Genomic DNA, 51,321 nt, shown 5'->3' with positions numbered 1-51,321 from the left:
TGCTCGACAAACGTTGAAAGCTGCTTGCCCACGGCGATGCTCCCCTGCTCCGTCAGGTGGTGTCCGTCGCGATAGTAAATATGCTTATCGTCATTGGATACACATTTTTCGGGACCACAGAATACCGCTGCTGCATCGAACAGATAAACACCAGGGTATTTGCTCTTGACCTCATCGAGTATCTGGCTGTAAACGCGGTTTCTCTCGTCGTATTCACGTCGTGATATATCGCAGCCGATTTCACCGATCTTGAACGGACGACTGAAACAGCCTTTTGGATCAACTCGCTGCTCCGCGACGTCCTTGATCAGCACGACCTTCTTCCCTTGGCTCGTGATTTCTGCGACGGCCGCACCCAGAGCATTCCTGAATACTTCGACCTTATTGGAGACATCGTTTTCGTCACCAAACACAAATCGTGCATCTGGATTGCTATCAGTAACACCGGCGTGCTCTGGGGCAAGACCATGATCCGAGAAATACAGCGGTCCCAGCGATCCGAGGGCAACCACGGAAGCGTTACTGTCCTTGATGATTTCCAGAGACTTAGCGTTCGCTTTTTCGCAAGCGTCCTTACTGCCCTGCCCAATCCAAACCTTGACCTCTTTGATTGGCGGGCAACTGTGCCGCCCTACCAGGTACCAGTTCTTTTCACTTTTCTTGCCGAGCCCTGTAATCAAATGTTCCGCGTGACTGTCTCCCCACAGGATGTAATCAATGCTCTTACCTGGCTTGGACTGGTTGCACCAGCTCAGGTCTGCCTGCTTGAGGTTGTCGATATCGCAAGTGGAGAGTTCAAACTTGGTGATATCCGCAGTCTTTTGTTGCAAGTCAAGCACGATCGGCCGCAGAGGGAAACCGCCCTGCTTATAGATATAGAAACCACCAGAGCCAAGCACCAGCATTGCCAGGAACAGGATGAGAGTTTTCATCCTGCCACGGGCATAAAAGCGAATCGGTTGTTCGACGAGCTTGTAGGTCAGCCAGGCCAAAGCAATGGAGACAACAACAGCGCCGAGACGAATGGCGAAACTGGGTACTTCTGTCTGGATGATCCTGGCAAACGAGAGAAGAGGCCAGTGCCACAGATATAGGGGAAAGCTGATCAGGCCTATAGCCACCATCAGTCTATTGGAAAGAACGTGTTTGTTGAAAAGCGCCTGGGGCCCCGCACCGATGATCAGCGCCGCCCCTAGAGTCGGCAGAAGTGCCCAATAGCCAGGGAATGCCTTTTCCTTGGAGATGAGCCAGAAGCCTATGACAATCATCACCACGCCGAGAATAGACTGACTGTTTCGAACACCCGCGTTTCTGGTCGGCGAGAACCTGCCGATAAACCGACCCACTGGGGATTGGCCGCTTGATGGGTACATGGAAAAGTAGGCAAGCAGCGACCCGATCATCAACTCCCAGAATCGGGTGTAGGGCGAATAGAAGGCGGCGGCCTGATCGACTTCACTGGTCCTGATGTTCAGATAAAAAGAAACAGACGCGATGGTCAGCATAATAAACAAACGATTGACCCTAGACTTCCACAGTACAAGCAGAAGTAATGGCCAGATTATATAGAACTGCTCCTCGATACCCAGCGACCACAAGTGAAGCAGCGGTTTCGTTTCCGAAATATTGTCAAAGTAACCGCTTTCACTCCACAACATGAGATTCGCGAAAAATCCGGCGCCAGCTGCAGTGTGCTTGCCCAGTTGCCGATACTCATCAGCGAGCAAGGCAAACCAGCCAAAATACAGACAGAAACCAAGAACCAGAGTCAATGCCGGATAGATTCGATTAATCCTACGGCTATAGAAATCGAAAAGGCTGAAAGTACCTTTATCCAGACCTTGAAAGAGAATTTTCGAGATCAAGTAACCAGAAATAATGAAGAAGACATCTACTCCAATGAACCCGCCCTTCAGCACCGTTGGGAAGGCATGGAATATAACGACCGAAGGACTGCGATCGCCCGCAGGCCATCAATGTCAGGCCGGTAGGCTGTATGCTCGGTGTGCGTTGGCAGCTCTACAGCGGGGGACTTTAACGAAGTCATTGCATCTCCGCAGAGTGGCGGTTCAGGTTTTTGGGGGCGTCATGCTACCTGCAAAAATCTCTATGCAAAAGCTTTTGGCAACCAAACCCCGAAGCACTCTGAAATATCCGGATACTTTCCGACTATCAGACCGCCCAGACTTTCAAAAAGACACACCTCGAACAACACGTTTCTCAAGCCACTTGGCTGAGGCAAGGCGCCACACCCGCCCCTTTCTGTATTACACGCGCACTTCTCCGCAAGTGCATCATGAATCCCAGATACCACCCCGCCTCCTGACCCCGAATGCTGTGCAGGTGAATATCTCGAGAGCCAACACCCCATGATGCGACCCGATGCCAAAGTAGAAAAAGCCTACCGCTACCCCGAACCCGTGGACTTTCGAAAGTCCATCGACGGCCTCGCACCCTGCTCGATCTCGGCATCAAATCGTGGTGTTCGACCCCGTGCTCTTCGTGCTCCTCAACCCGTCCAGGAGTTGAACTGTATGCTCGACGGCTTCGGCCATTGGTGCAACCGCCCACATCGAGCTCTGAAGCCCCTTTCGTTGCCTGACTTGGCATAAAGGCAAGACTTCCATGCCCGACACCCTCCTGCACAGCCCTGCCTTGCTCAAGCAACTGCTGAGTCGCAGGTCTAGTCGTCCTAAACAACGTGGCTAGGTCGATCATAGAAAAGCAGCGCGGCATCAGTCGGGAACGGGGCTTCCGCACAAAAGCACCGCGATGCATCGAGTGAACGACTCAGCCTGGAAAAAAGCGAAAGCAAGAGCGGAGAAACTCTGGCAGGAGAAGAACTTCCGAGCCGCTCCCCCTGGGCTTCCATCAGGATTCACGATGACCGCCGCCTGAGGCGGTCAGGGAAGACCGCAAGGCGCTGCTCGTACACAAGAACGGTAGCATCACCAGCCATTACTCAGGGGCAGAGCTCGGACAACTGATCGATGCGGCAAACATGGTATCGGCCACTGATTCGCGAGGACCAGTACTGACGATCCTGAAGAGGAGATCAGGATGAGGGGAAAGGCCAAGCCACTCGAAAAGTCACTATGGCCAAAAACAACAAAGCCACCCGAAGGTGGCTAAGTCGCGGAGTTTGTTGGTCGGGACGGAGTGATTCGAACACTCGACCCCTAGCACCCCATGCTAGCAGTACCACCCTAACCCGCTGTAAAAGCGGCACTTTCCTTGGCGCTCGCTGCAATCGACTGCTCATAAGTGTCCGCGAGTGCGTGAGAGTGTCACGCAAAAATCACGCAGGCTTTGCCTGCGCCCGCCTCCGGCGTTCTGCCGAACCTATTACCCACCATGTTCAAGCGCCCATAACCTGCCAGCCTCGGCAAGCTCCAGCATCTCGCACAACTGCCCGTCACCAACCTCTTGTCGACGTCGCGCGGCAACCGCCATCTCGGAAAGCGCCGCGGCGCGCCCGTCCGGATCAGCGATCAGCTCGAACATGTCCCGCAGTTCAGCAACCCATACAGCAGGAAGCTCAGTCATGGCAGTCGACACCACCAGGACTGGGCGTAAAACGCGCCATCAACTTCCTCGATGCCGCTGATGTTCAGTCCGAGCTGGGCCATACCGGTCACTTTTGCATCCAGTAATCGTGGAATCACGTCTCTACCAGCAACTTCGGTGTGCACCCACGCCTCAACGCAGCACCGGCCCATGACTTGGCTAAGGCCCCCATGGATGTGAACGTCAGCCTTGATGGGCTGAATTTTGCTTAGCTCTTTTGAGGGAATAGCTACGCCGAGGTGACGGCGGCGAACAAGAAGGAAATGCATGGCGCACCAATACTGTATGGATGAACAGTATCGTACCGATGGATTCGAAGGAGGGGAATTGCCACCTGGCGGTTTACTGTAAGACTTCCTGAGAGCCGACGAGCGTGAACGTCGCGGTACCGCTGACGTTGGCTGTGCGGATGCGCGCGTACTTGCCGGCCGGAATGAACCCAGTGACGTTGCCGCTGCCAAGGTTCGTGACGTTGAGCACGCCGCCGGTGGCGTTCGGACTGCTATTCACGGCCACGAGGTTAGTAGCCATGCCGGAGTCATCGGCGTATTCGAGATACACGCGCCCCGATGTTCCAGCCAGCAGCAGAGATGTGACCGAGATGTCGACCGTATATACGACCCACGCATCCCGGATCGAGTTGATTTGGAATGCGGCGTTTAGGCTTCGTGCAGGATTCGCAAAGCTGCGGTTCGTTCCGGCGGTTACGCGGCCCTGGGCGTCGGTCGTGACATTCGCGTAGCTGCCGGCCGTGCCAGTGTTCGGCAGGCTGATGGTGCCGGTTGTGGTGATCGTTCCGCCCGCCAGTCCGGTGCCGGCAGTGACGCTGGTAACCGTGCCGCCGGGGATGGTCGGGAATGTGGCCACGCTACCGTCGCCGCGTAGGTACTGTGCCGCGTTGCCGGTCGGGATGTTGAATTTGCCCGCCAGGCCGGACGTCAGCGCCGCAGTCGTCGCGTACCCGCCGAGCGTGGTCGTCAACGCGGACTGGGTCACGCCGTCCAATACCCCGTACCCCGCCAGGGTGGTGGGCGTCGCAGTGATGGTGGACCAAGCCTGCGTGTGAGCTGCAGGAGCGAAGGTGGCAGGAATTCCGCTCAGGTCTGCGTACGTGCCGCTGAATAACGCCGGAAACGCTGCGGTTGAGCCATCACCACGGATGTACTGGGCCGCAGATCCCGTGGGAGCGGGAAATTTCGAATCGAGCGCAGTCTGCAGGCCGGTGGTCTGGGAAATCGCCAGCACGGGAAGCCGGGCCGTGGCCAGGGTGCCGGACACTATCTCGCCTGCCGCGTGCGTGTGTGCAGCCGGGTTGAAGGTGCTCGGCACACCCGTGAGGTCGGCATAGGCCCCGCTGAAGAGGGCTGGCTTGCCGCTCAAGTCGGCGTATGCCCCACTCGTAGCAACCGCTGCGAAATTTGGCTTGCCGGTGATGTCTGCCCAGACCTGAGGCAGCGCAACGACCGCTCCTGAATCCAGCGCCAGGCCGGCGCCAAAGCGGAAGAACGCCGGCAGGTTGGTCGCGCCGTTGTAACCCATGACGCCATTCACGCCGCCGCCGGATGGCGGTACCACTGCCCGGGTGAGGGTCGCTGTGTCGGCCGGGTTGCGCTGGTTGATCAGCAGGTCATTGCCCGCGCCCATGGCAAGCGCAGGGATAAGCAGCAAGGCTGCCAGGAATCGCTTCATTTATACGGTCCTCGACCAGAGATTGGGGGCGAACTTGAAGAACACCGTCACGCTGCCCGCGTTGAGCATCACGATTGCGTTGTCGATTGTGGTGGCACCGGTCACGGTGATCTCGGCGATATTGCGCGAGCTGCGCATGACCAGCCGCTGGTTGTCGCGGCTCAACGCCTCGGCAGGCAGGATGACGGTGATGGCGTTGAGGTCGGCGGCCGGCGTCAGGTTTACGAACAGGTCCCGATCGGTCGCCGGCAGGCTGATTGTCTGGCCTTCGGCAGGGGTGTAGCTGACGTTGACCGGGTCCATCGCCTGGCCCATGGCCTGTTCGATCATGGCCTGCACCTCGGCATAACCAAGGTCAGTGTCTGTCTCGATCATTGAGGTATCTCCTGAACAAAGATCACCCCTTTGCCCCCGGACGTGAATGGGTTGAGGCAGAAGATCCAAAGACCTTGAGGGCTCCCCGTTACCTTTGCTGGATGCTTTCTGAATAGCTCCCAGCCAACCAGCTTCCAATCTTCTGGCCCAAAAGATGGCGGAGAGGCCCCCTCGTGGATGTAGGCTGGATTGTCCAGCTTGTTTTGGAGTCGCACGCTAGCGCCAACAGGAAGGCCGGCCTCCGAGTAGAGGTCGACCCATTGATTTTCCAATGGCCGTATATCCTTGCCCATGACACCCCCTTAATCAGTTTTTCCTCACTCCATCCACTATCGCCTCGCAGGCCAGGCCGGCTATTCGGCTTCTCTCAAGCGCTGCTGAGCAACTGCCCGCCATTCGGTCAGCGCCTTCAAGCAATCCCCCGAGCACCACGACGGCAGAGGCTCCTGCCTCGCGCTGCTGGGCAGAGATGGCACCGCAGGTTGCTGTTCTGCCGTCGCGCAGTCGGTTGATTTCCCCACGCAGCCCGCCAGAAGCAGACTCAGCAGCATCGGCGCGGCCTTGGGCCAGTTCCAGTTTCTGTCGTGCATCCTCTCCCTCCTCGTCCGCCAATACCTGGCGGCGCTGCTCTTCTGTTCTGGCCTGGGCGGCGGCGCGGCGGTCGCGCTCGGACACTTCCAGGCGGTAGTCGGCTAGGGTCTTGTCGGACCGGGAAGTTTCCGCTCGCGCGTCAGCCGCAGCGACCTCAGCAATCACGACCCGGTACTGCTGGCTGCCGGCGACCAGCACCAGGGCGATAAGCCACCAGCACCAGGCCGGCACCGCGCCCAGCCAACTCACGCCAGCACCCGGAGCGCTAGGTCATACAGCGCCTTTCTCTCAGCCGCGCCATGCGGAACCCGGCCCGGCTGCCCAGTATTGATGATGCTGCCGATGTCCTGAATACGCCCGGCATCCGCCATCTCGTTTAACCCATTCTTCGCCCACCACCATGCGGCGGACTGGGCGGCGTGCTCGGCCTGTTCGAGCAGTTCAGGCTCGTCTTCCAGCGGCAAGCCCAAGCCCAAGCCGGCGGCGCGGTAGTTGGAGCGGCCGGTGACCTGCAGCAGGCCGCGCCCGCGGTACTTCCAGCCATCACCGGATGACTGGGGCCCGTTGCCCATCCGGCCGCCGTACACCTTGTTTGCGATCTTCTCCGGCTGGCGGGCGTAACCGGGCGCGGCCTGGCTGGTAAAGCGAGAGGGCCAGGTCTTCACCAGTGCCTCGGCGCTGTAGTTCAGGTTCTCAACCATGGTGCGCAGCTGGCCAGACTCGTGCCCGATCTGAGCGATGAAGGCGGCCAGCCGCACCCGGCTATTGATCTTCCAGCGCGCTGCAGCGCGATTGATTGCGGGAATAAAAAGGCCCGCAACCGGGCGAGCCTTGGGGAGGATCTGCAGCAATTGCTGCTCTGTAAGCGGCATCGGTGTATCTCCAGGCAAAAAAATACCGCCACGCGGCGGCATCTACATTTTTGAAAGTCAGGCGGTGAGGTTGAACGAAATGGCAGAAAGGTCCACGTGGATTGTTTGCGTTCCTTCGTAGGACATCCTTCCATTAACCGAAGATATGAAGACCCTTCCAACTGTTGGAGTTGATCCGCACGAAACAGGGAAGTACATGTCATAAGGCGGGTAATACCCCGCCGGAAGTGTTGCGAAAGTTCCAGCCGAAGGCCCCTGAAGCGTTCCTCTCAAGAACAATCTACTGTCCGAATTTACTCGCCACCCTGCAGCCGCGTGCGGAGGACCAAACTCATCCGACCAGCCGTCCGCGCCGAAGTCCAGCGGAGTCCACCTATCGACCCGGCCGACTACGAGAACCCCTCCACGTACCAGAGCACGTGTAACTTGCGAAGTTGCGTATGGGAAAGCCTCTGGCGGGGGCATCACGATGTTCGGGTGATCGAGAATTACGTTCGCAGGTACATTGATGTCGTAGTGGGTTTTCAAATCCGAAGCTAGAAAATCAAACCGGGCACCGGAAACGGCAAGCCCCTTGAGAGTATGCGTACCAGTTGCTGTAATTCGGATGCCGTAAATCGGATCACCGCCAGCCATGCGCTCTCCGTTGCAATCGAACATGAACGGACCAAGTGGGCTGAACGACTCGACAACTCCGAGGCTCATGTGAATATATGAGCCGGACGACGCAATCATATAACCGCCAACAACTTTGAATGACCCCATCTGCTGGCCGCATTCCAGATACATGCATGCGGCATTGGGATCAATCACATCATTCAAGAAGTAAGGCTTGATGAAAGTGTTATCCAAGTTGCTCGATGTTACGAGACCGCCTACGCCCAGGGTATCCGAAACCCCGCTCACATAGCACTTAGTCGCCCCTCCACCCTGAAGCCAGATATAGAGTTGACTGAGTAAGTTGACCTCACTAGCAATGGAGTACACGGGCGCGGCGGAGAAGTACCCAATAATGAAGACGAACTCAATCAGATGATGGCCCGAAGATGCTGTTGTGTCTCGCCCGAGCAGCAACCCGCACTTGGGGAATGTTCCGGGGTATGACTTGATTGCAAGATTACTTAGGCGGCAACCATTGGAGCCAACGAGACTTATGCAAGCTTTGCCAGTGTGGTTAGGAACAAGCACGGTGTTTGCCGGTGCCAAACCGTCAACACTGTACATGTAACCCGTACCCTGCATGCTCACGCCGTGTTTGAGCGTCAACATTGAATCAAGCCGGCTGGTTCCGGCCGGGGCTATAAGCACCCCCCCCTGGAGCGGCAGGGCGTTCTGCGCAGCGGCATACGCAGGGTATGTATCGACGAGCCTTGTGCCTGCTAGAACATCTGCGATCATCGCTTCTGTCATGTAGTCGATGACGTTAACGCGGGACTTCGCATCAATCTCATATCGCCGTGCAAGGCTTCGAGATGCCGCGCTTGCGCCTACCGCTTTGAAACCAACAAGGCTCACGCCTTTGAATGGATCAGCGAGATCTTGTCTAAGCGAGCGATCAACCTGAGCAACCATTCGATCCTGATCGATTGACCAGGTACCGGTGAGCGTTACCGGGAAAGCCGCAGGAAGCTTCACACTGTAGATACTGTCTTCGCGCTGGATGAGCTGCGTCGGTCGATTAACGACTAGGGCAGCGCCGTCGACGTAGTTCAGTGGCGTCGGCTCATAACCCGAGTTCGCAAGGAAATCATTGACCTGTTGCTCCATCCCCCACAGAGTTTTGCGCTGAACTCCCAGGCGGTCCGGATAGCTTATTTGGGTTCTGCTATTTGCGGCGATATCGATGTTGCCCGCGTTGTCGAACAAGTCGCGGGGATCGCTCGAGCCATCCGGACCAACGGGGTTTCCAGTGTTGTATCGCATGCTTTTCTCCGGGCATAAAAAAGCCCGCTCAGTGGCGGGCATGCTCGTCAGGGTCCGGTCAGGCCGGCGGGAATTGGTCGTCGTAGGTGTAAACGCGGTCGTCGTAGGGCATACCTTTCATCGAAACGTTGCCGTTTGCTGGGTCTGCACTGGTGATTAGCGTCGGGTAAGCCCATTTGTCGCTAGGGCCGAAGAGGATATGCGGAGGCTCCAGCGGCCCATCGACAACGGGGTCGAAGTCGAGGGCATCAACTCGGGCGGTGTACTTATCGACAAATGTCGCCGGGAATGGCCCGGAAAGAGTGCCATCGAGTCGGCGGACGCCGATCCAGTGCTCCCCTCCAGCGCTGAAGTCCAGCGGTTCGGAGGATCGCAGCAAGGTGCCCCCGGACGTCACGCTGAAAGAGAGCAGGATCGAACTCTTGCAGCGCTTGGGCAGATCGTCCGCAACCGCAGCGAACGTAAGGTAACCGCTGTTCTTACCGTCCAGCTCGGTTTCCCAAGTGTAGGTGTCCGTGCGATGGATCTGGTGCCCGCGGCGGCGCATGCCGATCCGCCAAGCTCTCGTCTCATCACCGACCCCGCCGAGCTTCACCTTCTCGATCTTCGTACCTGCATCCCCAGGCCAGCGGCACTCAACCGTCTCCCATGCCCACGTGGTCGTCGAGTAGTACTCGACATCAACCCCGTCATAGTCGTTGATCGACGGCATGGATCCCGAGATCTTCAGCGCCTTCGTCATGTTCTGTGGCGAGTACGTCTGGGTTTTCGGGCCGTACTGGATCGCGTCGAAGATCGGTTTCAACTCATCCCTTGCCGGACGCAGGAGACCGTTAAACACCACCAGTTCCGCGAATCCGCAGGCGAGTGCGTTGTTCACCATTTCCTTAACGGTGATCGCGGCGTCGAGTGTTTCGTCGTAGACATCACCCCGAGCCACGCACTTGTTGTGGAAGGCTGTCCATTCCTGAAGATCGAAGTCGTCGTCTGTGTAGCCACGCTGCTTGAGCTGGTAAAGGCACCACGGCACGATATCCCGTGTTGGCGCGGCCGGAAGCCATGATCCGTTACTGTAGATTGGCAGGATGCACGTTGCTTCAGCGCTCACCTGGCTCTCGGACTGAGCTGACAATCGATCTCCGCCTCGAATATCTACGGACATCACGGTCAGTCCTGGGTAGCTCGTTGGCGAGCCCCGCATAAGGCCGCGAAGGTCATACCAGGTTGTATCGTCTCTATACTCTTCGGACGCACTTGGTACGCGCTTTATCCTGGCTTCGGCCCTCATCGGGTATGGCAGGACGATACGGTTTGTGAAGCCCTGCGCGTCTAGCGATCCTCCTTCATGAGTAACGGTTGAAACTGTCCATGCTCCAGCAATATCCATATCTCTGTATTCAAAGATATGGGTTGCTGGTATCTGGTATATCTGCCCCTCACGCCCAATTCCGGCAAGGCCATTTGCAAAGAAGACGCTGTACTCGATCTCTGTGATCTTCTCGTTTTCAGGGCAGCATGCAAACGGGCCTCGATATCCGCCTTCAAGGTTTGAAGGGTCGATGGATATGGTGGCCACGACCGACTGCATGAGATCGAATCCAGGCCAGTCTTCATCCTCGGCACCCTCGGAGGTCAGGCGCTCGACGGTCATGACAGAAGTGCCTATGCCGACGATACGATAGCGAAGGCCGCGAGGCCCGATGCTGGCCTGCCCAACGCCTGGAGATAAACCAACGACAGGACTTCCGCCCTCGTAGTCAAGCGTAATCTCTGCGGGATCACCGCCCGCTTCGGGCGTGTAGCTGTGGACCGTGTAGAAACCTGAATTGGTCCCGGCCACCTCGATCGCCATACCAGCGAAAGGAGCCACTTGAGCGAGCGGCCCCCTGACAACATCGCGCCCTGCACCTCCATCAATGACTTCGTACTGATAGGGGGCAACAATACGAATGATCAGGCCCGCCACCCAGTCCCCTGGGAAGGTTCCAGAGCCTGAGGGGATGCTGACAGTGTTACCGCTGAACTGGTATGCCGCAGCGCTTGCGGACAGCGTTAGCGCAGTTGAAACGGTGAGCTCTAGCCCTGCCGATCCGCTCGAGCTTGCTCCAACCTCTGGCGCATTGAACCAGTTGATATGAGCAGGATCTGCGGAGAGGTCCTGCCCCGGCTGATAGATTGTGAAACGCGCATCATCACCGAGTGCGATCAGCGGGGTTTCGCCCACCTTTATCTTGTTGACCGGAATCTCGTATCGCCCCTCGCCGACGTAAAGGAGCATTTCTACGCGCTGGTCGCGAGGCGCAAGAAAGCGTCGGCGCGGCTGGCACAAGTAAGAAGGATATGTCCTCTGGTATCCAGCAATCTGCCGAATGACATCGCCAAGCTTCACCTGGTTACCCTTTGCGCTAGCCTCGTTCAACGGTTTGCCTTGGCTGGTTCCGGCATTCGATGGTGCGCCAGGCATCTTCGGCATGATCGCCTTCAGGATCGCCTTCGCGCCCTTCATGAGGATCATCGAGTGGATGTAGATCTCGTCCAGGCCCTTGGGCTCTCGATAGATCTGCAGCAGGTCAGACGGCTTGAAGGAGACCTTGTGCCAGTCCGGCTGCTCGATGATCTCGTCGTTGAGCGCCACACTTATCGGCGGGCTCTCGCGACGCTCATACGACGGCGCCTGCTCTTTCAGCCAGGCCTCGATCGTCATGCGGCGATCGGTCTTCCAGATCCCCAGTGGTGCGGTGTCGCTGATCTTGTTCGGATAAAATTCGATCACGGTAATACACAACCTTGGGGTGGGCGGCTTCGAATTCGCCAGTAGTCCGGAGGCAGGCGCCGCCGGGGTTTGTGTCCAGCACCTTCAGCCGGCCATCTGTCTCGACCACCACTCCGACGTGAAGGCAGAGCTCGCCGCGGAACACTGCGGCAATCGCCCCTGGCTCCGGCTCGCACGGCTCCATTCCCAACCGAAGGTCGTGATAGGCGTGGGTGTTCTCACGAATCCGCCCTTTCCCTACGGCGCCCAGGCTTGGCAGGAGCGGCAACCCGAACACCTGGTGCCGGACAGCGATACACAGCCCCCAACAATCGAAGGCGAACGGACCCCTTGCACCCTCGCGATACGGGGCGCGCATGTAGTTTTCGATCATGGTCAGATGTACTTCAGGCCAGGTGCCAGATTGGTTGTGAGGACGTTGCGGAGGCCGTTCGTGTTCAGCAGGTCAAAGAACCCGCAGGTCAGCTTGGCGATGTCGTCTTCATACTCACGACTGAGAACAGTGAGCCGGTACCGCTCAGACGGAAATGACAGGTCTTCCAGGAGGTAGCGGCGGAAGGTGATGACCACCCGCTGCCCGAGGCTCTTTGCCTCCTCGACAGACTCCTGTACTTCGCCCGTGGTGTTATCCAGTCCCAGGACGATGTTCTGAAACCCGCTGTTGTCGTTCTTCGGCAGCGCGATATCCATCGCCAATGCGGTGAATGTGACGGTGCGTCCGTCCTCCGTTACGCACGTCCTGTCCGTGTAGCCAGAGCAGTACGTGTAGCGGTAGGTTGAGCCGATGGGAACCGCCTCTATCGTGTCAACGAACGTTCCTTTCGCCGACGCATAGCACTCTTCGATCAGGCTCATGCTTCGGGCCACTCCCGATTTGCAGCAACGTCGATGACGTTTTTGTTGAACCAGTATTCCGGGAATTGCTCCCATCCATCTGGAATCAGTGGGCGGTCTTTGAGCTCAAGCTGCGCCGAGTAGCGCCACCGAGATACCTGGGTCAGATCTGGCCCGTCGTAGATCTTCTTGAAGTGCGCCTGGTATGTCTTGAAGCCAGAAGGCAGCTGCAGAGTGATCTCGAACCACTCGAATCCATTGTTCAGTGTCCGCGCGTACCAGGCCTCGAAGAATCCAGCCTCTTCTTCACTGAAGTTGAAGTTGAAACTGACAGTAGTCGGCACGTAGTCATGAATAACTCGGTATCGGGTGCGTCCAGCGACCATAGGCGTAGAGCGCATGGGGTCAACCGTGGTCGCCCCATACCCCTCCTGTAACGGGAGAGGCAGTTGCGGTGGATACTGGATCATTGCCTCTCCTAGTTAGCCGCCGGACCGGCGAAGGCCGTATGCGCCCTCAAGCGCTTGTGACATCTCGCCACCGCCCCAAATGTCAGCCACGAAGGCATCGACCTGAACCGTTCCGTCGTCGCGAGTGCGCTGCTGGACGCTGCCGGCGCGCTGCTGGTCCTGGACCAGGTTGACGATGACGTTTGTCTGCTGGCTTGGCTGATTGGCGCCCTGACCCGACTGGCTGCGCATGACCGATATGTTCTCGCCAGCAAATGAAACACGCTCATTCGAGTTGATCGCCTCCAACAGCTCGCGATTGCGGGCGGTCGCCTTGGCGTTCACAACGAACTCTCCATTACTCAGCCGGGCCGGAATGCTGTCGGAGGTCCCGGTGCCGGAACCGGAGACGTAACCGCCGGTGCTGAAGCCCTTGATGAGGGCGAAGGCAGCTAGGAGCGCGGTACCACCGACGATGGCGGCGGCGCCGAACGTACCCACCGACGCCACAAGTGCAGCCGGAAGCCAAGCCGCGAGCGTTGTGCCAGCAGCGGCGACCTGAGCAGTTGTTGTTTTGGCGATAGCGGTCAGGCTCGAAGCGGTAGAAATTCCATCAGCAGTCACCTTGGCCGCGGCAACAGTCGCGGCTCCTGCGGACTCGGCAGTTTTCTGCGCGGCAATCCTTGCCATTTCCTCCGCAGCCATGACCTGACGGGTCTTTCCGAAGGCGATCTGGATTGCCTGATTGACCGCCCACTGCGCCGCCATCTGCCCGAGCGAATTTATGACACCACCGATCAGACTTCGGGTGATCTGCGAAACCGACTCGCCAAAAGTCTGACCATCGAGCGCCATCTTCTCGAACGCGCTGCCGACACCACTTGTGATGGTCCCGAAGGCGCTGGTGAACAGCGACTGAGTCTGCCCCGCCACGTTCGCCGCATTCGTCTGGAAGTTGGCAAGGGCCGCATTCCAACCGTTCAGCGGACTGGATATCGCCGCGTCGTACTGGGCGAAACCAGTTTGCAGGGCCTCCAATCGCTTGGGCAGGTACTCCTGCTCCAAGTCGATCTGCGCCTGCAGGTCCTGCCGCTGCTTTTCCGACGTGGCGTTGGCCAGTTCGGTGCGCAGCTGAAGGATACGGTCGTTGGTCTGCTGTTCGAGCTGCACGCGCTGCTGCATGCGCTGCGTCTGCTGGTCGCCCATTCCCACACCGGCAGCCGCGATGCTGTACTCGCTCCGCTGACCGGACAGTTGCCTCTCCAACTGCGCCCGGTACTGCTCGGCCTGGGTGAGGCCCTGAGCGCCCTTGATGGCGGCGGCGTAGTTGATCGAAGATTGAGCGAGTGCCTCGTTGTACTGCTCCTGCGTGATCTTGCCTTTCGATAGCAGAAGCTCAAGCTGAGACTGCCGCTCGACGTACTCTTGCAGGGCGAACCTGGCAGGTTGAGCTGCTCGGTACAGGTTGTCGAAAGCGCTTTGAGCCTCGTTCAACTTGCTCGACAGCCCTTTCTCTCCCGCAGGCTTCTTGGTCTTCTCGGTAGTATTCCCATCTATCTGGTCAAGTACCTCCTGGACCATCTCAGAAACCGTCTTGGTCTTAGCTGGGGCTTTAGCCTGCGCAGCAGGCTTGACCTGACCAAATGTTAAAAGACTTGCGCCTTGCAGGCTTTGCTTGGGCTCGTACTTCTCGACCAGAGAAAGTCCCTTGGCGTACCGAACGGTCTGGTCGATTACCGTTTGAATTGCGTCGACCTGACGCTTCGCGCTCGACTCAGCGTTCTCAGCCATTGTCTTCATGGAGCGCCCTTGGCTCTCCATCTGAGTTTTAATGGCCTCGGATGCTGTGATCGATGCAGTCAGCTGAACCTTCAGTCGCTCCTGGTCAGCCTTCTTCCCTTCCTTGACGGCCTCCTCGTATTTCTTGAGAAGGTCAGTCTGCTCGCCAATCAGTCGCGCATACTCGATCTGCCGGCTGTTGAATCCCGCCTTCGCTGCGGTGTATGCCGCTTCCTGTGCGGTATTTGCCCCAACCAAGTCGCGAGTCTGCGTCAGCTGGGCAATGTACTTATCCCAGGCTTGAGCGCCTCCACCAACAGCTGCCGCCGACGCCTTCTGAGCGCTCGCCAGAGATGTCGCCGAGCTTGCCGCCCCATCAGTTTCGGTCTTGCTGCGGCCGAGCAGGCGGGCGTAGTCATCAGCCTTCTGGTTGGTGGCAGAGTATTCGGCGCCGATCTTGACCAGTTCGTCACGGTATACGCCGGAAATTCGAGTGTTACTGGTCAGCCAGCCGGTCAGCGAGTCAAGCGATCGCTGGCCATTTCTTACCTCTTCGAACATGCGCTTGAAGGTGTCGGCCGACTCAATGCCGCTGACGCCAAGAGAGTTCAGGCCGTCGAAAGCGCGCGTGAAGTACTCATTCAGCGCGCCACCGGCATCCTTGGCCGCATCCCGCTGAGCCTCCATCCATTTCGCAGACTGGAAGCGCTGCTGCTCGGCGCTTAGTTCGCGGAACTTAGCGATCGAATCATCCAGCGTTAAGCTCTGGTCGATGAGTGCCTTGGTTGCTGTGTCGGTGCTAGATGCGAAGTAAATCGCAGCGCCTGCCGCAGCCGACAGGCCAAGCGTGATCAGCCCCAACGGGCCGCCGAATGCCGCCAAGGTGGCAGCTCCGGCAGTGCGACCAATAACGCCTTGCCGCTCGGCAGCGTTCAATGCGTTTTGCGCGGCAGTCTGCGCACCAAGAATGGCAACGCCATCGGTGCGGACAGCGTTGAGCGCGACGGTCTGCTGCCCTACAACCGCTCCAGTCGCGAGCTCAGCCTGGCGAGACGCTGCAAGCCTTCCTTCAGCTGTTGCCAACTGGTTGGCAATGGCGGCCTCGGCCGTGCGGATCTCAGCAAGCCGCGTGTGCGAGGCGGTGAGTCCAGTGTTCGTGATCTGCGCTTGCAGGCGCTGGATTTCTAACTGCCGGTCGGCAGCCAACTGCGCAGCCACAGCCTTTAGTTGCTTGACGCTGGAAAGTTCGGTTTGGGCTGCCGCCATCGCCTCGCTGCGGGCATAGATAGCCCGAGCCAGGGATGCCTCGGCCGTGGCGACAGTTACGCTATGGATGGCAACGGCTTCCGAGGCTGCTGCCAGCTCACCTTGCCGAGCGGCTACCAGTTGCTGATTGGCAGCCGCTGTATCTGCCAGCCTAGCCTTGGCAGACAGAGCCAGCGACGATACCAGCCCGACCCCTACTTTGGTTGCGTAGGCCCCGGCCACTGCGATCAGCGCATCTGTATTTTCGACGACGGTCTTCAGTCCATCGCCACCAACAGCAACAAGGCTTCCAAGACCATTGGCGATACGCTGGATGCCCATCACGACATCTGGCTGAGCCAAAGACTTTGCCAGTGCATCTACGGAACTGACGACAGGGTCGACATTGATCTGCCCGATGGCAGCCAGGAAGTTGTTCTTGAGCGCTTGCGAAGCTTGCTCAAACGTCCGTGGCATCTTCGCCAGTTCGGCGTTGAGCGACGTCAGTGATTTGAGAAGGGCATTGGTTACAACATCGCCGGTGATCTTGCCGTCTGCTGCAAGCTGGCGAATCTGGCCGTTGGTCACGCCCAGGTAGTCGGCCAAGGCACGGGTAATCCTCGGGCCTTGCTCCATGACACTGTTCAGTTCTTCGCCGCGGAGAGTTCCGGAAGCCAGGCCCTGGGAAAGCTGAATGGCAGCGTTCGAGGCCTCTTGCATCGTTGCTCCGGAGATCACGAACGCCTTGTTGAGCGCGTCAGTGACGTTGAGCATTTGTTCTTGCGTGTACCCGGCGCCGCGCGTGGCGTTAGCCAGCCGCGTGTACAGCGAAACAGTGGACTGAAGCGAGCTACCGGTGTTGTTGGCCATGGCCAGCAGCTTCTGGAACGACTCATTAGCGTTCTGCGATGAGGTGCTCACGAGAGCCAAGGAGCCCTGCATGTTCTTGAATGCGTCTGTCATCCGCAGGACTTCGCGCGCTACGGCGCCTACGCCAAGCGCCGCAAGGGCACTTCCAGCCGCGCGAGCAGCGGTACCGAGCCCACGAACATTCACTGTAGCCTCGCCACCTGCATCGCCCAAGCTGTTAAGGCTGGTGCGCAGTTGGTCGATCTGCTGCCGTGCGTTTCGCGAATCAATGACTATCGCGAGGCGGGATTCCTGAGCCATGCCTTTCTCCGGGCGTAAAAAAACCCGCTCGGCGGGCTATCGTTTCTTCGGCGGGGTGTTGGGCTTGACCTTCTCTTGCTGCTCGTCCCAATTCCGACGGAATTCGTCATCAAGGGCGAATATCGAGGCGTCGAACTCCTCCCGGCAGATTGCCGACGGGTATCGCTCGAGGTATTGGCCGATGATGGCTGGCGAGATAGGCGCAGGGGCACCAACCATGCCGACGTAGTGGCGAGACCTGCCGATGTGTCCGTAGGCCTCAAGGATCTCTGCAGTTACTGGGTCGATCTCTGGGGCTGCAGGAACAGGCTCTACGCCTTTAAGACGCTCTCGCTTCCAGCGGGCTTTCTCGTTCGCCTCGCCCGCCCAGTCTCTCCCCCAGCAGTAGGCTTCGACGGCTTTTTTGCTGTCTCTTTGGCGCGCTCCTCGGCCCGTGTGGCGATATCCGAGGCCACCTGCAGGGCCGTAAAGTAGACGTCCGGGCGCTGGACGATGAGCAGCTTCCCACGCTCCTGGGTGTACGGGGTGTCAACGCCTGGGTGCTCGGCCTCTTCAACACCCTTCCAGTCCAGGATGATGTGCTTGCACACCAGGTCGACCAGCATGTCATCCATGCTTTCGATATCTGGAATCTCAGCGTTTACTGGATCGAAACCGTCCGTGCCGACGCCATAGCGCGAGTCGACAATAGCCTGATGCCGCTGAATCAGGGCGTGGTGGGACTTGAATTTCGGGTTGCCCGCCGATCCGATCTTGATCTTTACGCCTGGGTCGATCTCCAACCAGCGCGTGCCTTCAAGGTCCAGCTTTGGAGCCTGGGAAATGACAAGAGCCATGGTATTCCTCTGCGGTAAAAGGCCCGACGCACACCGCAGGGTGCGCCGGGCAAATGGTTAAACGGTGACGGTGACAGCGCAGGTGTCGGTCTTGGTGCCGTCTGCTGCGCTGGTCGCGGTGATGGTGGCGCTGCCGGCGGCCAAGCCGGTTACCAGGCCGGTCGCGCTCACGCTGGCGATGGCCGGGGCCGAAGAGGTCCAGGTGACCAGTTGGCTCGCTCCTACAGGGGTAACCACTGCTTCGAGGTCGGCAGTCTCAGCAACGTCCAGGCTCAGCGTTGCCGGAGTGACTTCCACCGCGGCGATGGCGATCGGTGCCGGCAGGCGGGTGATGGTCGGCGGCACGCGGCGGGCGGTGTACTCCAGCTCCACCTGGATGATGTCGGTAGCGCCACCGTCCGGCCAGTCGCCGCTCACCTCCATCTCGGGGATGAAGAAGGTGTAGCCGCCGTCGGCGTTACTCAGGGTGAACTCGAAGCTGAGCGAGTCGCCGGACTGCTGCGCCTTCCAGTACTGGTAGGCGGTCTTGGACCAACTCATGGTGATCGAGCCACCAGGGACGAAGGTCGTCTGGATGATGTTGCCGGGGAACGGGTTTCCGTTGCCGATGCAGCGCTGAGTCTGCGAGTTGTTCGCGAACTGAAGATTGAAGGTGTCTATGCAGGCGTTGTCGTCACCAAGCTGCACGCCGTTGATCTTCAGGCCGGTCACATCCTTGAAGCCGTAGCGCCGCTGGTTGGCCTCGGACGTCGGACTGACGATGAACGACGTGTTGTTGGCCTTGTCATCCCACGACGTGGCCATGAAAGTGGTGGTGACGCTGATTTCGTTGTCGTTCGGGACCTCGATGTTGATCGTGTCCACCTGGGCGCCGCGAGCGATGCCGGCGATTCCCACGTCAGCGTCATACGCAGCAATCGAGAACGAAATCCGGTCATTGCCCATGGTCAGGACATTGCCGGCCCAGTCCTTGCCGAAGCAGGACGCCAGGAACTGGTCCAGAGCGCCGTAACGGAACTTGGTCTCGATGTCACCACCAACGTCGACGGTCGTCTGGGCAGTTCCCTGCGACATTCGAGTCTCGCCGATCTCGTTGTTCTCTTCGGTGTTATAGGTGGGCACCAGGCCGAAACTGACGCGGGTCAGCACGTTCCAGTTGCCCGGCGGGGTGATGCCTGGTGTTACTTCTCGGATCCACGCAGTGGACCGCTTAGCGCCCGAACTCATCGGTGCCTCCTTAGATCGTAGTGATCCGGGGAGGCGTGACGACCAGAGGGGCCTTTCGGCGTGTCTGGTCAGCGTGCCCGGTGGCTCAGGTTATTCAGATGTTCAGCTCGACCTCGACGGAGGTCAGGATTTGCCGGCTAACCTCGCCGAGGGTGGTAAGGTCGGCGTGTTGGAGGTTGACGTACTGGACGCTGAGTCCGGTCTTCTCGTTGAAGGCCTTGATAGCGCTATGAATCTGCTCGGCCAGGCCTCGGCGCTCTTCGCGCACCTGGTCAATGGTCATGCTCTCACTCATCGTCTTTCTCCTTCACGGAAAGCCAGCGCTCCCATGCGGCAAGCGCAGCCTTGGCCGCGCGGATCAAGCTGCGATGCAGCTCCACGGTTGTCTTGGACATGCTTGCCTCTCAGTAGGCGCGATAGGGTATGGAAACGTTGACCTGGTACCATCCGTGGCCGTCGTCGCCGATCACGCTGGCCGAAACCGCGAAGCAGTCGAATGGCCCGGCCGGGTCACTGTAGAACTCGAAGTGCTGCACCAGCGTGTCGGCAGCCTTAGCTATGGCCAGCGTGCCTTTGAAGGTCGGGACGAACAGCTGAATAATGATGATTCCGGTCCGGCGCACGCACGGGCCGATGCCTACCTCTGGCGCACTGGACAGCCCCGGCACGTCCGCCAGCCTAGCCCAGATGGGTTTCCCGGCGGGGTCAAAGGGCTGAGGGCTGTTGGGATAGTCGACGCATGCAGCCGGGATGCCAGCCCACTGCTGCATGCGCCCGACGACGATGGCGCGGATCTGTTCGAAGGTCATGAGTAGGCCTGCGCTACGCCCCTGAATGAAACTTCGTAAATGCCTGCTGGAGCTTGCTTGGAATGCCCCCTCTCAAGCGCCTCGGCATATGGAAGATTGTTTTGGATAAAAACCTGGGTGTATGGCTCTAGCCCAGTAAGCGCCGACAACCCTCGCTGGATTGTTGCTCCACCACTTTTGTCCAGAGCCTCTGCTGGAACTCGGACTGGGGATCCGACGCTCACGATGTTGTTACCGCGGAATCGGCCAGTGTCGACCGGCGAGCGCAGCACGATCTCGTTGAGCATGGCCAGAGCGATGACACGAACACGCTGCGTAAGTGCCTCCTCGACCACGCCAGCGAATATGCTTGGCGGAGTGCTCCAGCCTCTGTTGTTGGCCATGGTCACTTCCTCAGCTGGACCTCGTAGTGGGCCTTGGCTGGGTCAATGCCTGGGCTGACTATGCGGTAAGTGGCCTGCTGGCCGGTGAGCAGGTCCTCAGCCGTGATCTGATGGCCGACCGCCGGCCTGTCGGTGACTTCGTTGGCCAGGCAGATCAGCAGCACGTCGCCCACCAGAATGTTCACGCCGTCAATTCGCTTGCTGTCGTAGCTGTCGAGTACGCCGCGCCCAGTGTAAGTGACCGGCTGAGCCGTCGTGGTCTCACTGATCGGATCGAGCACCCCAGGCCCCATGTAGGTGCCGGTGAACGTGGACACAGCATCAGCCAGGTCAGTGTCGAACGCAGCGGCCAGATCAGACTGGATGTCGCTTCGAAGGCCCATATCAGCACCTCACGATCTTGGTCTGGCTACTGCTGTTCAGGTAGTGCGCCAGCAGCGCCAGGGCGAAAGACTCGCCAGCGCTGATGGTGCGGGATGATTCTGAGTAGGACTTACTGCTGGAAACGCTGCCAGCCTGGACCGACTTGCTCAGCACGCCCGTTTCCTTGCTGCCGTAGATGTTGCCAGCCGCCGCCTCTCGGGCGATCTCTGCGCCAGCCTGAATCACATCATCCGGAATCGGATCGAACTCAGGCAGGCCGAGATTGGTGAGCCAGGTATTGGCCATCAGCACCGCGCGGGCTTTCTGGTCGTCGGGCGCCCAGGTCGGCCCAAGCAGGGCGTCTACCTGCTCGACGGTGATGTAGATGGTCATTACTCGGCCTCGTCCAGCAGTTTCTGCAGGTCTTCCAGGGTGACGGCAGCGGTGAAGTCGACGCCTTTCCCGGACAGTTTGGCCTTCAGGTCGTCAGCCTTGGCGGCGTCATCGAGCAGCTTCTGAAGCTCAGGCTTCTTGGCCTTGTCATCGAACTGAATGCCCTTGGCCGTGAGCGCGGCGCGGATATCATCGATGGTAGGGGCCTTCTTGGGCTTCTCGGCCTCGTCCAGCAGCTCATGGAAGTCCTGATTGAAGTCTTCTTCGTTGACGTACACGAAGTCGCCCTGCCCTTCGCCCCACGGCTTTACCTTGATCAGTTTCATTTGTATCTCCAGTGGAAGTCAGGGGCCCGAAGGCCCCATGCAGGCGGATCAGCCCAACAGCAGGCCGATGTGCTCGGATTTCACCGCGGCACAGCCCCATGCCATTGCGATCTCGAACTGCATTTGGCGGTACTGGGCGTACATCGAAACTTCGAAGCTCAGGCCGGTCAGCGGGTCGGTCACGATCATGCGGTCGATGGCCGAGTCGCCCTGTGGCGGTAGCGCTGGCGCGCGGGTAGCCAGGGCGATGGCCGAGCGAGCGAAGAACATGTTGCGCGCGCTGGTAGCCGACAGGGTTACGGCGGTCGCCGCGGCCGGAATAGCCTTCATCAGGCCGGGGGCTGCGATGGTGATCGCGCCACCGTTCGAGACGTCGGTATCACCAGCAACGACCAGGTACTTGCTGGCGTCGCCAGCGAAGCTGATGACGTCGCCCGCCAGGATCGTGCCGGTGCCGGCCGAAGCCAGGGTGATCACGGTTGCACCTACCGCATAGCCGGTGGCGTTGGTGGTCGACGCAGCGCCGGTACCGGATACCACGGTCTTGATCTGAGCCGACTGGCGCAGCGCCAGGTTCTGCAGGCGGTCGGTGATGCCATTGCGCAGCATGTCTTCACGGCCGGACTCGTTCACTTTGAACAGAACCGACTGCTTGCCGCGCAGGTTGGCCATTGCGCCAGTGCCAAGCACCAGCTGGAAGTCCAGGCCTTGGGCGCCGTTCTCTTCCAGGATGCGCAGGGCGCCGGCGGAGTCGCTCAGGTCGGCAGCGGTGCCGAACGGAGCGGTGCCAGCAGTGCCATAGGCTCGGGAGGCCTTAACGTGCAAGCCGGCCAGGTCCGATTCAATCTCATTGACCAGGGTGCGCATGCCCTGCTGGATCTGGTTCGACAGGATGACGTTGTACGACGCGCCGTTGTTGTCCAGGCCACGCTTCTCTTCGCCATTCCAGCGGATCGGCACGCGGCGAGCCTTGGTGATGGTCATCGGAACGTTGCCGATGGTCTGGTCGCCATCGTTCGGCGGAGTCACTGCCGGGGTGATGTCGGTTGCGGTGGCAGCCGGAGTTACCGGCGACATGACGGTCTGACCAACAGCGGCGCGCTCGTAGGTCATGTCGGAGGTTACTGCGGGGATGAAGCCGACCAGTTCGCGGGAAACCACGTCCAGGGCGTTGTACAGGGTTGGGATCAGCCCGGTGAGGGTGTTCATATGGAACTCCTAAGGATCGATGTTTGAGTTTTCAGACTTCCGGGCCATCCGACCCAAGCACCGATCCCCATCCGGGGAACGGCTTATTGACTGGCGTCATTCAGTGACGACGCCACCTTCACGCGCGAACGCGGCCTGACCCGATGGGTCCAAGGCATTCCAGTTTGTGCGCGACATGGATTTCTTGCCGGCCGGCACATTGCCTGTCTGCGCGCCGCTGCCATTGGCACCGGAGGCCTTGAGGATGTGGGCCTTGTGCGGGTAGGAATCGACCAGCAGCTCAATTGCTTCGTCTGCGGTTGCCAGTTCGCCCGGGCGGGCGCGGGAGAACAACTTTTGGCCATTTGCGTCGTAGCCAACAACCTTTCCTTCTTCGACCTTGAGGCTGCTGCCGAAGAGCGCGCGGGCGATCTCGACACCGGCCGGCCCCTCAGCAGCGAACTTCTCGGCGATGAACTTGGACGAGGAGAAGGCGCCGCCAATCAGGTGGCTGTTCAGCTGCCCCTTCAGGCTCTCGTTCTCCTTGACGACCGGCGCGTACCGTTCTTCGAAGGCCTTCACCGCCTCGTTCTTCACCCGCTCGACTTCGCCTGCATCGACCAGCTTCTTGTCGTCCAGGTTCTTCACGGTGGCCAGGGCCTTGATGGCAGCTGCCGGATCGGCGATGCCTTCGAACCCCTTCAGGGTGCCCTCGGCAGCCTCTGCGCGCTCGCGGTGGGACTTGGCCTCACCATTGAGTCGAGAGATGGTGTTGACGGTGCCAGCGGCATCGAATGCCACCTCCTTGCCGTCGTCATGGATGTACACCGGCTTGCCGTCTTGAACAACAACGTGGCCTTGATCGTCGAGCTTCAGTTTCATGTGGTTCTCCGGGCATCCGCCCATCTGCACGGCATCCGCCGCTTATCGCCCTTCCCATCCGGGTTTCGGGCATGAAAAAGCCCCGCGCATGGCGAGGCCGTGGTGTTGCGCGCCACGAAATGACACTGATCTGTTTTGTGGCGCGGACTACAGAAGGCGCTCCCGGAGCTCATCGAGCGTCAGGAACTTGCCCTTGTCGTTGTAGAAGTCCTGGAGCTTCAGCTTGTCCTGGCGCATCAGGCGCCCCCGCTCAGGCCCGAGGATCTCGTCCTGTCGCGACGCGGGCTGCCTTGCAAGCCACTGCGCATACGTCGTTGACTGGGGAACCTGGCCGTCCATGGTCGCGCGCGTTGCACTATCGCTGAGTCCGAGCGACAAGGCACTCTTGAGGATCGGCAGCTTCGTGGACCGGCAGCAAAAGTGGATTCGCCCTGGGCCGGCCAGCCACGGGACCTTGTGCCCGATGGGCTTGTAGGTGCCAAGGGTGTACGGCAGGCGGTCACGGATTCGGCAGGTGGTCGATGTTCGGCTATCCAGCGTACTCAGCCATTCAACATGGCTGATGATGTCGCTGTTGGCCTCGAATGCCTTGTCGCTAGCCGCCTCGGCAGTGCTCGAGACCGCAGACCGCACGACCGCCTCTACTTCGCGCCTGGGCTTTTGCAGGATGCCGTCGGCGTAGCTCTGCGCCTTCGTGCCCATGATCTGCCGGACGATCTCTGGCGTCGTGCGGCCATCCACCACGCCAGACCGCACGGCATCGCGAATGGCGGCAGCCCGATCGGTCTCGATTCCAGCCATCCACTCGCTGAGCAAGCGACCCTGGAATGGCCTGGCGAGAGCGATAGCCCGAACCTGGCTGAACTCAGCCACGGCGATGGGAAACCCCTCCTGCACCAGCTTGGGAACCACCGACCGCAGCACGCCGGCCTGATACGCAATCTCGTAGCTGGCCACGCCATCGATCATGCCGGCGAGCGCTTGCTGCACGCTCACAAACGTTGCTTGGTTGATACGCAGGACCGGCGCCAAGGCCGCATCGACTGCCTGGACGGAGAGATCAGTCCCAAGCCCATCAATTGCGGCGATCAACGCAGCCTTCAGCTCTGCATCCGAGCTGTTGAGGATCTTGATGATCGCCACGACCTGGCTGTTGCTCAGCCGAGACAGGTCAACCTCATGCCCGATCAGCTCATCCAGCAGCTTCTCGTTGGCCGTTTTCATCAGATCGCTCCGAGCGCCGGACCTTGAGACTCGATCCGGGACAGTTCATCCGCCCAGTCGTACTCATCGCTGATTACGCCGCGGCGCTGCATCTCGGTGAACAGGGTCTCTTTCGAGATCATGCCCGCGTTGGCCATCGACACCAGGGTCGGCAGTGAAACCTCAGGCATGTAGTCCACGTCGAAGTTGCCGCGCATCTCGACAGTTCCGCCTTCGCCCAGGCTGCGGTAGTCGGCCATGTACTGGAGCAGCTGCGCCAGGCAGTCGCCGAACTGGTGCGCCATGCGCTCCAGTGGTGACAGCTCCTGAGCTGCATCTTCTTCCGCCTGCGTGGCAGTCTTCGTCGCGGCCTTCTCTGGCGTGAGCAGCTTGGCCCCGGCCATCCGCATCTCGTCGATGAGATCCTTCAGCGCCGTACGCCCCGCCTCGACAGCTTTGCCGGTGTGCTCGACGTACTTCATGTCGCCGTCTTTTGGAAGATCAGTCAGCGCACCGACGCCCACCTTGAATTCAGAGGGCAGCGGCTTGCCCTGGTTGTCGTACTGCTGCTGCACGCCGATCCGGGCCAGGATAGGAACCCGGATGACGTGCAGGATGTTGTCTTGGTCGCTCTGGCTCTGCCAGTGCTTGACGTTCAGGTGAGCCAGCTCCATCAGCGGCGGCTTTGCCGTCATGAAGCCGGTGCGCCCCGTGTAGAAGGTGACCCACGGGATGACGGAAAGGCTCGTTGCGCCCTCGTCGTGAACATCCCACTCGCCGGACTTCTCGCCCTTTCGGTAGATGCGCCAGGAGCCAGGCTCAAGAACGCGAATCTGCTCTACGCCCTTGGCGCCAAACTCGCCTTCATCTTCCTCGATGACCTCCCGGTAACGAATCATGGTCAGCACGCCGCCCTTGGCGCGCCAGCCCAATACCTGCTCAGGTTTGACCATCACGGCATAAGGGCGGACGCCGGCAGCCTGTTCCTCAGCCTGTGTGCGCACGCCTTCAACCCGTGCGTGATCCACGAAGGCGTGGCAAAGGCCATGGCTCAGCCCCTCGCCGAAGAAGGCGACGGACCACGAGTTGAGTTCATTGCCGGCGTTGTCGATGTTCTTGGCCATCTCGGCGATCTGAGCCGGGACGTCGTCGCCAAGCTGGAGAGGCTCGGCAAAGACTCGAGAGGTCATGTTGCCTACCGTCTCCGAGTAGGCCGGGAGCAGCGTGGAGAGCGCCAGCCGCTCCTTGTACACGCAGTCGTCCTCCGCTGGGTACTTCGGCAGAAGGCTCGTACCAGCCTCGCGCATGGCCAGGGTGCCGAGCATCAGCGGGGTGATCCGCTCCCAGTACACGCGCATGGCGTTGACCGCTGGCAGCGTGGTATCGGGGCTGTTGGACATGGTCACATTCTCAGAGACTGGGTCATGATGACCGGTCGCTCAATTGGATAGTCGTGATGGATGAAGTAGCCGCCGGCGTCGTTCGCGTGGTCGACGCCGGACTTCTTGTCAGGCTCGCCATTGGGGGCCCACACCTGCTGCTCCAGGCCGTCCGCATAGGTCGGGCAGCGCAGCGGGTTGACCAGGTAGCGGCGTTCGCCATTCGCATTGCAGAACATGGCGTTCATGGCGTTGATGCGGTCTTTCACAGGCGGGTTGGCGTCGGGCGCAATCACGCTGAAGCCGGCCTGGCGCAAGATGGCGATGTCCGTCTCGCTGGCGTTCACCGACTTGCGCGACCCGCCAGAGGCGTCGGGATAGATCCTGATCTCGCAGGTCTTCTCGTACGTGTTTCCGTTGTGCCGCCAGTACCGCTCCTTGATCCGCCGGATCATGTCCGGGGTGTCGAAGCCGTCGATCAGCTCGTCCACCGCCCTGGGCTTACCGTCGGGCCGCTTGATGTGCGTGATCGCCGCCATCTTGCCGACGTTGAAGTCCATGCCGATGAACAGCGGCTCGCCCGCCTCGACCGTGTCGAAGCAGGAGTTCAGCTTTCGGTCGTAGGCGTGGTAGATCGAGCCAGCGTTGAGGTTTACGAACTGGCCATTCAGGTAGGCCAGGATTAGCTGGGCCGGGTACGACTCCATCAGCGACGGGATGTAGTCCGGCGGCAGGTTCAGCTCGTTGTCGAACGTGCTGGCCTGCACCAGGCCGTACATGCCCTGCAGGGCTGGCTTCTCGCGCAGCTGCTTCACGAACTGCTGATAGACGAACTTGAACCCTTCAGGGGTGGTGGTCACGTCCACGCCGTTCTTCAGCCCGGGCACGTTGTAGCGCATCCGGGCAATGATCTTGCGCCAGGCGTGCTCAGCCTTCAGCGCAGGCAGAACATCGAGCTCGTCGACCAGGGCGTGCCCGATCTTGAAACCCACGATGGTCTGCGGCTTCTCCATCGAGCGGCAGATGGTCGTGCTGCGGTACTGACCGCCGCTGTAGAACTCGACCTCCTTGTCGCTCTCCTTAGTCTTGACCTTCAGGTCCCAGTCGAAGGCGACCTCTTCGATCGTCGGGAAGAAGATGTCGCGAATCTGCGGGTACGTCGGAGCGAAGTAGCCGGAGTCGATCCGGGGCCACTCCCATACGTGCTTGCACAGCGCCGCGCAGCCTACCCAGGTCTTGCCGGAGCCGAACCCGGCCACGAATCCACGGAACTTGTTCTCCATCCGCAGGAAGTTGGCCTGAGGCACGTTAAGGGACGGCATCAGGCTTCCTCGCATCCACCACGTCTACCTGCACCCGGGTGGGCGGCACGTTGTCGTGGGGGTTCTCGTTCTTGGTCTGACGATTCACGTACACGTCGCCCACTTCCTTGGCGGCCTGCTCAAGGATCTGGAGGGTCAGCCCGTAGTTGCGCATGCCTTCGACCTTTTCAACCAGCCTGCCCAGCGTACGGAGCCGGTAGGCCCGGTTCGCGATGGGGATCTCGGCTGTCTCTTCGCGGAATCGCGCTCGGGTATCTTCGAAAAGAGCCACCCAGCGCTTGGCCAGGCCCTTGCCGGAGTACTTCGTGGGGTCGTGTGTCTCCACCTGCTGGCGGGTCACGGTAATGCTGAATTCTTTCTGGACGGCCTCTACCACCTGTGAAGGCGTGTCGAAGCACGCCAGGGCCTGAACGATAAAGGCCTTCACGTCATTGCTGAGGGCTGCCATAGGCTTTCATCCGTCCAGAGCCTGTCCAGAATCAAGCCGACTTGAGCAGACAGGTTCCGCAGGCCCTCGAAATGTTGATCTTGGCCACCTCAGGCGGCCGACTTGCAGCGTCAATCAGCTGCTGTACGTCATGGCTCGGGCCATACCGGCGAACCACACCGACGAACTCTTCGACGTCATGCCCGCGCATTTCCAGCTTGGGCATGCCCGTTTCGGTAAACGCCGGGGCTCCGTACTTATCGAGCTTCTGGGCTATGTGATAAAGCTCGTGCTCAACCAGCGCGCAGAACTCGGCCTCAGTGCATTGGGCGCAGTAGTCGCCGGCCAGGGTGATGAGGAATTCGGGCTCTTCGCCGAACCAGTCGCGCATCTGTTGCTCTTGCCGGGCCTTCTGCCATCCACCAGCGCGGATCATCAGTTGCTCGGCCTGACCCAGCACCGACCTGCCCTTCTTCGCGAAGCTGGACGACGCCCACAGGACGCCAATGCTTGCATCGATCAGATGGGCATGGTCTTCGTTGTGGATTCTGCCGCTGGTAGCGAGGACCTCAGCCTGTATCCACTCCCATACATCGGGGGCGGGTTGCAGAGTGAGCCACTGCGACTCGAGCAAGTCGGCCGGCGGTATCGGTCTGCTCATGGGGATCCTGCACCTTGTAATGGTGGCCGGTTGCCGGTATTGGTAAGGATCAATCAATCTAAGGAAGTAGTTATGCCTGAAACATTCGCCCCAATTATTGCCAACAACTCAACCTTGAAAAGCGAGGCAAAGCGCGCTGCTGCGGTTGCTGCGGCACTAGATTTGATTCATGCATATGCAGGGAGCGGGAATCAAAAGTTCAGCCTGAGTGCTCACATGAAGATGCTCTCGACTTACGCCGACCAGATCCAGCAAGCGCTGAAGGTCAAGTGACACACCCGTGCCGCAATCACCTGCGGCACACCTACCCCTCCCAGCCGTCCAGTAGCACATCGATCAGCTTCTGCTCGCCCAAGCGCATGGCGCCCAAGCACTGCAGATCGTCGCACTTAGGGCCCAGCCCGAACACAGTGACCTCGCCTTTCGGGCCGATCAACGTCAGGGCGCCTACTGTGCACTCGGGATGCTCGCCGGCATCCAGCTCATCGGCAATCTTGCGCAGAGTCTTGGCAGCATCGCGCCAATCATCACGCTTGAACTCCAGAACCTTGATGGTCATTCGGTTACCTGCTGCAGCCATTCTTCAATGATCCGCCGCACCACTGGCTCGGTCAGGACTTTGGATTGTTTGGCGCCCTTCGCGACATCCCGCAGAAGGGACACGGGGATGACGTGAGCGGCGTCACTGGCATGCACAACCAAATGAGGCTGCTTGATCTCGATGTCGATGTCGATCACTTCGCCCATAGGTCTCTCCTGCACCACGAAACGGCGCACCTCTATTTCGTGGCGCGACTAATCAGCTTTTCGCCCGGGCAGCTTGAAGTCAGTGAACCGGTCGGCGTAGGCGCGGATCTTGTCCACCCCCGACAGTCCAATCATCCCGCCAACCAGGCCGGCCGCCGACTGAGGGATACCCAGCAACTCAAGCCCGGACAGCATCGCCAAGGTGATGCAGCCGCAAAGTAGGCTTTCGAGAAAAGCAGCCTTCTTTGTGCCGCCGCCGTAGATGATGCGCAGCGCTGAAATCGATACGGCCAAGCCCGCCGCGTAAAACGCCGGGGCGTGCTGACTTAGCCACGCAAGCACGATAAGCCAGGTGTCTGGTTTGTCTGGCATGTTTGACATTCCGGTTCCTCCCTTTCGGGGAGTTGGAAAATAGAAAACCCGGCGCGAGGGCCGGGCCTCTCGAGGGCCTATTTCGGGCATAAAAAAACCCGACGCACTGGCCGGGCTTTTTTCGTCATTCTTAACACGCAAGAAGGACAAGATAGATATAAATCTATGCCACTCTGCCACTAACGGTCAAGCAGCAATTTGAACAATCAGCCCCTCCCCGTCCAGAATGACCTGAACCTCGCTCAGAGCCTCGTCGACACGGCGACGTAGGTCCTTGCAGATAGCAGACTTCCAGCGGTACTGGGTGCGCTCGGCCACCGGCTCATCCAGCCAGTTGTCCATGCAGTACCAGCCCACCGGTAGAACATTGGTTGACCGCTTCCCATCCTGACCTGGAAGCTTGGGCATGGCCCAGGTAACCACGGCTGCGTGACGGAACCGCTCAGGCGCTGGCGAGCGAATGGCCCTGGCAATCGAGATGATCGCTTCGTGCTTGCGATCGGTGTGCGTTGAATACTGGGCGACCAGTACCAGCCAATGCTCGGTGGCGAGCTCGGCGCGGAGCCGGGCGTGCACCATGCAATCGATCAGGAATGCCGCCTCCTTGCCTACAATCTCCCCCTTCTGCTTCGCGCACTGCACCTTGGGCTCGAAGTCACACCCGCCCGCGCTATTGATCGTTTCGGCCGCCAGGGCTCGCACCACTGCGGATATCACGTTGCGGTAAGTCATGCTGCCTCCCCCTTCGTCTGCTCGATCTTTTCCAGTCGGTGCTCGCAGCGCTTGCACCGGCTCCAGCTACCCGCCTCGAACATCGGCACCTTCCCAGTGCTGACGGAATCAATCCCGCAGAGCGAGTGCCAGGCGTATGCACTGCCCTGGCTTTCGGTAGATGGAAGCTCCAGTTCCTGCTCGAAGTAATGCGCCTTCCCCGAATGCGGGAACGCTGGCTTCATCCAGCCTTCAGCGGCAGTCGTGGCCGGGCCGGTTATCTGCACAACCTGGTTCATGCTGCCTCCTTCAGGGCTTTGATCTTTGCCCGGTACTCGGCTTTGATAGCCTTCAACTCGTCGATGGTGTACTTGCGGGCCTGATGAGGGCCTTCTAGGAAAGCGACTTGGGCGGCGCCGATGCGCTTCACCAAACGAATTCGGTACTCAACCGCGTTACCGGACAGGTTGCGATTGCACTTCACGCACTGGCGATGCACGTTGAGCGGCTCGAAGCGTAGCTCCGGGCAGGCGCCGACCGACCGATAGTGGCCGGCGTCCCAGCGACTGCCGGTAATCAAGTCGTGATCGCTGGGCAGCGAGTCGCAACTGATGCAAGGCTGCTGAGCATCTCGCAGGCGGATGAACTCATTGAACAGCGCCTGGGCCTCACGCAGGTGCTCGGATCGGCTCTTGAGCTTTTCCTTGCGCACCTTGATCTCGCGACGCTCGCGCTGGTCGATGGCCTTTCTGGCCTTCTGCTCGTTAGCCGGCGCGTGGTCTAGTGCACACTTCGTGCTGCACACTACCTGCGTGCTGTTGAAGCTGGGCCGGAACTTCCCGCCGCAGGCCTTGCAGGTCTTCTGCTTCGCTTCCTTGAGGGTAGTGCGCGTCATGCCGCAGCCTCCCCAAGCAAGTCGTCAAAGAACACACCCTTGCCGCTGAAGTAAGCCGCGATCTTGTCCGTGTAGATGCAGCCCTGCTCCCGGTTGAACAGTCGGGTTACCGGGAAGCCGTCCGGCCCGAACATGGCGCAGGCGCCCATCAGGTGCAGCTTCCGCTCATAGGTCAGGTGGACGAAACTGGTCGCCCAGCCTTCGAAGAAGTCCCGGTCCGCGGAGCGCATGATCGGCACGCCAAAGTGGAGCTTGCAGTACCGGCGAACATCCTCGACGTCGCCCATGTCGGTGGTCTTGGCGATCCGATCGTACATGGCGAACCACAATGCGTTCTGGTCAAGGGTGCGGTCCTTGCCCGGGCGCATGCTCACCACGACGAACTTCTTCTCGCGGAACATGCGGGTCATCAGGGTGATGGCCTCGGAGAGCTTGGCGGCGCTGTTTACGGAAATTTTCTCAGCCACGATTACCCTCCTTCACCCAGCGGCGAATTCGCATCTCGCAACCTGAAATCAAGCAAACACCATTGGCGAATCCCAGATGAGTCTTGGTTTTTTCGCAGCCGCACGCGCACTTCGGCTGGCGGCCCGGTCGTTTCTTGCGCGGCTCCATATAGCGAATCTGGCCATGCTGACCACCAACTTGCCCCCAGCCATCCATGCCGCCACGCATCGCGGCAGAACGAGCGACCTGCGACATCTCATTGAGATCACTCATGGGATGCCTCCTTGGCCATGGCCGCCACAGGGCAAGGCCATGCCTCCATGTAGGCATCGACGCGCTCGTTGATTTTTTCCTTGTATCCGTCGTGACAGATCACTACAGCTGACAGGGCCTCGGCGCACTGGACTCGACAAATTGCCCAGTTGTAACGCTCGGCATCCTTGCGCAACTCGGCAATCACCTCGTTCTGCGCGTCGTACCCGGTGCGCAGGCCGGCGATTTCGGCGCGGAGCTTGTCGCGTTCGGCCTGAATCTCCCGACCGTCAGAATCAGACCAGGCCAATTCTGCCGACTCCAAATCCAGCGAAGCCTTGAGCTTATCGATCTCCGCGAGCAGCGCGCCAATGCCTCCGTAGCACTCCGCAAGAAGGTTGTTGGCCTCATCGACTACAGCAGGTGATCTGCCGACAAGGCCTACCTGGCAGCGTTTCAAGATTCGGTCGTAGTGTGCTTTGTCGATGGTCATGGCTGATCTCCTGCTGGCTTCGGAAGCGGCATCCAGTGCGTAATCCACCAGTTGTCGCCATGTGGTCCGCTGTAGCTGTCGAAGTACGCCAGAACATGCCCGCGAACTGGCACGTACTCACCCATCGCCACCTCGCTGCCCTCCTCTTCGTACAGGGAGCCATCCTCATTTTCGTGACGACGGATATAGCTGACCGAAACGAGGATGTCGCAGCGGTGATCCGGCTTGCGGTTGTCATTGACGCTGATCCATTCGCTCATGCCATCACCTCGCACGCCGGCCAGATCATCCGCGCCTCACGCAATGCGCCTGCACGGTCCAAGCTCTCTTCCATGAGCACCATCGAGAAGCTCTTGGTGCCTACGATTACCGTCCAGGTCCGCTTCATTGCTTCACCTTCAGGCCCTGGTCCTCGATCGCACTGACAACCGCAGCCTTGAAAGCGGCGCACTCTTGCCCGGCAGGCACCTTGTATGGCGGATAGCCCTTTCTGCGCGCATCGAAGTCCCAGTAGGCCTGATTCAGCACTTCATCTGCCGGGAGCGAGACTGAGCACGTTAGTGCTAACGCAATTTCCTCGGCCAGCTCAAGGAAGGCTGCCGATGGAGGGTTGGTGTGATGAGGATTTCCCATGTATTCGCGCAGGCGCTGGGCAAGCACAGTTCTGCGATTCAGTTCGTCGCGCATCTTGTTGGTGTCCATCAGTGCTGTCCTTTCTCGATTTCGAGCAGCGCCTGATCCAGGTCGCGCTTGATGTTGTTGAATCGAACCTGGTGCTCGGCTACCGCCTTCTTGGCGCGCTCCATGATCAAGTCCTGCTCTCGCTTGATCAGGCGAAGCTCGTTTTCCATGAGGCATGCGTGCAGCACCTTGCGCACTTCGATTGGCATCTCGTTGTAGATCCGTCCCGCACGCTTCAAATCGGGCTTGCTCATGCTCGCTCCTCCGCTTCAGCGATCTGCGCCAGACGCTCAAGGCGCTCTTCCGACTGACGGGCCAGATCAATGTGGTCTTGGTCGTCCAGCACCGGAATGCAGACGAACAAGATCCCGTGCTTGATGAAGGTCTGTGCAATTTCTCCCGCTCCACGGAGCTGGGCTGGGTGGGCTCGGTTCATGGCTGAGTCTCCTTTCCGCGGTGCGATTCCCAGGTGAATGGGAGAACGATCACGCCACCCTCGCGTAGTCGATCTGCAGATCGCTCGCCCATGGCGGCTGGCAGTTCCTTCACGCTCAGGTTTGAGATCACGACAGTCGGCAGAAGCCGCTCGTAACGCCCGTTGATGATCGAGAACAGGCGGGTCATCTCGAAGTCGCTCGGGGTTTCCTTGCTGACCCCGATTTCGTCCAGTACCAGAACGGTCGGCTTAACCAGAGCGTCGATGATGCTGCCCTCGGACTGTCCGCTTGATCCGTCGAAGGTCGCCCGGATGGCGTGGAGAATCCCGCCGAAGGTGCGGTAGGCGGCGGTGTGCGGGGTGGATTCCATCACGGCCTGGGCGATGGCCACGCCAAGATGGGTTTTCCCGGTGCCGGGATTGCCGGACAGGATCAAGCAGCGACCATCACGCAGGTGCTGTTCGAAGTTCTCGGCGTATTGCTTGCACCTGGTCAGCGCCCTTGCCTGTGCCGGCTCGACAGCGACGTAGGTGTCGAAGGTGCGGTCCTTGAACCGTTTCGGGATCAGGGCGTCGCCAAGCTTCCAGGCGAGTTCATGGCGCTGCCGCTCGACCGCCTCGGCCAGTTCGCGAGCCACCTGCTCGGCTTTGCACGATGGGCATGGCGACTTGAAAGACTTGGTCAGGACCTGGCTGACGGTCTGACGGTACTCGCCGTGCTGTTCGCACACTGCGATGGAGGACAGTTGAGGCTTCGCCATGTTCGACAGTTGGACGACTTTCTTCTCAGAACCCATAGCTGCCGTCCTCCCGCTCAATCAGGCCGTCCATGTAATCGCGGTCAGCGAAGCCAGTGTGGCGAGATGGTGCGGCCTGCTGGCGGTTGTCGCGGATGCGATTGATCACCCAGGACGCCTTGAACCCCTGCCAGCCAGCGGACAGGGCCTCGGTGATGGCGTCCGATGCCGATATCCCGGCTTCGGCGCACTTGCCCAGTTCGGTATTCACGGTCTTCCACACTGTGGCGGTGACGGCGGCCTTCTTCGCCTTGCGCTGGGCCAGCCAGTCGGTCAGGAGCTGCTCGGGGATCTGGTGGGGGTTGTCGGCCAGGAGTTGGGCCAGGCCGAACGGAGTCTTGCGGTCGGGCTTCGACTCTGGCGCCGGAGCCGGGTTGGCATCCTGGGGAGATGTAATATCTTCCGAAGGAAGATTTACAGAGGGGTTTTTATTCTTGGAATAGAGAAGGGACTCGTCGGTTTTGGTCTGTTTCGAATTAGAGCCGATTCGGACGATTTGAGCCGAGTCAGACGATTTGGTCTGTTTCGGATCTTCAACGAATACCCACTCTTTCGGGTCGCAAAGACCGATATCGCCCCGGGCTCCGCCGTCACGGAAAAGCACCCGGCGGCGCAGCAAGCCAGAGATCGCCTTGGACACGGTGTCAGGGTGAATATGGGTAGCCTTGGCAATCACCGTGGCCGGGATGCGCTGGGCGCCCTCGTTGAAGTTCAAGGTGGCCTTCGCCACGTACAGCACGATCTTCATCTCGCGAGCGGACAGGTCGATAGCCATCAGGCCATCCATCAACTGATTGTCCATCCGGGTAAACCCCCCGGTGTTGCGTAATGGGACGATGTTTGTCATGATTTCTCTCGCTTACAGCGTTATCGAATCAGCCGACCTTGCCCGTCGGCTTTTTTTTGCCTGCAATCCAGGCTGTTCAACTGCCCGATGGATCCGTGGTAGCTTTTTGATTCCACTCAAAAGTCCAAGGAGACCGGACATGACTGAAGTTGTTGATCTGCAAAGAACTGCTGCTACCGCCGCCCTTCAGGTCGTCATTGAATTGATACGGGCCGGACAGATAAAAGCCGGAGTTCGCGGCTCCGAAGCCGAGGCTGCCATTTCGGCTCACAAGCAACTCACGGCGTACTTCGAAGAATCCAAAGGAACTTTCCCCGGGAACATTTCCGTCACTCGCTGAGGGACTCTTTGCTCAGCCTTTCGAAGGCAGCTCTGACGGCGGTGGCGCTTTCAATTGCTACCGCCGTCAATTGGTCCGGGCCCGTTTTTGGAAGTACCGCGACCAATACGGCTCTCAGCGTTTCGATTTCTGCTGCGGCTGGCTCTCGATTGCTCATGCCTTTCTCCTGCTCTTCTCAGGCCCTATTTGGGCTATCGACGGAACGGCAGAACCGCTCCCTTTGGCGCCCTTGGCGCCGTTCGTTTCTTCAACTCTTTCTGGATCAGCTCTGCTGCGAGCACGCCGGGATCAACCCCTCTTCGCTTCGCCACAGCCTTGAGCAACCCGTCGAACTCTTCGTCCAGTGGGACGGCAGTAATCCGTTCAGGCATAGAGCCTCCTCGGGCTCTTCAGGCCGCAGTACCTTGTTCGGTATCGTTGTCATGCAGTTCGGAAAGCATGCTGCGCAGGCTGGCCTCCAGCAGCTCACGAGCCAGTACGGCCTTTTGCGTGCGGTGGAACTTAGCCAGCGACCGAAGAAGGTCGTCGGTGTCTTGGTCCAGTCGGACTCGCGTGATCTGGTCGTGCAGATGACTGCGTTCCTGGTAGGCCATACGGGTAAAGCTCCTTGCGGTTGAAGTGGGTTAAGCGGCGGATTTCTTAAGTGCGTTGGCTGGATCGTCTTCGCGCCTGGCTATCAGCGCGCCGCTCGACTCCTTCTCCAGAACGCACTGCATCGGATAGGAGAACCCCCCAGTAGCGCGGCACTGAGAGACACGGCTCCTTGTGACGCCAAGTGCGTCAGCAATTGCCTTGCCCGAGCCGAACAGCTTCAGAGCATCGTCATAGGTCATTTTTTGGTCTCCGATTTCACGCATGAGAGTTTAGACCTTTAAACAATAAAAATGCAAACACCTAAACCTGTGAATGTTTAATATCCTAAATATGGAATTCAAAGACAGACTTCAGGCACGCATGAAGGCCTTAGGGCTTACTGCTGCCGACATCATCAAGCTAACTGGTGTCTCTAAGGGGACGGTGAGCTTCTGGGTGAACGGAAAGAACGGGGCCACCGGGAAAAACCTGCTTTCGCTGGCAAAGGCCCTGCGATGTGCTCCTGAGTGGCTCACTGACGGCAAGAATCCTCCTGACGCCACGGAAAGGCCAAAGGCCAACGCCACCATGCTTGGGCCGATATCAGTCTGGGACGACGATACGCCTCTCGACGATGACGAGGTCTATGTGCCATTTCTGAAAGAGGTCCAGCTTTCTGCTGGCTCTGGGCGAGCATCGGTGATTGAGGAATCCAGCAGCCGGAAGCTTCGGTTCGGGAAGTTAACGCTTCGCTCCCAAGGCGTTCAGTTCGACCAAGCCGTATGCGTGACAGTCCACGGGAATAGCATGGAGCCAGTCCTGCCGGATGGAAGTACCGTAGGTGTGGATAAGGCCTCGACCGCAGTCAAGGACGGAAAGATGTATGCGATCGACCACGGCGGCGAACTGCGGGTGAAGACTTTGTACCGGATTCCTGGAGGCGGCCTGCGCTTCCGCAGCTTCAACCAGGACGAGCATCCGGATGAGGAGTACACCGCCGAGGAGCTGGCAGAGAAGAACATCAGCGTACTGGGGAAGGTGTTCTGGTACTCCGTGCTGCTCTGACCACCACCCTGGTGAAGAAGCGTAGGAATGAGAAAGTGCATGGGACCAAAGCTGGCAGGACGCGAGATGCGGCTGAACTCCCGATAGTCTCATCTGAAACGGGCCGAGTGGCCAAAACAATCACCGGAATTGAAGCCGCTTAACGACGGAACGATCGGCATGGATTTTACCCAAAAAACAACCACTGAAGAACTCATCGCTTTTTTCACAGAAGTCTCCACTCAGGACAACTGCCCTAGCTGTGGGCATGAAGACTTCACCGTTTGCAGTTCCTCAGACTTGGGGGCCTGGACTTACGCTCAAGAGGTATTGCACAGCAATATTGTTACTCTTGAATACAAGGTCTACTGCGAGAAATGTGGGTACATCCGCTCTCATAGTGCAATGGTTGTTGATAGATGGGTAAAGCTTAGGCGCGAATCTCAGGCGTCCGCGGGCGGGGCGCGGGAGGTCAAGGGCGATAATGGGCTTTAGCATTCCCAATGGAGGCGACTCAAGGCGCGGGCTATTCACTCAGTCCTCTCACGCAAAATACAAGGCCATGAACGATGAGATACTGGGCGATGATGACAGGGCCGTGGAGAAGACGGATACTAATCCAATGAGCGAACTTACCCGAGAAGAGCTATTGGGGTCCATTTCCGCTATCGAAGAGAGGATGGAGAAGCGCGTCGAGCGGATGGAGGCAGACAGTGAGAAGCGCTCGGAGGATCTCCGGCGCGAATTGCGGCTGCGCGAAAGATCCGCACGAAGAGAGTCAATTGCGATGAAGGAGGCGCTGCAGGCTCACATCGAGTCAAATGATCGCGCCGTTGTATCGGCACTATCTGCACTTGAACGGACTGAAGCCGAATTCGGAAAGGTTAAGCAGGCGAACAAGGAGCAGCGCTACTGGATGGCGGGCATTGGGGTCGCTATCGTCCTTGGAATCATGGGGGCGAACGCCACAATTTTTGGCGGAGGCAAAGCATTCTTCGACGGAGGCAAGGAGTCCGTTCTGAACCAGCAGAAGGTGGACACCATTATCCAGCAGGCTCAGGAGCAGACTGAGGCCAATCGCCGTATTCTTGATGAGATACGAGCATCGCAAATGAATATGCGTAAAGAGCGTTAGCGCCTCCCATTTAAGCCAGCCCAGGCAGCTTTTTAGTATCCCGCTGATGCATCGCCTGCTGTAGCCCGCCTCCCCGCGGGCTTTTCTTTGCCTGGATGATGGCTAAGGACCGGGATGGTAAGATGTCGGTCTTTCACATGGAGGTCATCATGCGAGCCTTAATTGCTGCCACCATTTTCACTGCCTTCTCTGCAAATTCCTCGGCTACGGAGCAGATCGACTGCGAGGTCTATGACAAGATCGCCAAAGCCGCGATGGAGATAAGGCAAAAAGGCGTGGCGATGGCTGACGCAATCAAGCCTATGAGCAAGAAAAAAACAGATCCCCAAGAGGAGGCGGTAAGGCTGGCCATGCTTACCGTGTTCAAGGATGCCTACCGATCGCCTCGCTTCGATACCCCCAAGTATCAGCAGGATGCAGTGAGCGACTTCCGAAGCAAAATCTACTCTACCTGCCTGGACATCTAGCCCCCCATTTGAACCCGAAGCCCGCCTAGCGCGGGCTTTTTTGTGGGCGCGCGGGAGAGTCACGACCAAAAAGTTTAAATACTTAAACAAAGCACTTGACGAGACAGGTTTAACTTTCTAAATTTACATCCATCGAGGCGCTACACAGCCCCTCGGGAGGCCCTCAAGCCTCACCGCTCTTTAAAAACCAGATGAACGCCGAGCTGGCCGATGCATAGCCAGCGGACGTACCGCGCAACGGTACGCAGCGATTCGACCTTATGTCGGCGCTGGGCATAGGAGACCTCATTCGGAGGGCGTAGCTGGATAGGCTGCGTGGTGATGAGTAAGCGTTTGGCCTTGGGACCTTGATCCCGTGTCTCGCTGAAAGCTACTGACGGGAAAGCGACCGTTGGCCTGTGCAAGAGAAGAACGAAATTTCACTGATGCAGCTTGGCGACAGGCTGCATTGGGAAATTAGGTGGCGAGGATAGGTTGCTAACGCTTACCGAGACCTGGAGCCCCACCGGGGACAACAGTGATAGAGGAAAACTCAGTAGACGATCTGCTGCGAATACCCAAGTCAATTGCTTCTGATAATTGTTGGCAGTGCTTGCACTGAACCGGCAAAAAATAGAGCTCGGTGTCTGGGTTCGTCGGTTTTCCGCAATCTTTGCATGACGCAATTTCCGCCAGCCTTTGAGTTGTTTTGACTGGCTCAGGTTTTCTCCGCGCAGCTTTGCGCCGTGCCGCTCGCTCAGATTTTCGCTGGGATTTCTCAGCCCTAGCCGCTTCCTGCTTTTCGGTCACATCCAACTGAGCAAATGCTTTTTTCAACTCATATGCAAGCAGATCGATATCCATCGAGCCCCTCCTTTGGAGCCCAGATAGTAGCACTAGTCCACGCCCACTTTGGGACTGGTGAACAGACCGCATCGCCTCTACCAGCGACCGGCGTCAGACAGCCCCGAAAGGCTGCCCACGACAGGGAGAACCTTGTACGGCTGACGAAGGCGAAATGCCTGAACCGAGCGAATGACCTGGTATGCGATGCGCCTCGCTGAGCCCGGCGGTAAATGGGCGATTTCACTGGCTGGCCTTGGCGACAGGGCCAGACGGGAAATCAACCGGAGACAGCAGCATGCAGATCAATCAGCAGAAAACAGTGCAGGTCGACGTGACGGAGCTGCACCTACACATCAAGGTCCGCGACGGTTTCGCCGCCGGCCTGCAGGACGCCCAAGGCGAAGAAGTCGGTAGCTACGAAGGCTACGTGCCTGGCTTCTTCCCTGGCGACCACTACGGCGATTACCTGATCCTGAACATCGACCTCGAGACAGGCCAGATCAAGAACTGGAAGAAACCGGTCGCCGCCGACATCGAGAAGATGCTGGCCCAAGCCGGGGACGACTGAACAACCAGCGCCACGTCAGCCTGACGTTAACTGCCCGATGCCCTGCTCCCCATCGCAGGCTGCATCGGAGTGTGATCTGTGGCTATGGCGCAGTGTTAACCCCAAAACGGTCGTTCGCGACGGCGTGAAGGGTTGCGTAGGCGCGACAAGGCATAAGCGGTGTGCACGCCGCTGACGTAGTAGTCGCGTTCGAGGCTTAGCGCGCCAGCCGTGGAGGCTGGAGGTCGCCCAATGTGGGCTAGCCGGCAGATCACGCCCCGATGCATCCCGCCCCACCCCGACACAGGAACAACTCAATGAACGCACAACAGCAGCTCACTCCGCCTGCCATTGGCCAGATCTGGCCCGGCCAGGGCGGGATCTACCAAGGCATTCGCCAGTACCCTGAAGGTCTCTGCTACCTCATCGCAGCCGAAAATGACCTGCCGGGCCGTTACGCATTCGGCAACTACGGTGTATCGACTGAAGCTACCAGCCGCACTGATGGCCGGGCCAACACCGAAATTCTCCTGGTGCGCGAAGGAAAGCACCCCGCCGCCATCGCCGCCGCCGCGCACGAGGCTGACGGTCACAAGGATTTCTCGCTGCCGTCCATTGGCGAACTGAACCAAGGCTGGCAGTACGCGCCGGATTCGTACGCCACGGACGAGTGGTATGTGTCGAGTTCGCAGCGCTCCGCCTACTACGCATTCACCATGGTCTTCGGTGGTGGCCTTCAGGACGTCGGCGTCAAGAACTACGAGCTCCGCGTCCGCCCCGTCCGCAGATTGCCCATTCAGTAATTCATTCATTCGCTTTTTCCCGCAGGCGATTCCGGGACTCAAGACGAGCCAGTCCAGAAGCATCCCCGGCAGCTCGGGGCGCCTGCGCCCTTCTACCCACCACCTGGAGGCGACCATGGGCGAGCAGTGCATTGCGCACATCTGCACGATTTGTGGCAGCGCCTGGAAAACCCGGGATCGCGCCAAGAAGCACGTCAATCGGGATCACGGCGGACAGGTATCGCACAGGCGCGGCCCTGGTCAGCATGTGAAATACCTCTGGCTTGACCTCGCAAAATATCTTCCGCCATCAATCGGAGGCGACCATGAACGCAGCCATTCAACTGCACCGTAACCAGTTCGACTACGACAACCGCGAGCCGGTGCCGCTGGAGGACTGCGAAGCTGAACGGATCTGGATCGAGAACGCAACGATTGACCTGCTGCGCGGGGCTGACGTGAGATTTCAGCGCGCCGGCCGGCAAGTTCATGGCGTGACCTATGAACAGTTCGCCACAGCCGTAGACGAGCGCCTTAGTGCGCTGCTGATCGAAACGGTGGAAAGCGGATCCGCAAACGGTCGCATGTACCTGGCCGCACGACGAGGCGCGATTAACGAGTGCAAATCCATCGTCGCCGAGGTCCTGAGCAGCGACCAGGTGCTGCGCGATATCGCCGCAGAGCTGCTGGCCCCGCTGGCGGGTGATGGCGTCATCGCAGACGCCGAGGATGATTAGCCATGAGTCCTCACATTCTGCTCGACCAAGAGCTTGAAGCGCTCGCTGACCCGGCCACACCAATCAGTTGGCAGGTGATGATCCAGAAGCACCTGACCGAAATGATGGCGACCAGCGAATCACCATCGAAGAGTTCGAACACTACTGCGGACGCCTCAACAAGATCGTTGACGGGCGCAAGGAGGTCGCGTGATCAAGATCGACTGGCGCATGGCGCCTGATTGGGCCGAGGGTCACGGTCTGATCGCCTTCCAAGGCATCACCGAGGTATGGATCAACACCGAGCAATATGCCGTGGTTGGCCGTGAAGGCGGACCTTACCCGTGGGGTGGAGGCACCAGCGATACCCGGCACAACCATAAGCGCGGCACCGTCGAGTACATCACGCCGCGCCCTGATCGCTGGGATGGCGAAGGCATGCCACCGATTGGATCGGTGTGCGAGTTTCAGGGAGATTGCGCCGCTTGCAGTTCTGACCCTTGGCACCGAGATCTTCAAGATGGCGTCCAGTGCACTGTCATTGCCCATTTCAAGTCCAAGTCACTCGAAATTGTTGCCTTCACCTTCGAGAGCGCTGACGGAAATACCCAGGTTGAACAATCACTTCCTGGCGCACTGAGGCCAGCTCGAACGCCAGAACAGATTGCGGCGGAAGAGCGTGAACAGGAAGTAAATCGCATGGTTGCAGCGGTGCAAATGCTTGATAAGGGCTGGGCTCGGAAGGTTTGTTATTCGCTGTATGACGCCAACTACCGTAAGCAGGAGGCGCCATGACCGTCATCGCCCGAACAATCCCCGACCTGGTCAAAGCCCTGCATCGTCAGGGCTTTTTTCTGGTCTCCGATCTTCCACCGATCCGCCCGCAACTCCGGCGCGGAATGATCGTTGTGAGGCTGCCATGAAGCTTGAACGATCAATGCTCATCACTCTGGCCGCTCACGAATCAGTCTTGCAGCGGATCAAGTCATTGACGGCCGAGATCGGACTTCACCTTGGTCAATGCGAAAACCGCTTCGACTTGATTGGTCCGAAGCCTGCTAATCCATACCCTGAACTTGGCGATCTGCCTTGGCCGAATGGAAGCGAAGAGCACTGGAAGATCCTTTACGACGAGAAAGATCGTCGCAAGACGCATATGTGGGACGCCTTCCGAGAGTGGTCGCAAGACGAAGACCGCAGTCTGAATGACGAGGAAGTCTCGGATTACCTGCTCAACCAGGCATGCGTTCACTGCGCCCGAGCCTGGTACTTCGTCAGGGAGCGCAAGAAAGCACGCCGAGACCTCGGAAACTTCAGGCGCTCTCTGCGTGCATTGGGCAAGTCTGCAATCAAATCCCTTGAGCCTAAGCGATGACCAGCTACCAGCGAGCCCGCCGCCTGTACATCTGGCGCGGATCCTTCTCGATGCTCTTCGCCTGCACCTTCTTCATGCTCGCCAGCTCTCTGGCCGGCTCCATCACTCAGTAACTACCACATCAGCGCCCGCCGCATGGATGGCGCGGGAGATTCGCATGTCCGCACAAAAGCACACGCCGGGCCCATGGGTGGCCCGACCAGTTCCAAATGTCGGCCTTCGCGGCCATACCGGCTACGCCATCGACTTCAACGAAGATCAGGAGCAGGTAGTCGACTTCGTCTACGAAGAGGCTGACGCCAAGCTGATCTCTCAGGCGCCAAACCTCTTGGCCGACCTGATCGAGGCCGCCGCCACCCTGCGCCGCTACGAAGCCTTGCACCGAGCCAAGGAGACCGACGACAGCCTGAAGAAGGCTGAGGTCAACGCCGAGTTGGCATCCCGCTTCGAGCGCACCATCGCCGCAGCCACTTCCTGAATCACACGCACCCGAGCACGGCGGGCCTTCGGGATAACCGTACCCCTTCGGGAGCGTAAGCCGGCAAGAGCGCGCAACCATCACCGGCAGCCAGGGCGTGGGTCAAATCTCATGCCTGCGTGACCTGGCATTCCCTATTCCAACTGACGGCGCCGCCCAGAGCTGCGCATGGAGCTATCAATGTCCGACAACATGCGCATATGGGACCAGGTCGATACGACCGACCCGAGCGCCACCAAAAACTTCACAGGCATGGGCGGTTTCAAGGGAACCGCGATCAAGCCAACCTACCTGATGCGCAAAGCGACCGAAGTCTTCGGGCCTTGCGGTGAGGGCTGGGGCTGGACTGTTCTTGAGGATCGTTTTGATGACGGCGCGCCGCTCCAGGCGCCGACCAAGGAATGGCCAGAGGCCCCGCTGATAACCGCCAAGCTGCACACGCTCAAGATTCAGCTTTGGTACTTGGGCAAAGACGGCCAGAAATGCACCGTCGAGCACTACGGCCATACGCCGTTTGTGCTTCTACAGCAGGGCAAGATCATCACGGACTGGGAGGCTGCGAAGAAGTCTCTCACTGATGCCATCGGCAAGTGCCTCCAGCCTCTGGGCTTCTCGGCTGACATCCACATGGGCATGTTCGACGACGCTTCGTATGTCGATGCAGTGCGTGATGAAGTGGCGATCAGCAAGGCTGATGATCGGCTCGCGGAAGAGGAGCGCCAGAAGCAGGAACGACTGGACTTCATCAAAACGACCATCGAGACGATGAAGGGCGCACAAAGCCTGTACGAGCTCAAGAAGATTCATGACGCCGCAGTCCGCAGGCTTGGTGCTCGCAATGACTCGGCCGGTGTTCAGCGTGTTGCCAAAGAGCTTGCCGCTCTATCTCCACAACTCACCCAGGAGACAGTCGCATGAGTAGCCTCTACACGCTTACCAAGCAGATGACGGAGTTGGCCGCTATGGCCGATACCGACGACGAAGGTCTCGGGCGGGCAATCCAAGACACCATGGATGGCATCGCGGGAGAGTTCGGCGAGAAGGCCGACAACATTGTCATGCTGCGCCGGAATATCGACGGCGAGGTCCTTGCCATTGATGCAGAGATCGAGCGATTAACTGAGCTCAAGCGAGTCAAGAAGAACGCCGTCACGCAGATTAGTGATTATCTACGCCGCAATATGGAGGCAGCCAAACTCACGTCGATCAAGCGGCCACTGTTTACTATCACCCTGGCCGCAGCGCCAGAGAAGGTGATCGTAGACAAATTGGAAGATGTTCCGCTCGAACTGGTCCGAGTGGCTGTAACCCAGGATCCAGACAAAAAAGCGATAGCCGCCAAGCTCAAGGCTGACCGAGAGCACAACGACGCCGTCCGCAAGCGCATTTCCGCTGGTGAAGACTGCGAACACGAACTGATCCCCGAGCCGGCCTGGGCGCATCTGGAGCGCGGCGAGAGTTCGATCCGAATAAAGTGAGGCCGACATGAATCCATCAATCGACCTGGAGGCCGCACAAGCGGCCTTCCTTGCATCTGGAGGCAGCATCATCGTGCTGGACGGCTTCGAGTACGTTCCGCCGCGCCCGCACCGCGATATCGAAAAGGTGCGCGCTGTGCAGCCAAAGCCGATTAGCCAGAAGGCGCAGAAGCGCGAGGAGCAGTTGGCCGAGTTGCGCAAGATCGCCAAGACCATGACCTATGCCGAGGCCGTAGCGCATACAGGTCTATCCCAGACCACTCTGTACCGGGCGGCCATGGAAGGATGTTTCTGCTTTCGCAAAGACCCGAAGCGTGGTCACGGCGAAAAGAATAGAACCTATACGGACCCAGCAGCAGACAAGGCTCTGGCCGGACAGATCGCCAGCCTCCGCGATGCAGGGCTAAGTCGCTCCCAAGCAAAGACCAAGCTGAGCATTTCAGACAGAAAGTTCTGCCGGGTCATCCACCTGTTCGGCATCGACTACCCGAAGGCTGAGGGCAAGCGATGCGACGGTCCAGTTTGAACTTCAGGGTCCGCCAGCGCCGGCGGCAAGAACAGTTCCATCTGCCTCCCAGCGGCCTCACGGAGCGCCCTCATGCAAAAAGCACCTTCCGGAGTGGTAACCCTCCCGGCCTGGATGAATCGGCCGGTGAAGAAGCTGTACAACACCCGCAGCGGCGGCCAGTACCGGCCTGATGATGTGGCTCTGGCCTTTGCGCTGAGCCTGCGCGAACACGACAGTGCCGACGAGCTGCGCAAGCTGGCGCGGCGCCTGGTCGACAAGGTCTGCCTCGAGCACCAGCCTAACATGAAGCGCCTGGCCCGCGAGCCGGACGACGCCAAGGTGTTCGACGCCGCGCTCAAGATCATCAACCGGGTGTGCGACCTGCTCAACATCGGGACGGGCACCACCTTCATGCGCAATGGGGGCGATGATGGCTCTGACGCAGCAGCAGCGTGATGAGAAACGCCGCATCAAAGCAGCCAGGCTGCAGGAAGAAGACCTTCGCTTGAAGGTTCGCCCAGGGACTAAGCAGGCCCTCACGGACCTGATGGCATGGGCAGGCCTCGAAGAAAATGGCGAGGCCATGACACTGATGATCCATCGGCTTCATGAGCTTGGCCGAGAAGCTGCCATCCACTTCCTTACACCGCCGCGCCACAAAATCACTATCTCTCCAATCGTGGCGCGAAAGCTCGAAAACTTCCGCCAGCGCGAGACGCTGCGCATCACACAAGACGATCACCTCAGCGAGGAATCAGCATGAAGCCTGAAATGGTAACCATGAAGCATGGTGAGACCACCATCAAAATGCCGGCGTCTTCGCTTGCCCAGATCGCACTGGCTAGCGTCTTCGCCCAAGTACTGCCGCCGGCAGCAAATGCGCCACAACCCGTAACTCCAGTCGGAATTCCAGAGATCGGCCAGCCATGGCCAGGCCAAGGCGGCATCAACGGCGGATTCGTCCCGGCCATCGGCGATGTCCCGGCGCACTACCTCATCTTCGCTCACGAGGACGTCGGCGAGCACGAATGGGGCGGCCGGAACAAAGAGTCGAAGGCAACCAGCCGGCACGACGGCAAGGTTAACACCGATATCTTGATCGCCGAGGGCGGGCACCCTGCTGCCGAAGCAGCTCGGGCGCACCAGGCTGACGGACATGCCGACTTCGATCTGCCAGCGGCATCCCAGCTTTATCAGGCCTGGGTGCATGGGCTGATCGCAGAAGGCGCGTACTGGAGCAGCTCGCAGCGCTCCGCCAGCCTCGCATTCTTCATGGACTTCGATGATGGCTGTCAGGACTACGGCGTCAAGGGCGGCGAGCTCCGCGTCCGCCCCGTCCGCAGATTCTTTATTTAATCCTTCATTCATTCGACCAGGGGCGCATCAGCGCCTTTTTTGTTGCCTGCACAAAAGGAGCAGCACATGAGCGCAGTTGAAAAAGCAGCACCCGAAGTAATCTTGGTGATCGGCCAGCCCTACGGCGGCGGGTTCTTCTCCAGCATCACTGTCGACCCCGAAACCGGCAATCGTTTCCGGAACATCACCGCCGGCGCCGAGCATGAACTTGTCGGCGCCTGGGGCAAATACGGCGTGAAGATCGAAGGCGCTGACAGCTTCGTCAATGGGCGAGCCAATACCGAGGCAATGGCGGCGGCCGGCAGTGAACTGGCGCAGAAGGTTCTGGCTTTGACCATCGGTGGCCACAACGACTGGGCTATCCCGGCGCGCGATCAGCAGGAGCCGCAATACCGCCACTTCAAGCCGACAACTGAGGCGAACTGGCAGTACGCCCGCAGCGGTGACAACCCGAACAGCGAGCCGGTAGGCCTGCTGTACAGCGAGGAAGATCCGGTGCAGACCGCTCACGAAGCATTCCGCGAAGGCGGGCCAGAGGCATTCCGCGATGCGGCGTACTGGTCGAGTTCGCAGCGCTCCGCCGACGGCGCGTTCTACATGCTCTTCGTTGGTGGCATTCAGTACGACCTCGGCAAGGGCCTCGAGCTCCGCGTCCGCCCCGTCCGCAGCGAGCTTATTCAGTAATTCATTTATTTAACCGGCCGCTTGCGGCCGGCAGCCCAGGGAGGGGCGCACACAATGGCAATGCACACCGATCTTTCGATCTACAAGGCCGCAAGTGGCCTGTTGCAGATGGCGACGAACATCACCAAGAACATCCCTCGGGAGCTCAAGCAATCGCTTGGCCGGCGGGTGATTGATGAGTGCGTCGACGTGCTGATCCTCATTGCCAGGGCAAACGCCACCCAGGACAAAAGACCTCACCTGACGGTGCTGGTCGAGAAAGTCCAGGTGATCGAACTGCTCATGCGCCTCTTCAAGGACAACCGCTTCATCAGCGTCGCCCAGCATGCCGGAACAATGGAGGTCACCACCTCGATCGGCAAGCAGGCTAACGCCTGGAAACGCTTCACCCCAACCGCGCCCGCTGCCTGAAGGTTACGGCTTTCTGGCCTGTGCGAATTGAATCTGGTCGTGCCGCTGATCTGAGATCACCGCCATGCGCACCCATGGATACCGCCGGTCTAAAGCGTCCGTGTAGGTCCAGCGCAGTTTCCCTGATGAGCAATCGCCAGGGCGACGTAGATAGCACGACAGGTCGCAGCGCTCCGCCAACAACGCATTCAACATGAACTTCGATGATGGCAATCAGAACAACAACGACAAGAACAACGAGCTCCGCGTCCGCCCCGTCCGCAGATTCGACCCCCTACCCGTTCAGCGAACTGGTCCAGGCTTACTACGATTGCCGGCGCTCGAAGCGCAACAGCAACAGTGCGCTGGCTTTCGAAATGGGCCTGGAGCGGAACCTGACGGATCTTCACCGCGACCTGGTCATCGGCCGATACCGGCCAGGCCGATCAATCTGTTTCGTGGTAACCCGGCCCAAGGCCAGAGAGGTATGGGCCGCCGACTTCCGCGACCGGATCGTTCATCACCTTCTCTACAACCGCATCGGTCCACAGATCGAAAGCAGCTTCATAGCGGACTCCTGCGCCTGTATCACCGGTCGCGGCACGCTGTACGCAGGCCAGCGGCTTGAATCGAAGATCCGTAGCCAGACGCACAACTGGACGCGGCCGGGCTTCTACCTGAAATGCGACCTCGCGAACTTCTTCGTGTCGATCGACAAGCGGGTCCTTGCCGGGCAGCTTGAGCGGCGAATCGCTGATCCGTGGTTTCGCACACTGGCGCTGCAGGTGCTCTGGCATGACCCGCGAGACGCCTACGAGATCCGCAGCCCTCGGCACCTGTTCAACCGGGTGCCGCAGCACAAGCGACTCACCGCGCAGCCAGCCCACCTCGGCCTACCCATCGGAAACCTGTCCTCGCAGTTCTTCGCGAACGTCTACCTCGACGCCCTGGACCAGTTCTGCAAGCACGCGCTGAAGGTTCGGCACTACATCCGCTACGTAGACGACTTCGTGTTGCTGCATGAGTCGCCGCAGCAGCTCAACGAATGGTTGTGGCGGATCGAGCAATTCTTGCCCGGGCTGGGCACCAAACTCAACCCGACGAAGACGATCCTTCAGCCAATCGACCGCGGCGTGGACTTCGTCGGGCATGTGATCAAGCCATGGCGGCGCACCACTCGCAAGAAGTCTGTGGCTCAGGCGCTCAAGCGAACGGCGGCGGTGCCGGCGGAAAAATTGCGCGAGACGGCAAACAGCTACTTCGGCTTGCTCGGTCAGGCCAGTCACAGCCAGCGGGATCGTGCAGCGCTGGCCAACCTCGTTCTTCGCCGCGGGCATGTCGTCAGCGGCGATCTCACCAAGACCTATCCTAAGCGCTGACCGCCAGCGCCTTCCCCTATTCAACGATAACGCCTCCCCGGCGAGGGCGGCGCCTGCAATGGAGATTGCCCATGAACCCCTACCAGATCACTGGACCGGCGCAGATCGGCGTCAGTGGTGGCCGCACCAGCGGGCACATGCTCTGGAAAATACTGGAGGCCCACGGCGGCAAGCTACCAGCAGACGTGCACGCCTTCTTCCAGAACACCGGCAAGGAACGGGAGGAGACGCTGGTATTCATCGACGCCATGGCCAAGCACTGGGGCGTCAATATCGTCTGGATGGAGTGGTGCCGGGTGTACGGCCAGCCGGACGATGCGCCTTGGTACAAGATCGTCGACTTCGAGACCGCAAGCCGAAACGGCGAGCCCTTCACCATGATGCTCGACTACTACGCCGAGTATCGGAAGCAGGAAAAGGGATTGGGTCCAGTGCTGCCGAACTTCTCAAACAACATGTGCACCGCCTACCTGAAAATCAAAATTGGCGAGAAGCACATGCGCTCACTGGGCTATGACGAATGGGATTGCGTAGTAGGTATTCGCAAAGACGAGCCGGGGCGATATCACCGCATGATGGCGGCCAATGCCAAGGGCGGAACCCGCTGGGACAATGTCTGCCCCTCCTACACCGCAGGCATCACCAAGGAGGATGTTGCCGCCTTCTGGCAGGAGCAGGACTTCGACCTGGGTATGGACTCTGACCTAGGAAACTGTGACCTGTGCTGGAAAAAGGGAGAGGACAAGATATTCAAGGCCATCCAGGCTGAACCTGAGCGCGTGCTGTTCTGGTCCGGGGCTGAGGAAAAATTCAACCAGGTGTTCCGCATGGATCGCCCGAAATACTCCCACCTTGCGTGGTACGCCGAGAACTACAAAGGCCAGATGGATGTGTTTGGCCACTCAGAAGACATTGACTGTTTCTGCGGCGACTGAATTCCGCAAAGAGCACATTTGTACTCCATCCCGCCTTAACACCTCTCCCCTCTATTCAACTGCCGCGATATGGCGGCCAAGGCGAAGCTATGTCTCAAACAAAGGAACGCCCGATCCTGTTCAGTGGACCGATGGTCCGCGCCATTCTGGATGGTGATAAGGCCGTCACCCGGCGAGCGGTGAAGATGACTGACCTGCTCCAAGTTTGCCTGGAGCCGCAAGAAGGTGAGCTGAAGCTGAAAGCCGCGAACAAACTTTGCCCGCTGGGCCGACCCGGCGACCGCCTGTGGGTGCGCGAGACATGGTACTGCGATCACTTCGAAGTCCTGCGCGGGCCATACCTGAAACCAGCCGATCTCGATATTGCGGAAGCCCGCGAGGACGGAACCCTTGTCTATGCCGCTGACGGCCTGACTCCGTACGAGCAAGAGCAGCCGGTGTGGAAGCCGAGCATCCACATGCCACGCTGGGCCTGCCGAATCCTGTTGGAGATCACCGACGTCCGTGTCGAGCGGCTGCAGGACATCAGCGAGCAGCAAGCGCTGGCCGAGGGCGTGATGAGCGCGGAGCGAGACATTGACCCAGATGGCAACGGCTACTCCCCTGTGGAGCTGTTCGGAGGGCTCTGGGTGAAGCTCAACGGCATGGATTCATGGAGCGCCAACCCATGGGTCTGGGTAGTCGAGTTCAAGAGGATCCAGCCATGAGCTATCAAAACCAAGCACGCGCCTGGCGAGTCATGTCGTTCATCTGGTGCGTTGGCTTTCTCGCGATGCTTGCGTTGGGCATGGCGGCGCTTAGCGACCGAGATGAAGCACGCCGCATTCGCGCCAGCATGGGTGTCACGCAATTGAATTGCACCCCGGTCGCGCAGGCCGGTAGCGAGCGCCAGCTCTCCCCGCACGAACAAGAAAACAACGGACCAACACCAGCCCAAGCGCCAGCGCGCTGGAATGAAGAGAGGT

At 59.3% G+C, this 51,321-nt stretch carries 74 protein-coding genes, 1 tRNA gene and 2 pseudogenes (2 of these 77 only partly in view); 27 read left to right on the top strand and 50 right to left on the bottom strand.

Features of this window, described 5'->3' with window-relative positions:
• Window positions 1–1,919, bottom strand: the 5' portion of a protein-coding gene (locus DM374_RS16910; RefSeq protein WP_157969715.1) for an acyltransferase family protein. 13 nt of this gene lie to the left of the window's left edge; the window shows 1,919 of its 1,932 coding nt (coding positions 1–1,919); its start codon is at window positions 1,917–1,919; its stop codon lies off the left edge, out of view.
• Between the two features lie 764 nt (window positions 1,920–2,683).
• Between DM374_RS16910 and DM374_RS33750 the strand changes: the two are divergent.
• Window positions 2,684–3,064 (top strand): annotated as a pseudogene (locus DM374_RS33750) (tyrosine-type recombinase/integrase); the annotation flags it as partial.
• Window positions 3,065–3,146: 82 nt separating this feature from the next.
• Here the strand turns inward: DM374_RS33750 and DM374_RS33195 are convergent.
• The 28 genes from DM374_RS33195 to DM374_RS16755 all read right to left on the bottom strand — a co-directional run bounded on the left by DM374_RS33195 (window position 3,147) and on the right by DM374_RS16755 (window position 28,666).
• A tRNA-Pro gene (locus DM374_RS33195) sits at window positions 3,147–3,214 on the bottom strand.
• 131 nt (window positions 3,215–3,345) lie between these two features.
• Complete coding sequence (locus tag DM374_RS16895; protein WP_110970889.1) at window positions 3,346–3,546, bottom strand: hypothetical protein; 201 nt, start codon at window positions 3,544–3,546, stop codon at window positions 3,346–3,348.
• A complete protein-coding gene (locus tag DM374_RS16890; RefSeq protein WP_110970888.1) occupies window positions 3,543–3,836 on the bottom strand; it encodes a hypothetical protein in 294 nt (97 codons plus the stop codon). The genes DM374_RS16895 and DM374_RS16890 overlap by 4 nt, the downstream gene beginning before the upstream one ends.
• Window positions 3,837–3,909: 73 nt before the next feature.
• Window positions 3,910–5,256, bottom strand: coding sequence for a hypothetical protein (locus DM374_RS16885; protein ID WP_110970887.1), 1,347 nt, complete (start codon window positions 5,254–5,256; stop codon window positions 3,910–3,912).
• On the bottom strand, window positions 5,257–5,631 hold the full coding sequence (locus DM374_RS16880) for a hypothetical protein (RefSeq protein WP_110970886.1): 375 nt from the start codon (window positions 5,629–5,631) through the stop codon (window positions 5,257–5,259).
• 306 nt (window positions 5,632–5,937) lie between these two features.
• Complete coding sequence (locus DM374_RS16870) at window positions 5,938–6,471, bottom strand: DUF2514 family protein (protein ID WP_110970884.1); 534 nt, start codon at window positions 6,469–6,471, stop codon at window positions 5,938–5,940.
• A complete protein-coding gene (locus DM374_RS16865; protein ID WP_110970883.1) occupies window positions 6,468–7,094 on the bottom strand; it encodes a glycoside hydrolase family 19 protein in 627 nt (208 codons plus the stop codon). Before DM374_RS16865 ends, DM374_RS16870 begins: the two co-directional genes overlap by 4 nt.
• A 57-nt stretch (window positions 7,095–7,151) precedes the next feature.
• A complete protein-coding gene (locus DM374_RS16860; protein WP_110970882.1) occupies window positions 7,152–9,017 on the bottom strand; it encodes a hypothetical protein in 1,866 nt (621 codons plus the stop codon).
• A gap of 58 nt (window positions 9,018–9,075) precedes the next feature.
• Window positions 9,076–11,790, bottom strand: coding sequence for a host specificity factor TipJ family phage tail protein (locus tag DM374_RS16855; RefSeq protein WP_110970881.1), 2,715 nt, complete (start codon window positions 11,788–11,790; stop codon window positions 9,076–9,078).
• Complete coding sequence (locus DM374_RS33745) at window positions 11,678–12,163, bottom strand: hypothetical protein (RefSeq protein ID WP_110970880.1); 486 nt, start codon at window positions 12,161–12,163, stop codon at window positions 11,678–11,680. Before DM374_RS33745 ends, DM374_RS16855 begins: the two co-directional genes overlap by 113 nt.
• A gap of 2 nt (window positions 12,164–12,165) precedes the next feature.
• The gene (locus DM374_RS16845; protein ID WP_110970879.1) at window positions 12,166–12,645 is read right to left on the bottom strand and encodes a DUF1833 family protein; all 480 of its coding nucleotides are present in this window, start codon (window positions 12,643–12,645) and stop codon (window positions 12,166–12,168) included.
• The gene (locus tag DM374_RS16840) at window positions 12,642–13,094 is read right to left on the bottom strand and encodes a transposase (protein WP_110970878.1); all 453 of its coding nucleotides are present in this window, start codon (window positions 13,092–13,094) and stop codon (window positions 12,642–12,644) included. Before DM374_RS16840 ends, DM374_RS16845 begins: the two co-directional genes overlap by 4 nt.
• 12 nt (window positions 13,095–13,106) lie before the next feature.
• Window positions 13,107–17,267, bottom strand: a complete 4,161-nt coding sequence (locus DM374_RS16835) for a tape measure protein (protein ID WP_110970877.1) — start codon at window positions 17,265–17,267, stop codon at window positions 13,107–13,109.
• Between the two features lie 311 nt (window positions 17,268–17,578).
• Window positions 17,579–18,103 (bottom strand): hypothetical protein, encoded by a 525-nt coding sequence (locus DM374_RS16825; RefSeq protein WP_110970875.1) that lies wholly within the window; start codon window positions 18,101–18,103, stop codon window positions 17,579–17,581.
• A 57-nt stretch (window positions 18,104–18,160) separates the two neighbouring features.
• Window positions 18,161–19,330, bottom strand: a complete 1,170-nt coding sequence (locus DM374_RS16820) for a phage tail tube protein (RefSeq protein ID WP_110970874.1) — start codon at window positions 19,328–19,330, stop codon at window positions 18,161–18,163.
• Between the two features lie 94 nt (window positions 19,331–19,424).
• A complete protein-coding gene (locus DM374_RS16815; RefSeq protein WP_110970873.1) occupies window positions 19,425–19,625 on the bottom strand; it encodes a hypothetical protein in 201 nt (66 codons plus the stop codon).
• Between the two features lie 109 nt (window positions 19,626–19,734).
• Window positions 19,735–20,139 carry a phage tail terminator-like protein gene (locus tag DM374_RS16810; protein ID WP_110970872.1) on the bottom strand — a complete coding sequence of 135 codons (405 nt, stop codon included), beginning with the start codon at window positions 20,137–20,139 and terminating at the stop codon, window positions 19,735–19,737.
• Complete coding sequence (locus tag DM374_RS16805) at window positions 20,136–20,522, bottom strand: HK97 gp10 family phage protein (RefSeq protein WP_110970871.1); 387 nt, start codon at window positions 20,520–20,522, stop codon at window positions 20,136–20,138. Before DM374_RS16805 ends, DM374_RS16810 begins: the two co-directional genes overlap by 4 nt.
• 2 nt (window positions 20,523–20,524) lie before the next feature.
• Window positions 20,525–20,905, bottom strand: coding sequence for a glutamate 5-kinase (locus tag DM374_RS16800; RefSeq protein WP_110970870.1), 381 nt, complete (start codon window positions 20,903–20,905; stop codon window positions 20,525–20,527).
• 1 nt (window position 20,906) lies between these two features.
• Window positions 20,907–21,278: a hypothetical protein gene (locus tag DM374_RS16795; protein WP_110970869.1), complete on the bottom strand. Its 372-nt coding sequence runs from the start codon at window positions 21,276–21,278 to the stop codon at window positions 20,907–20,909.
• Window positions 21,278–21,604, bottom strand: a complete 327-nt coding sequence (locus DM374_RS16790) for a HeH/LEM domain-containing protein (protein ID WP_110970868.1) — start codon at window positions 21,602–21,604, stop codon at window positions 21,278–21,280. Before DM374_RS16790 ends, DM374_RS16795 begins: the two co-directional genes overlap by 1 nt.
• Before the next feature lie 48 nt (window positions 21,605–21,652).
• Window positions 21,653–22,813 carry a P22 phage major capsid protein family protein gene (locus DM374_RS16785; RefSeq protein ID WP_110970867.1) on the bottom strand — a complete coding sequence of 387 codons (1,161 nt, stop codon included), beginning with the start codon at window positions 22,811–22,813 and terminating at the stop codon, window positions 21,653–21,655.
• A 96-nt stretch (window positions 22,814–22,909) separates the two neighbouring features.
• Entirely contained in the window at window positions 22,910–23,674 is a 765-nt protein-coding gene (locus DM374_RS16780) for a DUF6651 domain-containing protein (RefSeq protein WP_110970866.1), read from the bottom strand.
• A gap of 147 nt (window positions 23,675–23,821) precedes the next feature.
• Complete coding sequence (locus DM374_RS16775; RefSeq protein WP_110970865.1) at window positions 23,822–24,898, bottom strand: structural protein; 1,077 nt, start codon at window positions 24,896–24,898, stop codon at window positions 23,822–23,824.
• Window positions 24,898–26,277 (bottom strand): DUF4055 domain-containing protein, encoded by a 1,380-nt coding sequence (locus DM374_RS16770; protein WP_110970864.1) that lies wholly within the window; start codon window positions 26,275–26,277, stop codon window positions 24,898–24,900. Before DM374_RS16770 ends, DM374_RS16775 begins: the two co-directional genes overlap by 1 nt.
• 2 nt (window positions 26,278–26,279) lie before the next feature.
• Entirely contained in the window at window positions 26,280–27,578 is a 1,299-nt protein-coding gene (locus tag DM374_RS16765; protein WP_110970863.1) for a terminase large subunit domain-containing protein, read from the bottom strand.
• On the bottom strand, window positions 27,565–28,026 hold the full coding sequence (locus DM374_RS16760; RefSeq protein ID WP_110970862.1) for a DUF2280 domain-containing protein: 462 nt from the start codon (window positions 28,024–28,026) through the stop codon (window positions 27,565–27,567). The genes DM374_RS16765 and DM374_RS16760 overlap by 14 nt, the downstream gene beginning before the upstream one ends.
• A 31-nt stretch (window positions 28,027–28,057) precedes the next feature.
• Complete coding sequence (locus tag DM374_RS16755; RefSeq protein WP_177431570.1) at window positions 28,058–28,666, bottom strand: putative metallopeptidase; 609 nt, start codon at window positions 28,664–28,666, stop codon at window positions 28,058–28,060.
• Window positions 28,667–28,738: 72 nt separating this feature from the next.
• Here DM374_RS16755 and DM374_RS16750 point away from each other — a divergent pair, with 72 nt between their 5' ends.
• The gene (locus DM374_RS16750; protein WP_110970861.1) at window positions 28,739–28,939 is read left to right on the top strand and encodes a hypothetical protein; all 201 of its coding nucleotides are present in this window, start codon (window positions 28,739–28,741) and stop codon (window positions 28,937–28,939) included.
• A gap of 31 nt (window positions 28,940–28,970) precedes the next feature.
• Here the strand turns inward: DM374_RS16750 and DM374_RS16745 are convergent, their stop codons facing one another.
• From DM374_RS16745 to DM374_RS16675, 16 genes are all read right to left on the bottom strand, one after another.
• Window positions 28,971–29,225 (bottom strand): hypothetical protein, encoded by a 255-nt coding sequence (locus tag DM374_RS16745; protein ID WP_110970860.1) that lies wholly within the window; start codon window positions 29,223–29,225, stop codon window positions 28,971–28,973.
• Window positions 29,222–29,413: a hypothetical protein gene (locus DM374_RS16740; RefSeq protein WP_110970859.1), complete on the bottom strand. Its 192-nt coding sequence runs from the start codon at window positions 29,411–29,413 to the stop codon at window positions 29,222–29,224. Before DM374_RS16740 ends, DM374_RS16745 begins: the two co-directional genes overlap by 4 nt.
• Window positions 29,414–29,461: 48 nt before the next feature.
• Complete coding sequence (locus DM374_RS16735) at window positions 29,462–29,794, bottom strand: phage holin, lambda family (protein WP_110970858.1); 333 nt, start codon at window positions 29,792–29,794, stop codon at window positions 29,462–29,464.
• 177 nt (window positions 29,795–29,971) lie between these two features.
• Complete coding sequence (locus DM374_RS16730; RefSeq protein ID WP_110970857.1) at window positions 29,972–30,517, bottom strand: hypothetical protein; 546 nt, start codon at window positions 30,515–30,517, stop codon at window positions 29,972–29,974.
• Window positions 30,514–30,795: a hypothetical protein gene (locus DM374_RS16725; protein WP_110970856.1), complete on the bottom strand. Its 282-nt coding sequence runs from the start codon at window positions 30,793–30,795 to the stop codon at window positions 30,514–30,516. The genes DM374_RS16730 and DM374_RS16725 overlap by 4 nt, the downstream gene beginning before the upstream one ends.
• The gene (locus tag DM374_RS16720) at window positions 30,792–31,391 is read right to left on the bottom strand and encodes a recombination protein NinG (protein WP_110970855.1); all 600 of its coding nucleotides are present in this window, start codon (window positions 31,389–31,391) and stop codon (window positions 30,792–30,794) included. The genes DM374_RS16725 and DM374_RS16720 overlap by 4 nt, the downstream gene beginning before the upstream one ends.
• Window positions 31,388–31,858, bottom strand: a complete 471-nt coding sequence (locus tag DM374_RS16715; RefSeq protein WP_110970854.1) for a hypothetical protein — start codon at window positions 31,856–31,858, stop codon at window positions 31,388–31,390. Before DM374_RS16715 ends, DM374_RS16720 begins: the two co-directional genes overlap by 4 nt.
• Complete coding sequence (locus tag DM374_RS16710; RefSeq protein WP_110970853.1) at window positions 31,851–32,111, bottom strand: hypothetical protein; 261 nt, start codon at window positions 32,109–32,111, stop codon at window positions 31,851–31,853. Before DM374_RS16710 ends, DM374_RS16715 begins: the two co-directional genes overlap by 8 nt.
• The gene (locus DM374_RS16705; protein ID WP_110970852.1) at window positions 32,104–32,583 is read right to left on the bottom strand and encodes a hypothetical protein; all 480 of its coding nucleotides are present in this window, start codon (window positions 32,581–32,583) and stop codon (window positions 32,104–32,106) included. The genes DM374_RS16710 and DM374_RS16705 overlap by 8 nt, the downstream gene beginning before the upstream one ends.
• A complete protein-coding gene (locus DM374_RS16700) occupies window positions 32,580–32,843 on the bottom strand; it encodes a DUF551 domain-containing protein (RefSeq protein ID WP_110970851.1) in 264 nt (87 codons plus the stop codon). Before DM374_RS16700 ends, DM374_RS16705 begins: the two co-directional genes overlap by 4 nt.
• Window positions 32,840–32,971: a hypothetical protein gene (locus tag DM374_RS34090; protein ID WP_263854285.1), complete on the bottom strand. Its 132-nt coding sequence runs from the start codon at window positions 32,969–32,971 to the stop codon at window positions 32,840–32,842. The genes DM374_RS16700 and DM374_RS34090 overlap by 4 nt, the downstream gene beginning before the upstream one ends.
• Complete coding sequence (locus DM374_RS16695) at window positions 32,968–33,285, bottom strand: hypothetical protein (RefSeq protein ID WP_110970850.1); 318 nt, start codon at window positions 33,283–33,285, stop codon at window positions 32,968–32,970. Before DM374_RS16695 ends, DM374_RS34090 begins: the two co-directional genes overlap by 4 nt.
• Window positions 33,285–33,518: a hypothetical protein gene (locus DM374_RS16690; protein ID WP_110970849.1), complete on the bottom strand. Its 234-nt coding sequence runs from the start codon at window positions 33,516–33,518 to the stop codon at window positions 33,285–33,287. Before DM374_RS16690 ends, DM374_RS16695 begins: the two co-directional genes overlap by 1 nt.
• Complete coding sequence (locus DM374_RS16685) at window positions 33,515–33,700, bottom strand: DUF1382 family protein (protein WP_110970848.1); 186 nt, start codon at window positions 33,698–33,700, stop codon at window positions 33,515–33,517. The genes DM374_RS16690 and DM374_RS16685 overlap by 4 nt, the downstream gene beginning before the upstream one ends.
• A complete protein-coding gene (locus tag DM374_RS16680) occupies window positions 33,697–34,497 on the bottom strand; it encodes an ATP-binding protein (protein WP_110970847.1) in 801 nt (266 codons plus the stop codon). The genes DM374_RS16685 and DM374_RS16680 overlap by 4 nt, the downstream gene beginning before the upstream one ends.
• Window positions 34,487–35,344, bottom strand: coding sequence for a replication protein (locus DM374_RS16675; protein WP_110970846.1), 858 nt, complete (start codon window positions 35,342–35,344; stop codon window positions 34,487–34,489). The genes DM374_RS16680 and DM374_RS16675 overlap by 11 nt, the downstream gene beginning before the upstream one ends.
• 139 nt (window positions 35,345–35,483) lie before the next feature.
• Here DM374_RS16675 and DM374_RS16670 point away from each other — a divergent pair, with 139 nt between their 5' ends.
• Window positions 35,484–35,684 (top strand): hypothetical protein, encoded by a 201-nt coding sequence (locus tag DM374_RS16670; protein ID WP_110970845.1) that lies wholly within the window; start codon window positions 35,484–35,486, stop codon window positions 35,682–35,684.
• On the opposite strand, the gene DM374_RS33190 is transcribed toward DM374_RS16670, so the two are convergent.
• Genes DM374_RS33190 through DM374_RS16655 form a run of 4 tightly spaced genes read right to left on the bottom strand, consistent with a single transcriptional unit; the run spans window position 35,674 to window position 36,541 of the window.
• Window positions 35,674–35,841: a hypothetical protein gene (locus DM374_RS33190; RefSeq protein WP_157969714.1), complete on the bottom strand. Its 168-nt coding sequence runs from the start codon at window positions 35,839–35,841 to the stop codon at window positions 35,674–35,676. The two genes, DM374_RS16670 and DM374_RS33190, sit on opposite strands and share 11 nt — an antisense overlap.
• A gap of 34 nt (window positions 35,842–35,875) precedes the next feature.
• Window positions 35,876–36,055 (bottom strand): hypothetical protein, encoded by a 180-nt coding sequence (locus DM374_RS33740; protein ID WP_110970844.1) that lies wholly within the window; start codon window positions 36,053–36,055, stop codon window positions 35,876–35,878.
• Between the two features lie 18 nt (window positions 36,056–36,073).
• A complete protein-coding gene (locus tag DM374_RS16660; protein ID WP_110970843.1) occupies window positions 36,074–36,277 on the bottom strand; it encodes a hypothetical protein in 204 nt (67 codons plus the stop codon).
• A gap of 30 nt (window positions 36,278–36,307) precedes the next feature.
• Entirely contained in the window at window positions 36,308–36,541 is a 234-nt protein-coding gene (locus DM374_RS16655) for a helix-turn-helix domain-containing protein (RefSeq protein WP_225422520.1), read from the bottom strand.
• 67 nt (window positions 36,542–36,608) lie between these two features.
• On the opposite strand from DM374_RS16655, the gene DM374_RS16650 reads away from it, so the two are divergent.
• From DM374_RS16650 to DM374_RS16635, 4 genes are all read left to right on the top strand, one after another.
• Window positions 36,609–37,322, top strand: a complete 714-nt coding sequence (locus tag DM374_RS16650; protein ID WP_110970926.1) for a S24 family peptidase — start codon at window positions 36,609–36,611, stop codon at window positions 37,320–37,322.
• Between the two features lie 159 nt (window positions 37,323–37,481).
• Window positions 37,482–37,796, top strand: coding sequence for a hypothetical protein (locus DM374_RS16645; RefSeq protein ID WP_110970842.1), 315 nt, complete (start codon window positions 37,482–37,484; stop codon window positions 37,794–37,796).
• A gap of 127 nt (window positions 37,797–37,923) precedes the next feature.
• Window positions 37,924–38,436 (top strand): hypothetical protein, encoded by a 513-nt coding sequence (locus DM374_RS16640; protein ID WP_157969713.1) that lies wholly within the window; start codon window positions 37,924–37,926, stop codon window positions 38,434–38,436.
• 149 nt (window positions 38,437–38,585) lie between these two features.
• Window positions 38,586–38,903 carry a hypothetical protein gene (locus DM374_RS16635; RefSeq protein WP_157969712.1) on the top strand — a complete coding sequence of 106 codons (318 nt, stop codon included), beginning with the start codon at window positions 38,586–38,588 and terminating at the stop codon, window positions 38,901–38,903.
• 477 nt (window positions 38,904–39,380) lie between these two features.
• Here the strand turns inward: DM374_RS16635 and DM374_RS33185 are convergent, their stop codons facing one another.
• The gene (locus DM374_RS33185) at window positions 39,381–39,746 is read right to left on the bottom strand and encodes a hypothetical protein (protein WP_157969711.1); all 366 of its coding nucleotides are present in this window, start codon (window positions 39,744–39,746) and stop codon (window positions 39,381–39,383) included.
• A 277-nt stretch (window positions 39,747–40,023) separates the two neighbouring features.
• Between DM374_RS33185 and DM374_RS16630 the strand changes: the two genes are divergently transcribed.
• The 20 genes and pseudogenes from DM374_RS16630 to DM374_RS16540 form a co-directional block, all read left to right on the top strand.
• Entirely contained in the window at window positions 40,024–40,296 is a 273-nt protein-coding gene (locus DM374_RS16630) for a hypothetical protein (protein ID WP_110970839.1), read from the top strand.
• A 296-nt stretch (window positions 40,297–40,592) separates the two neighbouring features.
• Window positions 40,593–41,078 carry a DUF1566 domain-containing protein gene (locus DM374_RS16625; RefSeq protein WP_110970838.1) on the top strand — a complete coding sequence of 162 codons (486 nt, stop codon included), beginning with the start codon at window positions 40,593–40,595 and terminating at the stop codon, window positions 41,076–41,078.
• Between the two features lie 305 nt (window positions 41,079–41,383).
• Window positions 41,384–41,794: a hypothetical protein gene (locus tag DM374_RS16620; protein WP_110970837.1), complete on the top strand. Its 411-nt coding sequence runs from the start codon at window positions 41,384–41,386 to the stop codon at window positions 41,792–41,794.
• A 2-nt stretch (window positions 41,795–41,796) separates the two neighbouring features.
• A pseudogene (locus DM374_RS33490) lies at window positions 41,797–41,987 on the top strand (hypothetical protein).
• Window positions 41,984–42,568 carry a hypothetical protein gene (locus DM374_RS16610; protein WP_110970836.1) on the top strand — a complete coding sequence of 195 codons (585 nt, stop codon included), beginning with the start codon at window positions 41,984–41,986 and terminating at the stop codon, window positions 42,566–42,568. Before DM374_RS33490 ends, DM374_RS16610 begins: the two are co-directional and overlap by 4 nt.
• Window positions 42,565–42,696 carry a hypothetical protein gene (locus tag DM374_RS34085; RefSeq protein WP_263854284.1) on the top strand — a complete coding sequence of 44 codons (132 nt, stop codon included), beginning with the start codon at window positions 42,565–42,567 and terminating at the stop codon, window positions 42,694–42,696. The genes DM374_RS16610 and DM374_RS34085 overlap by 4 nt, the downstream gene beginning before the upstream one ends.
• A complete protein-coding gene (locus tag DM374_RS16605) occupies window positions 42,693–43,148 on the top strand; it encodes a hypothetical protein (protein WP_157969710.1) in 456 nt (151 codons plus the stop codon). Before DM374_RS34085 ends, DM374_RS16605 begins: the two co-directional genes overlap by 4 nt.
• Before the next feature lie 157 nt (window positions 43,149–43,305).
• Window positions 43,306–43,626 carry a hypothetical protein gene (locus DM374_RS16600; protein WP_110970834.1) on the top strand — a complete coding sequence of 107 codons (321 nt, stop codon included), beginning with the start codon at window positions 43,306–43,308 and terminating at the stop codon, window positions 43,624–43,626.
• A 180-nt stretch (window positions 43,627–43,806) separates the two neighbouring features.
• Window positions 43,807–44,544: a hypothetical protein gene (locus DM374_RS16595; RefSeq protein WP_110970833.1), complete on the top strand. Its 738-nt coding sequence runs from the start codon at window positions 43,807–43,809 to the stop codon at window positions 44,542–44,544.
• Window positions 44,541–45,104: a siphovirus Gp157 family protein gene (locus DM374_RS16590; protein WP_110970832.1), complete on the top strand. Its 564-nt coding sequence runs from the start codon at window positions 44,541–44,543 to the stop codon at window positions 45,102–45,104. Before DM374_RS16595 ends, DM374_RS16590 begins: the two co-directional genes overlap by 4 nt.
• Window positions 45,105–45,111: 7 nt before the next feature.
• A complete protein-coding gene (locus DM374_RS16585; protein WP_110970831.1) occupies window positions 45,112–45,630 on the top strand; it encodes a hypothetical protein in 519 nt (172 codons plus the stop codon).
• A gap of 72 nt (window positions 45,631–45,702) precedes the next feature.
• Window positions 45,703–46,068 carry a DUF7740 domain-containing protein gene (locus DM374_RS16580; RefSeq protein ID WP_110970830.1) on the top strand — a complete coding sequence of 122 codons (366 nt, stop codon included), beginning with the start codon at window positions 45,703–45,705 and terminating at the stop codon, window positions 46,066–46,068.
• Window positions 46,043–46,375 carry a hypothetical protein gene (locus DM374_RS16575; protein WP_110970925.1) on the top strand — a complete coding sequence of 111 codons (333 nt, stop codon included), beginning with the start codon at window positions 46,043–46,045 and terminating at the stop codon, window positions 46,373–46,375. The genes DM374_RS16580 and DM374_RS16575 overlap by 26 nt, the downstream gene beginning before the upstream one ends.
• Window positions 46,372–46,968 (top strand): DUF1566 domain-containing protein, encoded by a 597-nt coding sequence (locus tag DM374_RS16570; RefSeq protein ID WP_110970829.1) that lies wholly within the window; start codon window positions 46,372–46,374, stop codon window positions 46,966–46,968. Before DM374_RS16575 ends, DM374_RS16570 begins: the two co-directional genes overlap by 4 nt.
• Window positions 46,969–47,034: 66 nt before the next feature.
• Complete coding sequence (locus DM374_RS16565; protein WP_110970828.1) at window positions 47,035–47,652, top strand: DUF1566 domain-containing protein; 618 nt, start codon at window positions 47,035–47,037, stop codon at window positions 47,650–47,652.
• Window positions 47,653–47,706: 54 nt separating this feature from the next.
• Window positions 47,707–48,063 carry a four helix bundle protein gene (locus DM374_RS16560; RefSeq protein WP_110970827.1) on the top strand — a complete coding sequence of 119 codons (357 nt, stop codon included), beginning with the start codon at window positions 47,707–47,709 and terminating at the stop codon, window positions 48,061–48,063.
• 203 nt (window positions 48,064–48,266) lie between these two features.
• Window positions 48,267–49,421, top strand: a complete 1,155-nt coding sequence (locus tag DM374_RS16555) for an RNA-directed DNA polymerase (RefSeq protein WP_110970826.1) — start codon at window positions 48,267–48,269, stop codon at window positions 49,419–49,421.
• Between the two features lie 71 nt (window positions 49,422–49,492).
• Window positions 49,493–50,356, top strand: coding sequence for an adenine nucleotide alpha hydrolase family protein (locus DM374_RS16550; protein ID WP_110970825.1), 864 nt, complete (start codon window positions 49,493–49,495; stop codon window positions 50,354–50,356).
• Window positions 50,357–50,445: 89 nt separating this feature from the next.
• Complete coding sequence (locus DM374_RS16545; RefSeq protein WP_110970824.1) at window positions 50,446–51,063, top strand: ASCH domain-containing protein; 618 nt, start codon at window positions 50,446–50,448, stop codon at window positions 51,061–51,063.
• Window positions 51,060–51,321, top strand: partial view of a hypothetical protein gene (locus DM374_RS16540; protein ID WP_110970823.1) — the 5' portion only. Its footprint extends 11 nt past the window's final position; only the first 262 of its 273 coding nucleotides appear in the window; its start codon is at window positions 51,060–51,062; its stop codon lies beyond the right edge, outside the window. The genes DM374_RS16545 and DM374_RS16540 overlap by 4 nt, the downstream gene beginning before the upstream one ends.

This window comes from Pseudomonas huaxiensis, assembly GCF_003231275.1.
GTDB classification, from domain to species: domain Bacteria; phylum Pseudomonadota; class Gammaproteobacteria; order Pseudomonadales; family Pseudomonadaceae; genus Aquipseudomonas; species Aquipseudomonas huaxiensis.
Note: the sequence above shows the minus strand (reverse complement) of the source record. Positions and strands in the feature narration are given on the sequence as shown.

What these genes read in the sequence shown, in the direction of transcription:
- DM374_RS16895 (WP_110970889.1), bottom strand. Translation starts at nt 3,546, where the DNA reads ATGACTGAGCTTCCTGCTGTATGGGTTGCTGAACTGCGGGACATGTTC.
- DM374_RS16890 (WP_110970888.1), bottom strand. Translation starts at nt 3,836, where the DNA reads ATGCATTTCCTTCTTGTTCGCCGCCGTCACCTCGGCGTAGCTATTCCC.
- DM374_RS16885 (WP_110970887.1), bottom strand. Translation starts at nt 5,256, where the DNA reads ATGAAGCGATTCCTGGCAGCCTTGCTGCTTATCCCTGCGCTTGCCATG.
- DM374_RS16880 (WP_110970886.1), bottom strand. Translation starts at nt 5,631, where the DNA reads ATGATCGAGACAGACACTGACCTTGGTTATGCCGAGGTGCAGGCCATG.
- DM374_RS16865 (WP_110970883.1), bottom strand. Translation starts at nt 7,094, where the DNA reads ATGCCGCTTACAGAGCAGCAATTGCTGCAGATCCTCCCCAAGGCTCGC.
- DM374_RS16860 (WP_110970882.1), bottom strand. Translation starts at nt 9,017, where the DNA reads ATGCGATACAACACTGGAAACCCCGTTGGTCCGGATGGCTCGAGCGAT.
- DM374_RS33745 (WP_110970880.1), bottom strand. Translation starts at nt 12,163, where the DNA reads ATGATCGAAAACTACATGCGCGCCCCGTATCGCGAGGGTGCAAGGGGT.
- DM374_RS16845 (WP_110970879.1), bottom strand. Translation starts at nt 12,645, where the DNA reads ATGAGCCTGATCGAAGAGTGCTATGCGTCGGCGAAAGGAACGTTCGTT.
- DM374_RS16840 (WP_110970878.1), bottom strand. Translation starts at nt 13,094, where the DNA reads ATGATCCAGTATCCACCGCAACTGCCTCTCCCGTTACAGGAGGGGTAT.
- DM374_RS16835 (WP_110970877.1), bottom strand. Translation starts at nt 17,267, where the DNA reads ATGGCTCAGGAATCCCGCCTCGCGATAGTCATTGATTCGCGAAACGCA.
- DM374_RS16825 (WP_110970875.1), bottom strand. Translation starts at nt 18,103, where the DNA reads ATGGCTCTTGTCATTTCCCAGGCTCCAAAGCTGGACCTTGAAGGCACG.
- DM374_RS16820 (WP_110970874.1), bottom strand. Translation starts at nt 19,330, where the DNA reads ATGAGTTCGGGCGCTAAGCGGTCCACTGCGTGGATCCGAGAAGTAACA.
- DM374_RS16815 (WP_110970873.1), bottom strand. Translation starts at nt 19,625, where the DNA reads ATGAGTGAGAGCATGACCATTGACCAGGTGCGCGAAGAGCGCCGAGGC.
- DM374_RS16810 (WP_110970872.1), bottom strand. Translation starts at nt 20,139, where the DNA reads ATGACCTTCGAACAGATCCGCGCCATCGTCGTCGGGCGCATGCAGCAG.
- DM374_RS16805 (WP_110970871.1), bottom strand. Translation starts at nt 20,522, where the DNA reads ATGGCCAACAACAGAGGCTGGAGCACTCCGCCAAGCATATTCGCTGGC.
- DM374_RS16800 (WP_110970870.1), bottom strand. Translation starts at nt 20,905, where the DNA reads ATGGGCCTTCGAAGCGACATCCAGTCTGATCTGGCCGCTGCGTTCGAC.
- DM374_RS16795 (WP_110970869.1), bottom strand. Translation starts at nt 21,278, where the DNA reads ATGACCATCTACATCACCGTCGAGCAGGTAGACGCCCTGCTTGGGCCG.
- DM374_RS16790 (WP_110970868.1), bottom strand. Translation starts at nt 21,604, where the DNA reads ATGAAACTGATCAAGGTAAAGCCGTGGGGCGAAGGGCAGGGCGACTTC.
- DM374_RS16785 (WP_110970867.1), bottom strand. Translation starts at nt 22,813, where the DNA reads ATGAACACCCTCACCGGGCTGATCCCAACCCTGTACAACGCCCTGGAC.
- DM374_RS16780 (WP_110970866.1), bottom strand. Translation starts at nt 23,674, where the DNA reads ATGAAACTGAAGCTCGACGATCAAGGCCACGTTGTTGTTCAAGACGGC.
- DM374_RS16775 (WP_110970865.1), bottom strand. Translation starts at nt 24,898, where the DNA reads ATGAAAACGGCCAACGAGAAGCTGCTGGATGAGCTGATCGGGCATGAG.
- DM374_RS16770 (WP_110970864.1), bottom strand. Translation starts at nt 26,277, where the DNA reads ATGTCCAACAGCCCCGATACCACGCTGCCAGCGGTCAACGCCATGCGC.
- DM374_RS16765 (WP_110970863.1), bottom strand. Translation starts at nt 27,578, where the DNA reads ATGCCGTCCCTTAACGTGCCTCAGGCCAACTTCCTGCGGATGGAGAAC.
- DM374_RS16760 (WP_110970862.1), bottom strand. Translation starts at nt 28,026, where the DNA reads ATGGCAGCCCTCAGCAATGACGTGAAGGCCTTTATCGTTCAGGCCCTG.
- DM374_RS16755 (WP_177431570.1), bottom strand. Translation starts at nt 28,666, where the DNA reads ATGAGCAGACCGATACCGCCGGCCGACTTGCTCGAGTCGCAGTGGCTC.
- DM374_RS16750 (WP_110970861.1), top strand. Translation starts at nt 28,739, where the DNA reads ATGCCTGAAACATTCGCCCCAATTATTGCCAACAACTCAACCTTGAAA.
- DM374_RS16745 (WP_110970860.1), bottom strand. Translation starts at nt 29,225, where the DNA reads ATGACCATCAAGGTTCTGGAGTTCAAGCGTGATGATTGGCGCGATGCT.
- DM374_RS16740 (WP_110970859.1), bottom strand. Translation starts at nt 29,413, where the DNA reads ATGGGCGAAGTGATCGACATCGACATCGAGATCAAGCAGCCTCATTTG.
- DM374_RS16735 (WP_110970858.1), bottom strand. Translation starts at nt 29,794, where the DNA reads ATGTCAAACATGCCAGACAAACCAGACACCTGGCTTATCGTGCTTGCG.
- DM374_RS16730 (WP_110970857.1), bottom strand. Translation starts at nt 30,517, where the DNA reads ATGACTTACCGCAACGTGATATCCGCAGTGGTGCGAGCCCTGGCGGCC.
- DM374_RS16725 (WP_110970856.1), bottom strand. Translation starts at nt 30,795, where the DNA reads ATGAACCAGGTTGTGCAGATAACCGGCCCGGCCACGACTGCCGCTGAA.
- DM374_RS16720 (WP_110970855.1), bottom strand. Translation starts at nt 31,391, where the DNA reads ATGACGCGCACTACCCTCAAGGAAGCGAAGCAGAAGACCTGCAAGGCC.
- DM374_RS16710 (WP_110970853.1), bottom strand. Translation starts at nt 32,111, where the DNA reads ATGAGTGATCTCAATGAGATGTCGCAGGTCGCTCGTTCTGCCGCGATG.
- DM374_RS16705 (WP_110970852.1), bottom strand. Translation starts at nt 32,583, where the DNA reads ATGACCATCGACAAAGCACACTACGACCGAATCTTGAAACGCTGCCAG.
- DM374_RS16700 (WP_110970851.1), bottom strand. Translation starts at nt 32,843, where the DNA reads ATGAGCGAATGGATCAGCGTCAATGACAACCGCAAGCCGGATCACCGC.
- DM374_RS34090 (WP_263854285.1), bottom strand. Translation starts at nt 32,971, where the DNA reads ATGAAGCGGACCTGGACGGTAATCGTAGGCACCAAGAGCTTCTCGATG.
- DM374_RS16695 (WP_110970850.1), bottom strand. Translation starts at nt 33,285, where the DNA reads ATGGACACCAACAAGATGCGCGACGAACTGAATCGCAGAACTGTGCTT.
- DM374_RS16690 (WP_110970849.1), bottom strand. Translation starts at nt 33,518, where the DNA reads ATGAGCAAGCCCGATTTGAAGCGTGCGGGACGGATCTACAACGAGATG.
- DM374_RS16685 (WP_110970848.1), bottom strand. Translation starts at nt 33,700, where the DNA reads ATGAACCGAGCCCACCCAGCCCAGCTCCGTGGAGCGGGAGAAATTGCA.
- DM374_RS16680 (WP_110970847.1), bottom strand. Translation starts at nt 34,497, where the DNA reads ATGGGTTCTGAGAAGAAAGTCGTCCAACTGTCGAACATGGCGAAGCCT.
- DM374_RS16675 (WP_110970846.1), bottom strand. Translation starts at nt 35,344, where the DNA reads ATGACAAACATCGTCCCATTACGCAACACCGGGGGGTTTACCCGGATG.
- DM374_RS16670 (WP_110970845.1), top strand. Translation starts at nt 35,484, where the DNA reads ATGACTGAAGTTGTTGATCTGCAAAGAACTGCTGCTACCGCCGCCCTT.
- DM374_RS33190 (WP_157969714.1), bottom strand. Translation starts at nt 35,841, where the DNA reads ATGAGCAATCGAGAGCCAGCCGCAGCAGAAATCGAAACGCTGAGAGCC.
- DM374_RS33740 (WP_110970844.1), bottom strand. Translation starts at nt 36,055, where the DNA reads ATGCCTGAACGGATTACTGCCGTCCCACTGGACGAAGAGTTCGACGGG.
- DM374_RS16660 (WP_110970843.1), bottom strand. Translation starts at nt 36,277, where the DNA reads ATGGCCTACCAGGAACGCAGTCATCTGCACGACCAGATCACGCGAGTC.
- DM374_RS16655 (WP_225422520.1), bottom strand. Translation starts at nt 36,541, where the DNA reads ATGCGTGAAATCGGAGACCAAAAAATGACCTATGACGATGCTCTGAAG.
- DM374_RS16650 (WP_110970926.1), top strand. Translation starts at nt 36,609, where the DNA reads ATGGAATTCAAAGACAGACTTCAGGCACGCATGAAGGCCTTAGGGCTT.
- DM374_RS16645 (WP_110970842.1), top strand. Translation starts at nt 37,482, where the DNA reads ATGGATTTTACCCAAAAAACAACCACTGAAGAACTCATCGCTTTTTTC.
- DM374_RS16640 (WP_157969713.1), top strand. Translation starts at nt 37,924, where the DNA reads ATGAGCGAACTTACCCGAGAAGAGCTATTGGGGTCCATTTCCGCTATC.
- DM374_RS16635 (WP_157969712.1), top strand. Translation starts at nt 38,586, where the DNA reads ATGCGAGCCTTAATTGCTGCCACCATTTTCACTGCCTTCTCTGCAAAT.
- DM374_RS33185 (WP_157969711.1), bottom strand. Translation starts at nt 39,746, where the DNA reads ATGGATATCGATCTGCTTGCATATGAGTTGAAAAAAGCATTTGCTCAG.
- DM374_RS16630 (WP_110970839.1), top strand. Translation starts at nt 40,024, where the DNA reads ATGCAGATCAATCAGCAGAAAACAGTGCAGGTCGACGTGACGGAGCTG.
- DM374_RS16625 (WP_110970838.1), top strand. Translation starts at nt 40,593, where the DNA reads ATGAACGCACAACAGCAGCTCACTCCGCCTGCCATTGGCCAGATCTGG.
- DM374_RS16620 (WP_110970837.1), top strand. Translation starts at nt 41,384, where the DNA reads ATGAACGCAGCCATTCAACTGCACCGTAACCAGTTCGACTACGACAAC.
- DM374_RS34085 (WP_263854284.1), top strand. Translation starts at nt 42,565, where the DNA reads ATGACCGTCATCGCCCGAACAATCCCCGACCTGGTCAAAGCCCTGCAT.
- DM374_RS16605 (WP_157969710.1), top strand. Translation starts at nt 42,693, where the DNA reads ATGAAGCTTGAACGATCAATGCTCATCACTCTGGCCGCTCACGAATCA.
- DM374_RS16600 (WP_110970834.1), top strand. Translation starts at nt 43,306, where the DNA reads ATGTCCGCACAAAAGCACACGCCGGGCCCATGGGTGGCCCGACCAGTT.
- DM374_RS16595 (WP_110970833.1), top strand. Translation starts at nt 43,807, where the DNA reads ATGTCCGACAACATGCGCATATGGGACCAGGTCGATACGACCGACCCG.
- DM374_RS16590 (WP_110970832.1), top strand. Translation starts at nt 44,541, where the DNA reads ATGAGTAGCCTCTACACGCTTACCAAGCAGATGACGGAGTTGGCCGCT.
- DM374_RS16585 (WP_110970831.1), top strand. Translation starts at nt 45,112, where the DNA reads ATGAATCCATCAATCGACCTGGAGGCCGCACAAGCGGCCTTCCTTGCA.
- DM374_RS16580 (WP_110970830.1), top strand. Translation starts at nt 45,703, where the DNA reads ATGCAAAAAGCACCTTCCGGAGTGGTAACCCTCCCGGCCTGGATGAAT.
- DM374_RS16575 (WP_110970925.1), top strand. Translation starts at nt 46,043, where the DNA reads ATGGCTCTGACGCAGCAGCAGCGTGATGAGAAACGCCGCATCAAAGCA.
- DM374_RS16570 (WP_110970829.1), top strand. Translation starts at nt 46,372, where the DNA reads ATGAAGCCTGAAATGGTAACCATGAAGCATGGTGAGACCACCATCAAA.
- DM374_RS16565 (WP_110970828.1), top strand. Translation starts at nt 47,035, where the DNA reads ATGAGCGCAGTTGAAAAAGCAGCACCCGAAGTAATCTTGGTGATCGGC.
- DM374_RS16560 (WP_110970827.1), top strand. Translation starts at nt 47,707, where the DNA reads ATGGCAATGCACACCGATCTTTCGATCTACAAGGCCGCAAGTGGCCTG.
- DM374_RS16555 (WP_110970826.1), top strand. Translation starts at nt 48,267, where the DNA reads ATGATGGCAATCAGAACAACAACGACAAGAACAACGAGCTCCGCGTCC.
- DM374_RS16550 (WP_110970825.1), top strand. Translation starts at nt 49,493, where the DNA reads ATGAACCCCTACCAGATCACTGGACCGGCGCAGATCGGCGTCAGTGGT.
- DM374_RS16545 (WP_110970824.1), top strand. Translation starts at nt 50,446, where the DNA reads ATGTCTCAAACAAAGGAACGCCCGATCCTGTTCAGTGGACCGATGGTC.